A 47,190-nucleotide genomic window follows, 5' to 3' on the forward strand; every position below is an offset into this window, starting at 1 on the left:
GGGTCGGTACCGGGGCCCCTCCCCTGTGTCACGGGCGGACGGAGGCTCGGTCGGGCGCCGCGGGCGCTCAGCCGTCGGAGTAGCTCACGTCCCCCACCGTCCAGGCGCTGACGTCCTTGACGGCGATGCGGTACATGCCACCGGTCTCCGGGATGCCCAGCGTGCCCTGGAGGATCCGGGCCACGTGGAAGTGCAGATGGGTGGGCGGCTCGCTGCGGGGGCGGGGGCGGGCGCCCCGGTCGGGGGAGACGAAGATGGCGGCGAACGGTCCCAGACGCTCGGAGTCCTCCAGGACCTCCGCCACGCGCTCCCGCCATACGGATTCGGGTGCCAGGCGGCCCGTGAGGACGGCGCCCTGGACGACCACGGTGAGGGACATCTGATTGCTTTGCTCGGACTCCACTGTGGTGGCGATGTCAACAAGCAGATGATCAGGCTTCGACATGGGCGCCGACTCTACTACGCGGACGGCCGCCCACGGGGGCGGTCCGGTCAGTCCTGGGCGGCCGGGCCCAGCAGCGCCGACGCCGTCTCCAGCGGGCTGAGGGGCGCCGTGGGCGCGGGCGCGTCCCGGCAGGTGAAGCCGAGCCGGGTCAGCGCGCGCGTCACCTCGAAGGCGGTGAAGTCACGGCGGTCCTGCCGGGTGATCACCTCGCCCACCTGCTTGACGGGGTAGCTGCGGCGGCCGATGATCACGGATTCCCCGGTGATCGGCTCGGGCTTGACGCCCTTCATCGCCTCCTGCACCTCGCTCTTGGTCAGTTCGAAGGGAAAGCGGGCGATGACGCAGCGCATAATGCCTCAAGGGGAAGAAGGAGAAATGCGGGAATGCTCAGCATCCCACACGCTTTTGCGGCCGAGGACCGGGAAAGTCCCGTCGGGCCGGGACGGGAGCCGGGCGCGGTCGCCGCGTCGGCGCACCGGAATCACGGCAGCTTCTCCGGCGCGAACGTGACCCGCGACAGGTGGTAGTACGCGGCGACACACCGGGCGGGCCAGGGCCTGTGCCCGTGACCGCCGAACGGTTCGCCCATCCCGCTGATCGGCACGGGGTGGTACGGCAGGACGTGCGCGCCCCGTGCCGCGTGCTCACGCAGCCACCGGTCCTGGTGGTCCCACCGCTCCGCCCGTACGCGCAGATCCTGGCCCAGCGCGCCGACGGGGACGGCCAGTCCGGCACATGACGCGGCGCACACCGCCGCGCCGGCCACCGCCACCGCGCCCGTACGCCACCCGGCGCGCCGTAGCGCGCGCCCCAGGAGTGCGCCGGCGCCCGTCAGTACCAGGACGTACAGCAGGAGGTAGTCGTTCCAGGTCCTGGCCGCGCGCGCCACGCCCTCGCCGAAGAGCGGATAGGTGAGGACCGTGCAGAGGTAGCCGGAGACGATGAGGGCCAGGGCCCCGGCGGCCAGCGGGAAGGCGGGGCGGCAGGGCAGCAGGACCGACGGGCGCGCGGAGCCGCCCCGGACGAGCAGCCCGAGGAGCAGACCGGCCGCGACGGCCCCCACGTACTGCCATGTGGTCAGGATCGTGCCCAGGATCTCCAGGAAGCCGTCGAACGACTCCGCCAGCGAGGCGGGCGCGAACAGTTCACCGGTCCCCGCGCCGTAGCGCTCACGGCGCTGCCGTGACCCCGGGGAGGTGACCAGGACGAGCAGACCGCTCACCACGCCCGCGAGCCCGGTCAGGCACCAGGCGCGTACGTACGGCCGTACGCGCGGGACGAAGAGCCTCCGGTGCACCAGCAGCCCGGTCGCGAGCGCCACCAGGGCGACGGCCGAGGTCTCCTCCGAGAGTGTCCCGAGGAAACAGCCGGTGGCGAACACGGCGGCCAGGGCGGCGCGACGGCCCCCGCGCGTGCGGGCCCACGCGAGGGGGATCACCGCCGCGCAGGCCAGTACCGGTGCCACGGTGTGCGAGACGGAGGAGGCGGGCCAGTAGAACGTCTTGTAGATGTTCAGCGTCGGGAAGAGGAAGACCACGGCCGTCATGGCCGCCACGAGCAGCGGGACTCCGCGCGGCGCCGTACGCCCGGCCAGGCACAGCACCGTACGGACCGTGCCCCACAGGAGCGCCAGCATGACGACGGCGCTGACCGCGGCGAACCACTGGTGGCCCGCGATGCCGGGCTTCGCGTACAGCCCGACCAGCAGTCCGTTGCCGAGCCGCCCGTTGTCCGTGCCGTAGAACTTCCCGATCAGCCCCGTGACGCCGTGGTCGCGCACCTGGGGGAGGAAGCACCAGTCGTCCGCGCTGGGGCGGACGTGGCGGCCGAGCCAGGCGGCCATGGCCAGCACACCGAGGGGCAGCGCCGCGAGCGCGGGCGGTCCGTACGTCCTCCACCCGTGCGGGGACCGCCCGTTCCCCGCCTCGGGGCCGGGCGTGGGGGCGGATCGCTCGGCCGGTTCTCCGGGGAGGGTGACGCTCGGCGCGCCCGTGGCCATGCACACCACCGCCTTTCGGGGCTTGAGGGGGAGCGGGAACGATGCGGCGGGGGTCGGCGGGCGGCTGCCGTGGGGGTCAGCGGACGGCCCGGCTTCGCGGTCCGACACCGATACGGGACTGTTCCGTTTCGCGGACCACGTAATGCGGGCGGTGTTTCGCCTCGTGATAGATCCGGCCCACGTATTCGCCGATGATGCCGAGCGTCGCGAGCTGGATTCCGCTGAGCGCCACGACGGAGGTGATCAGGGTGGTGTAACCGGGTGCGTCCACCCCGTTCAGTGCGACATTGGCGATGATCCACAGCGCGTATCCCAGCGCCGAGAGGAAGAGCCACAGCCCGGTGTGGATAGCCAGCCGCAGGGGCCTGCTGTTGAAGGAGAGAAGTCCGTCGATTCCGTAGTTGAGAAGATTCCGTCCGCCCCATTTCGACTTTCCGGCGGCCCGCCGCACATTCCGGTAGGTGAAGCTCGCCGTGTCGAAACCGATCCACGAGAAGATCCCCTTGGAGAACCGGTTGGACTCGGGCAGCGAGAGCACGCTGTCCACCGCGCGGCGCGAGAGCAGCCGGAAGTCCCCGGCGCCGTCCACGACTTCGACCTCCATACAGCGCCGCACCAGCCGGTAGTAGGCCAGGCTCAGCGCGGTGCGCAGGGCGCCCTCGCCCGCGCGGTCGCGCTGGGCGACGACCTGGTCGTAGCCGTGGCGGTGCAGGTCCAGCATCCGGGGGACGAGGTCAGGAGGGTGCTGGAGGTCGGCGTCCATCAGGACCACCGCGTCGCCCCGGGACATCCGCAGCCCCGCGAGCATGGCCGCCTCCTTGCCGAAGTTGCGGCTGAAGGAGGTGTAGCGGACCCGTGGATCGGCGCCGGCGAGTCCGCTCAGCAGAAGCCTGGTCCCGTCGGTGCTGCCGTCGTCCACGTAACAGATCTCGAAGGTCTGCCGGGTCGGTTCGAGGGCGGCGAGCAGAGCGCCGTGAAAAGACCCGAGCACTTCGCTCTCGTTGAAACACGGTACGACAATGGAAACCTGAAGCATGGTCATCCCACTTCACATGGCTGATTCGGCAGGCGCCCGAGAGGGGCGGGAGCGGAGTGATCAGCCGGATATGCTGCTGTGAAGGGAGTGGGAATGCATCGCGCGCTACCCGGCTTTCCGCTCGCCGGAATTCTGTCGCCGCATCGTCGCCACGCCGCTTCCTCCGGTCCGGTCCGCACGTCCATTGCCGGTGGCAACCATAGGATTAATCTATCTTCAGCTCAATGGGACATGCCGGACGGTGCGATGCTTTCGTGACGCGCCGTCCCCGGAAGCCGTCCGGCATTCCGTCGGATCTACGTCTCCCGCGCGGCCGGGAGATGGATCGCGGTGACCACCAGACCGCGCTCCGCGAGCCAGCGGCCGGGAAATTCCCCCACGCGCCGGCCGCCGACCAGTGGGCCCGGTACCAGGAGCTCGGCGCGGAAGGTCCGTGCTACCGGGTCGATGACGATCCGCGCCTCGGAAAAGTCCAGTTCGATCCCGGTGAGCGGGTACCAGACCTTGAAGACGCTCTCCTTGGCGCTGAAGAGCAGCCGGTCCCAGCTCGTCCCCGGGTGCCGCTCCGTCAGGAGCCGGACCTGCTTGGTCTCGTCCGGCAGCCCGATGAGGTCCAGCACACCGTCCGGCAGCGGCGCGTCCGGCTCGGCGTCGATGCCCACCGACGCCGTCCCGTCCGCCCGTGCCACGGCGGCGGCGCGGTACCCGTCGCAGTGGGTCATGCTGCCGACGATCCCGTCGGGCCAGCTCGGCGCGCCCCGATGGCCGGGCAGCAGCGGTACGGGCGGCTGTCCGAGCCGCAGCAGCGCGCGGCGGGCCAGCAACCGTACGGTGGTGAACTCCCGCTGCCGTTTCGGCACGGCCTGCGCGACCCGCTCCTTCTCCTGCGGGTACACCAGCTCACCGGGGCCGGGCCCGGGGTCGTCGTACGCCGCCTCACAGGCGACCGCGTCGGGAAGTACGGACCCGATCACCAGGCACTCCGGTCGTCCGGGACGGGCAGGATCTCCCGCAGCGGGCCCCGGGGCGGCCGGGTGCGCCACTCGCGCGGATAGCCGATCGAGACCTCCTCGAAGCGCACCCCGTCGTGCCAGGTGACCCGGGGGATGTGCAGATGGCCGTAGACGACGGCGGTGGCGCGGAACCGCGTGTGCCAGTCGGCGGTCCGTTCCGTTCCGCACCACTGCGCGAACTCCGGGTGGCGCAGGACGCGGGTGGGGTGCCGTACCAGCGGGAAGTGGTTGACCAGGACCGTACGCAGGCCGGGATCGACCGCGGACAGACGCCGCTCGGTCTCCTCGACGCGTGCCCAGCACCACGCGTCCCTGCCCTGATAGGGGTCCGGGTGCAGGAAGTACTCGTCGGTGCAGACGATGCCCGCGTCGTGGGCCACGCGCAGCGACTCCTCCGTGGTGGCGGCGCCGGGGGCCCGGAACGAGTAGTCGTACAGCACGAACAGCGGTGCGACGGCGACCGGTCCGCCCGGGCCGCGCCACACCGGGTACGGGTCCTCGGGCGTGGCGATGCCCAACTCCCGGCACAGCTCGACCAGATGCAGATAGCGCTTCTCGCCGCGCAGATCACACGGGTCCTGCGGGTGCGTCCACAGTTCGTGGTTGCCGGGCGCCCACACCACCTTGGAGAACCGCTCGCTGAGCAGCCGCAGGGCCCAGGCCACATCGGCGTACTTCTCGGCGACGTCGCCCGCGACGATCAGCCAGTCCTCGTCGGAGTCCGGGCGCATGTCCTCGATCATCGCGCGGTTCTCGTCGTACACGACGTGCAGATCGCTGACGGCCAGGAGTTTTCCGTCGGGCACGGTGCTGTCCTTCCGGGTCGGGTTCGAACGCCGGTCCGGGCGCCGGGACGATCACCCTTCGAGATTACGGGGAAGCCTGCCCCGAAGTGTGCGATCTCAGGCGTGAAATGCCCCACCTCCGTGCCTGGTTGGTGTTCCGGCGGGGCGAGGGGGCAGGTACCCGGTCATGCTGACGGGCCGCGTACCGCCCCAGTAGAGTGACGGCGCCCTGGGCCAGGGCCCGTCCGGTCCGTACGTACATGCGCACGCACAGGAGGATGCGACACGATGGCGACGTCCACCGAGGAGAACCTCTGGATCCGGTGCTTCCACCCGGCACCGGACAGCCCGGAACAACTCCTCTGCTTTCCGCACGCCGGGGGCTCGGCGTCCTTCTACTTCCCGCTCTCCGAGCAACTCGTCTCTGCCGCTGAGGTGTTCGCGGTCCAGTATCCGGGACGCCAGGACCGGCTCAAGGAGACCAGTCCTCGTGACATCGGGGTGATGGCCGACCGGATCTACGCTGCGGTTCGCAGGCGGCTGGGTGCCCGGCCGACGACGTTCTTCGGGCACAGCATGGGCGCGGTCCTCGCCTTCGAGGTCGCGCGGCGCTTCGAGGCCGACGGCGGCGAGATCTCCCGTCTCTTCGCCTCGGGCCGGCGCGCCCCGTCGCGCCACCGCGACGAGGACGTGCACCGGCGCACCGACGACGGGATCGTCGCCGAGCTGAAGTCGATGTCCGGGACGAACGCGGCGCTGCTCGGGGACGAGGAGATCCTCCGGATGATCCTGCCGGCCCTGCGCAGCGACTACGAGGCCATCGAGACCTACCGGTGCGAACCGGGTGTCACACTCAGGGCCCCCATCTCCGTGCTCACCGGCGACAGCGATCCGAAGACCTCGCCGGCGGAGGCCGAGGAGTGGCGCGGGCACACCACAGGAGCCTTCGACCTGGAGGTGTTCCCCGGCGGACACTTCTATCTCAGCTCGCAGGCACCCTCGGTGATCGCGGTGGTGAGGAAACACCTGGCGTCCGTCTCCTGACCCGCCGCGCCGTTCGGCTGCCGGGTCCGGGCTCCGTGTGCCGGGCCCTCCGTACCCTCCGTGCGCCGGTCCGTCCGGGGGCGCGGACGGATGGGCATCGGGTGCGCCGGTGGAGTCCGTCAGCTGGTGGACGCCTGGTAGAGGCCGCGCCCGGCCCGATGGGCGCGCGAGGTGCCGACCAGGCGGTCGAGGGTGCTCCGTACGGCGTTGATGCTGCCGGGCGTACCGTCGCGCCCCAGCTGCGCCGCCACGTCGCGGGCCCGGACCGGGTCGCCGCCCGCCGCCGCGAGGATGGCCAGGATCTGGTCCGTCAGGCCGGCACCCTGCTCATCGCCGGTGGAGGCGGGAGCCGTCTTCTTCGCGGCGGTGTCGCCCTTCGCGGACTTGGCCGGTGCGGTCTTCTTCGCCGGGCGGCGCTTGGTCTCCTTCGGTGCCTTGGCGGCCGTCGTCGCCTTCGCCCTGGCCTCGGAACCGGCCGCGGCCTTCGTGGCCTTGGCGGTACCGCGCGCCTTCCCCCGGGCGGGGGCGGGAGCCTTCTCGGCCTGGGTCTCCTCGGCGGCGGCCTCCTCGGCCGGTGCGGCCTCCGGCGCGGTCCGCGGTGCCACCAACCGCGGCTGCGGTGCCGTCTCCGCCTCCGCCGGTGCGGCCACCGGTGCCACCGCTTCGGCCGCCTCCGAGGTGGGGGAGAGCGCCTGGAGCGCGCCCAGCGCGGTACGCACCGACTCCAACCGCTCGGTGACCGTGGCCAGTTCCTTCTCCAGTGCCTGCTGGTGTGATTCCAACTGCGGAAGTTCCGACCGGAGAAGCGCCGTGGTCGCCTCGATGGTGCCCGGTGCGCGGGATGCGGATGTGGATGTCATGGTGTCGCCCTCTCGTCCTGGCCGCCGCCGTTGTCTCCGTCGGCGGCCTCTGGCATGCAGCCTAGGCCCTGTGGTGTGTCGCGTTGTGGCGGGAACGTGTGAACGGTCTTCACTCATTACTTCGGACGGCCCGAACTCGCCCCGGGCACACGGTGGTTCGCGGTCTCTTCGGCGCACGGTGCGGTGTCGGTCAACCGCAGGTGACAGCACCGGCGGTGGGACCCGTGAGAGATGTGTGGCGCGTTGGGGTGGCGAACGGCCTCGCCGGACGGACATCTGCCCGTAACGGAACAGCGGCTCGAACGGTCAGGTGTGCTGTTACGGTCGGAGAGGTGCGGTCGTCGCTGCCCGCCGGTCCGCTCGCCCCGCCCCCGACCGGTCGCCCAGGAGACTTGTGATCGCCTTCCTCCCGCGCCGTGCCCGTTCCGATCGCCGTGCCGTGCCCGCCTGGCTCAGCCACCCGCTGGGCTGGCGCTCCGGCCCCGTTCCCCGGGCCGCCGTGGTACGCGGCGCGCTGAGCGCCGGTCCGCTGCTCGCGCTCGGGATGCTGACCGGACACCTCGGCCCGGCCGTCCTCGCCGCGCTCGGCGCGATGCTCGCCGGCGTCAACGACCGCCCGGGCACCCGTCGCACCGGTGTCGTCCACATCGGTCTGCCCGCCGTCGCCGGTGCCTTCGGAGTGCTGTGCGGCGGTCTGCTCGCGGACGGCGGTGGCCGGTGGGCCGCCGTGCCCGCCCTCTTCGTGGTGGGCTGGCTCTCCGGCGCGCTGAGCGTCGCAGGACCGGTGTGGTCGGCGGCGGCGATGCAACTTCTCGTCACCGCGTCCATCGGAGCCGGGATGCCGCTGGAGGGCCCGGCCTGGCTGAAGGCGTCCTGCTATCTCGGCGGCGCCGCCTGGCTGCTGCTCCTGCGGTTCCTCCTGCGCGCCCCCACTCTGCGCCGCGGCGCCCGGTGGGACGGCGAGCGGGAGGCCGTGGCCGCCGTCTTCGACGCGCTCGCCGATGTGCTGCGCGCCGTGGGCGGCCCGGACGCGGGGGCCGCCCGGCGCCGGCTGACCGCGGCGCAGCAGCGCGCGGACGAGTCGGTACGCCTCATGCGGCTGCTGTCCTGGCCGGCCGGGCCCGGCGGCTCGGCAGCCGTGCACCGGATCGTCGCCCGCTTCGGCGCGGCGACCGCGCTGTGCGAGGCCGGGACGGCGCTGCTCTGGGAGGGCAGGCCGCTGCCCGCCCAGGTGGCCGAGGGTCCCCGCAGGCTGGCCGCGGCCGTCCGCGCGGACGGGGCGCCCGGTGCCCTGCCGAGCCCGGCCTCCGACACGGTCCAACGCGGTGCGTTCGACCGTGCGTTGCTGGACGCGGCGATCGCCTTCGACCGTACGGATCCGGCCGTCGGGTCCCTGCCGTACGGGACGTCCGCCCTACCGCCCCGCAGGCCGCGCACCGTCCGCCGGTCCGCGGGCCGTGTGTTCGCGCCCGCGCGGCGGGAGAACGGGCTGCGGGTGGCGCTGTGCGTCGCGGCGAGCACCGCCGTCGCGCTGAGCCTGCACCAGGACCACTGGTACTGGCTGCCCGCCACCGCCGCCTTCCTGGTCAAGCCCGATCTGGGACCGCTCTTCTCCCGGGTGGTGAACCGTGTCGCGGGCACCGCCGCGGGCGTGCTGGTCTTCATCCTGCTCACGGCCGCGACGGCGGGCCTCGACGGCCACTGGTGGGTGATCGCAGTGGTCGTGACGGGCGGGGCGCTGATCCCGGTGGCCACACGCCACTTCGCCTTCCAGACCGCTGTGGTCACCCTGCTCGTCCTGTCGTTCCTCTACGTGGCGGGGGACACCGAGGCGACCGTGGCGCGGCTGCTGGACACCGCGCTGGCCTGCGCCATCGTGCTGCTCGTCGGGCACCTTCCGCACCTCACCGATCCGCGGGTGCGCGTCGGCCACCGCTTCGCGGTCGCCCTGCGCTGCACGGAGCGGTACCTGAGCCACGTGCTGGAGACACCGTCCGCCGACGGCACACCGCACCCCACGGGGGCCTCGTACGGTACGGGTACACCGCCGCTCGGCGGCGACGCCGCGGGTGTCGCGCTGCGGCACGCCGCCTACCGCGCGCTCGCCGAGGCGCGGGCCGTGGCGGAGACGGCCGCCGCGGAGCTGCCGGGGCCGCGCCGCACCCACCGCCACGACTGGCCGGCGGTGGTGGCGCGCGCGGAACGGATCGTGGAGGCCGCGACCGTCTGCGCCGTACGGGTCGAACAGGGTGTACCGCCGCCGTCGGCCGCCGAGGTGCGGGAAGTCACCCGGGCGCTGGCCGCGATGGCCGACGCCCTGGAGGAGGGCCGTCCGCCGACCGCCGCGACCGCGGCGCCGGCCCCGATCGAGTGCCGGTCCCTACGGGACGTGATGACCCACCTCCACGGGATCCAGGCCCTGACCACGGCGGCCTGAACCACGGCGGCCCGAACCACCGCCGTGGTTCAGGCCGCCGGCCCCGGTTCTCCCGCGCGGCCGCGGGCCGCGCTATCCCTTCTTGCGGCGGGTGAGCGGCCGTTCGAGCAGCCGGTACGAGGCGTAGGCCGCCACGAAACTGGCCGCGACCGTGGCGGCCCCCTGCCAGGCGCCGAGACCCAGGTCCGACATGAGCCGGGCCAGCGGATAGTGCCACAGGTACAGGCCGTAGCTGAGATTGCGTCCGACCCACACCAGTGGGGCCAGTGAGAGCGACCGGGACAGCCAGGTGTCGGGACGCAGCTCCAGCGCGGCGACCAGCGTCGCCGACAGGAGGGCCGTCACCAGGAACCCGATGGTGTACCAGGGCACGGTCCAGGCGGTGGCGCCGGTCATCGGCACCTGCCAGACGATCAGGGCGAGCACAGCGAGCGCGGGCCAGGCCAGCCGCCCCGCCCACCGCCCCAGCGCCACCAGCCGCGGATGGCCGGTGGGAAGCCGGGCCACCAGCACGGCCAGCAGCGCACCCGTCAGCAGTTGGTCGGCGCGGGTGTCCATGCCGTTGTAGATACGGTGTGCGGCGTCCGGATTCCACAGCACAACACGCCACACCAGGGGCAGCACACACACCACGGCGGTGCAGATCAGCACCGTACGCGCCCGGAACCGGCGCAGGAGCAGCAGCAGGAGCGGCGGCCAGACGAAGTAGAACTGCTCCTCGACACCGAGCGACCAGGTGTGCGACAGCAGCGAGGTGTCACTGGAGTAGACGCCGGGCTGCGAGGCCCTGACGATGTTGACGAGGAAGGTGGCGGCCAGCACGACGGCCGCCCACGCTCCGTCGAACGAGGGCAGCCGGGTGGTGAACGCCAGTACGGCGCAGAACGCGCAGACGGCGAGCAGCGCCGGGACCAGCCGCAGCCAGCGCCGCCAGTAGAAGGACCGCATCGCGACGTCGCCGGTTCTGGCGAACTCGGCGAGCAGCAGCCGGGTGATCACGAATCCGCTGATGGTGAAGAAGACATCCACCCCGAGTGCGCCGCCGGGCAGCAGATCGGGCTGGAGGTGGTAGACCATGACCAGCACGACGGCCACCGCCCGCAGCCCGTCCACGCCGCGCACCCGGCCGCCCCGGCGCAGCGCTCCCGGGAAGCCGCGCCCTCCCCGGTCGGGCCGGCCGTCCGCCCGTACCGGAAGGAGCCCCAGCGCGAGCCCCGACGGTGCGCCGCCGTTGCCGGTGCGCCGGGGCAGTTCCAGCGTGCCCCCGCCGGATCCGGCAGGTCTGTGCCGCTCCCGCTCCTCGGCGGCTCCGTCCCCTCGGCCCGTGCGCGTCGCTGTCTCGGTAGGTGTGCTGTCCATCCCGTGCCCGTGCCCGGAAAGTGAACGGCCACGCGGTTGTTCATCGAAATCTCAGAAACGCGCGGCCGTATCTCGGAAACGGGCGGCCGTTCGGGTGAGAGCGGCTACTTGAGGGGCGCGGCGAACAGCGGGACGACCTTCTCCAGCGCGTACGCGACCGAGAGCACCGAGTCCGTCGCGAACGCGTTGCTGAGCGTGGCGTCGTCGAGCATCACCGAGCGGCCCGCCTTGACGGAGGGAACTGCCTGGTAGAGCGGGTCGTCGGTGACCTTCTTCGCGTCGACGCCGATGGGCGCCATCACCGTGAGATCGGCGTCCAGCAGATCCAGGTTCTCCCGGCTGACGGGGATGGAGAACGACGCGCCCGCCTTGGCGTCGACGGCCGGGTTGTTCTTGAAACCGAGCCGTTCGACGAAGTCGACGCGGCCGGTGCCGTGGACGTACGCGCCGAACTCGGCGGCCGTCCGGGAGCCGAGGGTGATCGTCTTGCCCTTGAACTCGGGGTGGGCGGCGGCGGAGTCCTGGAACGCGCGCTCGGTCTCGGCGATGAGCTGCTCGCCCTTCTCGGGGATGCCGAGCGCGGCGGAGATCATCTCGGTCTGCTTGCTCCACGAGATCTTGTACTGGTCGCCGCCCTTCGGTACGCCGATGGTTGGGGCGATCTTGCTCAGGGTGTCGTAACGCCCCTGGTCCCCGCTGGACTTGGTGTCCAGGATGAGATCGGGCTGGAGCGCCGCGATCTTCTCGAACTGGGGCTCCAGCGTGCCGATGATCTGCGGGCTCTTCTTGTAGAGACCCTTCGCCCAGGGGCCGACGCCGTCGCCGCCGAACGCCAGCCAGTCGCTGGCCCCGACGGGCTGCACGCCGAGCGCCAGGGTGGCCTCGGCGTCGCCCCAGCCCAGCGCCACGATGCGCTGGGGGCGCTCGGGGACGGTGACCTCGCCGAACTTGGTAGCGACCTTGGCGGGAAAGGCGCCGTTGTCCTCGGCGGACGAGGAGCTCCCGGAGGCACTGTCGGACGAAGACGAGCCGCAGGCGGCCAGCACGCCGACGAGCAGCGCGGTGAGAGCGGCCGACAGGGCGCCGGGAACCAGCCGGGACCGGCGTCCGGCGACAGTACGAAGGTTCATTCGATATGACATGAAATTAGGTTAGCCTAACCTCAGATCACTCGGTGTGGGCGGGGGTCTGCCGCTCGGACACCGGCCCCGCTCCGGGCTCCCCGGACACCGGCCCTCCTGCGGGGTCAGGGAACACGGGCTCCCCGGCGATGTGATGACGGCCCATCGGTACGATCATCGGCGTCAGTGAGGCGGGGTCCTCGGTGACGGAACAGCGCATCCCGAACACCTCCGTCACCAGGGACGCCGACACGATCTCCGAGGGCGTCCCCTCCGCGACGATCCGCCCGTCCTTCATGGCGATGAGGTGATCGGCGTACCGGCAGGCCAGGTTGAGGTCGTGCAGCACCACCACGATGGTCGAGCCGTACGACCGGTTCAGATCGGTCAGCAGGTCCAGCACGTCGAGCTGGTGGCTGATGTCGAGGAACGTCGTCGGCTCGTCCAGCAGGAGGATGTCCGTACGCTGTGACAGGGTCATGGCGATCCACACCCGCTGCCGCTGCCCGCCGGAGAGTTCGTCCACCGGCCGCGCCGCCAGCTCCAGCACGTCCGTCGCCAGCAGCGCCTCCGCCACCGCCGTGTCGTCCTCGGCCGTCCAGCGCCGGAACCACCCCTGGTGCGGATAGCGGCCCCGGCCCACCAGATCGCTCACCGTGATGCCGTCGGGGGCCACCGGGCTCTGCGGCAGGATCCCCAGCACCGCGGCGACCTCCTTGGTGGGCATCGCCTGGATGTCCTTCCCGTCGAGCAGCACACGTCCCGCGCTGGGCGCCAGCAGCCGGGCCATCGAGCGCAGCAGTGTCGACTTCCCGCAGGCGTTCGGGCCGACGATCATCGTGATCCGGCCCGGCGGTATGTCGACGCTCAGCCCGGAGACGACCTCACGCCCGTCGTAGCCGAGGCGGACGTCCCGCGCCTGGAGTGTGTGCTCCGCACTCATGTGCAGATCCTTCCCGTGTGTCACCTGGGGTCTTTCGTTTGGATCTTGCTGGGCTCGCGTGCCCGCAGTGACATCAGCCGCTGACGCGGCGGGCCGCGCCTCGCGGCGTTGTCGTCGGTCATCCCCAAGGTCCCGGCTTCGCTCGGCCAGGGGAGACCCCATCCGCTCCCACGTCGCTTCCCTCCTCCGTCTTGCGATCCACGGCGCCAACGGGCCACATCAGCCGCTGACGCGGCGGGCGCTCCCTGATCCAGCCAGATCCGAACGAAAGACCCTAGCCTCCCCTGCCCGCCCGGTTGGCGCGGGCCAGGAGCCACAGCAGATAGGGCGCGCCGATCACACCCGTCACCACACCCACCGGGAACTGGGTGGAACCCAGCAGATGCTGCGCGGCGAAGTCCGCGACCAGCACGATCAGCGCCCCGGTCAGCGCGGCGGGCAGCAGCGCGGCGCCCCGGCGCGGCACCAGCCGGCGGGCGATGGGCGCGGAGACGAACGCCACGAACGCCACCGGGCCCGCCGCGGCGGTCGCCACCCCGGCCAGCGCGACCGCGCAGAGGACCAGCGCCAGCCGGGCGCGCTCCACCCGGGTGCCGAGCCCCACCGCGGTCTCGTCGCCCAGTTGCAGGGTACGAAGGGGCCGCGCCGCGAGGAACGTCGGCGGCACGAGGAGTGCCAGGGCCACCACGAGCGGCCGGAGCTGGTCCCAGGACCGGCCGTTGAGGCTGCCCGTCAGCCACGCGAGGGCGTTCTGCGCCTCGGACAGGTTCGAACTCGTCAGCAGGTGGGAGATCATGCTGGACAGCGCCGCGCCGATCCCGATCCCGACCAGGATGAGCCGGTACCCGGCGACACCGCCGCGCCACGCGAGCGCGTAGATCGCCGCCGCCGTCACCAGCGCGCCCGCCAGGGCACTGGCGGAGAGGGCGTAACCACTGGCGCCGAAGGCCACACTGGCCAGCACCCCGGCCACGCCCGCCCCCGAACTGATCCCGATCACATCGGGACTGGCCAGCGGGTTGCGCAGCAGCGTCTGGAACACGGCGCCCGAGAGCCCGAAGGCCGCCCCGACCAGCAGGCCGATCAGCGCGCGCGGCAGCCGCAGTTCGAGGATGACGAACCGGGCGCCCCCGTCCCCGCCACCGGCCAGGGTCGCGACCACCTCGTCCAGCGGGACGAACAGGTCGCCGACAGCCAGCGACACGCACAACGCGGCCAGTACGGCGGCGCTCAGCGCCCCGCAGACCACCGCGGACCGGGTCCTCCCGGAACGCCGCGCCCGTACGACATCCGCAACAGCCGCGGTCAGCCGCGCGTCCGGCCGTTCCCCGGAACGGCCGTCGGGCCGGCCGTCCGGGCCGGTCGGGTTCTCTCCCACTCCAGCGGTCAGATCCTTCACAGCTCCACCAGATGACGACGGCGCACCAGAATCACGAAGGGCACGGCCCCGAGTACCGCCGTCACGATCCCCACCTGCACCTCACCGGGCCGGGCGATCAGCCGTCCCACGATGTCGGAGACCAGCATCAGCACGGGCGCCAGCAGCGCGCTGTACGGGAGGATCCAGCGGTAGTCGGGTCCGGTGAACATCCGGGCCGCGTGCGGTACGACCAGACCGACGAAGGCGATGGGGCCGACGACCGCGGTGGCCGTGCCGCACAGCACCATCACCGTCGCCGCGGACACGAGCCGCGCCGTGCCCACCCGCTGGCCCAGCGCCCGCGCCAGGTCGTCGCCCAGCGACAGTGTGTTGAGCCGCGGCCCCAGCGCCATGGCGAGCACCACCCCCACGGCGATGAACGGCAGCGCCTGCCAGAGCAGTTCGGCGTCCCGACCGGCCAGCGAACCGACCTTCCAGAACCGGAACCGGTCGAAGACCTGACGGTCCGTCAGCAGAATGGCGGTGGTCACCGAGCCCAGAATGGCGCTGGTCGCGGCCCCGGCCAGCGCCAGCTTCACCGGCGTGGCGCCGTCCCGTCCCAGCGAACCGACGCTGTAGACCAGTACGGTCGCGGCGAACGCGCCCAGGAGTCCGAACCAGATGTACTCGGACGGCGAACCGAAGCCGAGCAGACCGATCGCCGTCACCACGGCCACCGAGGCACCGGCGTTGACACCGAGAATGCCCGGGTCGGCCAGCGGGTTACGGGCCACGCCCTGCATGACCGCCCCGGCGAGCCCCAGCGCGACCCCCGCCATCAGCCCGGCGACGGTACGCGGAACGCGCTCCTCCCAGACGATGAGCTGCGCCTTCTCGGACAGATCCTGAGCGAACAGGGCCCGCAGCACATCGCCGCTCGCGGCGTCACCGGAACCGAACGCGAGACTGGCCCAGACCGCCACCACCAGCAGCCCCGCGGTCACCAGCAGGCCGGCGCCGAGGAGCGGACGCCCCCTGCGCGCGGTGGGGGAGGTGCGGTCGGCGGGTGCCTCGGCGGGCTCAGCGGCGGACCGGTCGGCGGAGCCGGGCCCGGTCCGGGCCCCGGAGTGCGCCCTCACGCTTCGTGGGCCTTCGCGCGGAGCGTCCCACCGTGCATCTGGCATGCCCTCACTGTGCTGTTCCTGGCACGGCCGACCGCGCCACGGAACCTGTTGAAACCATAAAGTAAGGTGAGCCTAACATTACTGATCCACGGTTCGGCCCCGCCCCCGCCCGGCCCCGTACACGGGAGAAGAACCTTGCCCCACCCCGCGACGACGCAGACCGGAGCGTTCCCCCTCGCCCCGCTCGACGACCGGCCGGCCGACCGCTCGGACCACCGCGAACTGCGGTCCGCCGACGAACTGCGCGAACTGCTCGGCACGCCGCACCCGATCGTGATCGACAAGGTCAGGGACCGGCTGATCCCCGACGACCTGGAGCTGCTGGCACGCTCGCCGTTCTGTCTGCTCTCCACCTCCGACAGCCGGGGCAACTGTGACGCCTCACCGCGCGGCGACGTGCCGGGTTTCGTCCGAGCCCTGGACTCCCGCACCCTGGTCCTCCCGGACCGGCCGGGCAACCGGCGGGCCGACAGCTTCCACAACATCCTGGAGAACCACCACGTCGGCCTGGTCCATCTCGTGCCCGGCAGCACGGAGGTGCTCCGCGTCAACGGACGGGCGCGCATCCTCACCGACGCGCCGTTCTTCGACGGGATGACCCTGAAGGGCCAACGCCCGCTGCTCGCCCTGCTGGTGGAGATCGACGAGATCTACCGGCACTGCCCGGCGGCCCTGCGCCGCTCGGGCCTCTGGAAACCGGAGAGCCGGCCGCAGGCGTGACAGCGGGACCGTGAGCCGGCACGGTACCGCGGCGCCGGCCCCCGGGTCCGACGTCCCGCCGTACCGCACGCGGGCACACCGCCCGGACGGCTCAGCAGTGGCCCCGGCGGGCGTGGACCGTGATCCGGGCCCGGGTCACGGTCCGGCCGCCGCACTCCTCGAAGTACGTCCGCAGCACCGCGCGTTTGACGGCCTCCGGGCCCGTCGCCTCCAGCGGCTGGCCGGGCAGATCCCGTACGGCCACGATCCGCCGCGCCGCCAGCATCCGGGCGCGCACCCGCCCCGCCGGCAGCTCCGTGCCGTGCAGGGTGTGCGACGCGACGGGGGAGCGGTCGAGGGCGAGATCAGCCAGCCCCCGGAACTCGCCGGGCCGCGCGAGCGTCCACACCCGGCGCCGCGCCGGCATGAAGAGCAGACCGTCACCGCGGCGCGCCGACTCCCGTACGGCGCGGGCGACGGCGGTGGCGTCGTTCTGGCGGCTCTGCGGGGTCCGCAGATGCGTGCCCACCGGGCACAGCGCGGCCAGCGCGGCCGCCACCGCCAGGACGGACACCGCCCGGCGCCGCGCGCGGGCCGCGTCCCCCGGGGTCCGGCACCGGTCGAGCGCGGCGCCGAGGAGCAGCGCGAGACCGACGGTGTACGAGAGGACGTAGCGCTCGACGTAGAACGGCCGCAACGGGGTGAGCGCCATCAGCAGCGCGCTCGGCAGGATCAGCAGCGGCAGCGCCAGTGTTTCCAGCCGGGGGACCGGTGGCGCGGCGGGGCGGTGGCGGGCGACGGCGCCGGACCCGCGCGGCGCCGTACGGGCACACACCACACCCACCGCGCTCACCACGGCGAAGCCCAGGACGTGCCGGACGCCCGGGGCACCGATCCAGTCGACCTGCGCCGACTGCGTCGTACTGAAGAGCGCGAGCGGCAGCAGCCCGGCGCCCACCGCGCCCGCGGCGGCGGCCCACGCCCGTACGGTCCGCCGGGACGCCCCGGAACACACCACCGTCACCCCGTGGGCGAACAGCGTCAGCACCGCGAACTCGTGCAGCAGACAGGCGGTCAGCAGCACCCCGGCGTACGCGGCCCACCGGCGCCGCCGCGACGGCCGCCCGAGCGCGCGCACCAGCAGCCAGCTCGCCCAGGTGACCAGCGCGCACACCAGCGCGTACGACCGGCCCTCCTGCGCGTACCGCTGCACGGCCGGGAGCAGCGGCAGTACCAGCCCGGCCAGGAGCCCGGCGCGCTCCCCGGCGAGCGCGCGGCCGAGCAGCGCGACCCCGGCGGACGCCGCCGCCACCGCGAGCACGGACGGCAGCCGCAGCGCCACGAGCCCGCCGTCCCAGAGGCCGAAGGCCCCGTGCATCAGCAGGTAGTAGAGGCCGTGGACCGCGTCGACCTGGCCGGCGGTGTGCCAGATCTGCCACGGGGCGCGGTGGGCCACCTCGTACGTGACGGCCTCGTCGCCCCAGAGCGTCCCGCCGCGCCGGATCCCCCACACCCCGAGCGCCAGCGCCAGTGTGGCCGGGGCGACCACGGCGAGCGCCCGCGAGTCCAGCGCCCGCGGCGACGGCGCGGCGGCGGGTGGCGGCGCGGGGGCCACCGGGCCGGGAGCGGACCGCGGTGACGGCAGGACGAGGGGGATGGCGGGCTCCGTTCCCTCCCGCGCGGGCCGGTCGGCGTGGCGCGGTGCGTACGGGGTGACCGGCCGCACTATCCCCGAACCGCGCGTGAGGAGTCCGGCGACGCCCCAGGAGGGGCCGGACGGTCCCACCGTCGGGCCCGGGGCCCGTACGCCGTCCGGGTCCGGCCGGCGTACGCGGGTCCCGTCCTACGCCTCGGGGCGTACGGGCAGATCGCGGGCGCCGAGGCGCAGGTGCTCGATGTGGTAGACGGCCTCGTCGAGCAGCCGCGCGACATGGTCGTCGTACAGGCTGTAGACGATGCGGCGGCCCTGCCGCACCCCGGTGACCAGCCCCAGCGCCCGCAGCAGACGCAACTGGTGGGAGACGGCCGACTGCTCCATCTCGACGGCCCCGGCCAGCTCCGTCACCCCGCAGGCGCTCTGCCGCAGCCGGGTCAGGATCATCAGCCGGGAGGGGGTGGCCAGCGCCTGGAGCGTGGCGGCGATGGTGGCGGCGGAGTCCGCGTCGAGATGTCCGGTCGGTGTGGCGCGTGCGTCGACTCCGTGTCCCATGGGCTCATCGTATATCCGTCGACACGTGAAGACTTGTTCGTGTGTCCGGCGGTGGCGGGGAGCCCGTACGCACCCGGACCCGTACGCACTCTGGCCCGTACGCACCCGGACCCGTACTCACCCGGACAGCGTCCGCCGGATGGCGGGCCCCGCCTTCGGCGGCCGACGATGGCCGCACCCCGGTGACGGGACAGGGACGTACAACAGGACGGGACGTCCTCCACCGGACGCGACGGAGAGGCGGACGGCATGAGTGATCTGCGGGCGCTGGCGGCCGAGGCGTACGTCTACGGCTATCCGATGGTGTTCAACCTGGACCAGGCCGACCGCTTCACCCACGCCGGCCTCGGCCTGGTACCGCCCGCGCCCTTCAACACCCTGTCCCACAGCGCCGGGCCGGCCGGGCCGTGGGACAGCTTCCCCGGCGTCGACAACGACACCGTCCACTCCGTGGCCCAGCTCGACCTCTCCGGCGGCCCGCTGCTGCTGACCGTGCCCGACACGGCCGACCGCTACTACGTCCTGCGGTTCGTGGACGCGTGGACCAACACCTTCGCCTATGTCGGACGGCGCGCCACCGGCACCGCAGCCGGCCGCTTCCTGCTCACCGGGCCCGGATGGAGCGGCGAGGTCCCGGCCGGGACCACCCGGATCGCCTGCCCCACCGCGGTGGCCTCGCTCGCCGGCCGCTGGGCGTACGAGGGCGCCGGGGACCTCGCCGCCACCGCCGCGCTCCAGCGGGCCACCCGCCTGGAGCCGTACGCGCCCGGCGCCGGCGGTGGCACCGCCGCACCTCTCGCGGGCCTGCCGCTCTCCGACCCGGACGTCACCGACGGCACCCTGATGTTCTTCGAGAAGCTGCGGGTACGGATGGCGGCGTTCCCGCCGGCCCCCGTCGACGCGGAGTACCAGCGCCGCTTCGCGCCGCTCGGCCTGCTGGCCCCGTCGAGCCCCTACCCGGCGCCGGAGCCCGAACTGGCCGACGCCCTGCGCGAGGGGTTCACCGAGGGCAGGGAGCGCGTCGAGTACGCCGCCGCGCACGCCGAGGGCCCGGAGCAGAACGGCTGGCGGCTCGCCTACCACGCCTTCGACCACAACGCGGACTTCCTCGGGACGGGCGTCCTGACCGGCCCGGAGTGGACGGTCCGCGACCGGGGCGCGGCGCGGCTGCTGCGGGCCGCGGCGGCCCGCACCGACCTGTGGGGCGGCCATGGTTACGAAGCCGCCTACGCGATGATCTGGAACGACGCGGACGGAGAGCCGCTGGAGGGGCGCCACCCCTACACGCTCCGCTTCGAACAGCCGCCGCCCGTCGACGCGTTCTGGTCGCTCACCATGTACGACCTGCCCGAGTACCACCTCGTCGGCAACCCCCTCGACCGGTACGCGATCGGCGACCGCACCCCGGGGCTGCGCCGCGCCGCCGACGGTTCGCTCACGCTCCATCTGCGGGCCGACCGCCCGGAGAGCGGGGAAGAGGCCGCCAACTGGCTGCCCACCCCGCCCGGACGCTTCCGCCCCGTCCTGCGGCTGTACCAGCCGCGCCCCGCGCTCCTCGACGGCGGCTACGTCCTTCCGGCGATCCGCCGCGCGGCCTGACGCCCGCGGCCGGTGCCGCGGCCGGGAGGTGCGGCCCGGCCCCGTCACTATGATGGTGGGGCTGTCCGCCGCACCACGTCTGGAGCCCCGTCGATGACGCCGCCCGCAACCGCCCGCGTCCTGGTCACCCTCGACGAGGATCTCGCCCGGGCCGCCGCCGACCGGCAGGGCGCGCTGTGGAAACTGGCCGAGCCCGGACGGGCCCTGGACGCCAACGTCGTACGGCTGCCGCCGGGCGCGGGCGTCGCCGAGCACAGCGACGACGTGCTCGACGTCCTGCTCGTCGTCCTGGACGGCGACGGGACGCTCGGCACACCCGCCGGGACCGAGCCGCTCGCCCCGCACGCGGTGGTGTGGCTGCCCAGGACCTCGCGCCGCTCGCTGACCGCGGGCGACCGCGGCCTGGTCTATCTGACCGCGCACCCGCGCCGGCCCGGACTGACGGTCGCCACCGCGGCACCGGGCGCCGCCCGCGTGCAGGCGCCGCCGGCCGAGGGCGGCGAGCCGCCCTGCGCGCTGAACCGCGTCTGCGCCGCGTGCGGACGCCTCTGCGGGGAGAGCGACGCGCGGTTCTGCGCCCGCTGCGGGGACGCCCTGCCCGCCTGACGGCCAGGCCGGGCGTCCGGGGACGGGCCCCGGTGTCAGGCCGAGTCGCGCAGGACCAGTTCGGTGGGGAGGATGACCGTGGAGGTGTCCTCCCCGCCGATCTGGGCGAGCAGCACCCGTACCATCTCCGCGCTGATGCGGTCCCACGGCTGGCGGATCGTGGTCAGCGCGGGCCGGGTGTCCAGGGCCGCGGGCGAGTCGTCGAAACCGCCCACCGCGACATCCTCGGGCACCCGGCGCCCGGCGTCCCCGAGCGCCGCGAGCACCCCCCGCGCCATCAGGTCCGACGCGACGAACACCGCGTCCAGGTCCGGTGCCCGCCGCAGCAGTTCCACGGCGGCGGCCTCCCCGCTCGCCCGGCTGTAGTCACCGGCGGCGACCAGCCGGTCGTCGGCCTCGATACCGGACTCGGCCAGGACCTCCCGGTAGCCGGCCAGCCGCTCCGTACCGCCAGGGGTGTCCAGCGGACCGGTCACCGTGGCGATCCTGCGGCGCCCGCCGCGTACGAGATGGCGCACCATCTCGCGCGCGCCGTCCCGGTCGTCGGCCGCGACGTAGCTGACCTTCGAACTCTGCCCGAGCGGTTTCCCGCAGGCCACCAACGGCACCCGGGCCGCCCGCAGTTGCTCGGTGACACGGTCGCCGGAGTGGCTGGACACCAGCAGGACGCCATCGACGTGGCCCGAGGTGATGTAGCGGGCGATCCGGCGCCGTTCGTCCTTGGTCCCCGCGATCATCAGCAGCAGCGGGATGTCGTGCGCGGCCAGCGCCTGCGTACAACCCCGCAGCAGCACATTGAAGTTGGGGTCCTCGAAGAACCGCTCCTGGGGCTCGGTGAGCAGGAAGGCGACCGAGTCGGAGCGGCCCGTGATGAGACTGCGGGCATGCCGGTTGACGACGTAACCCGTCCTGCGGATCGCGGCGTTGACGGCTTCCTCGGCGGCCGGGCTCACGTAGTGGCCGCCGTTGAGGACACGCGAGACGGTGCCCCGGGAGACACCCGCCTCCCGTGCCACGTCGTGGATGGTCGGCGGCTTGCGCCGGCCGTTGCTGCCCGTGCGGTTCATACCTGTTCGTTCTCTCGTGATCGTGTCTGTCGCGTCAGGACTTTACGGCCCCGGACAGCAGGTCCAGGCTCCAGAACCGCTGGATGACCAGGAACAGCGCGATCAGTGGCACCACCGCGAGCAGCGCACCCGTGATGACCAGAGTGTAGAGCGACGGGGTGTTGGATCCCTGCTGGAGGAGGGTGTAGAGACCCAGGGTGACGGGGAACTTCTGGTCGTCGCCGAGCATGATGTAGGGGAGGAGGAAGTTGTTCCAGATGGCCACGAACTGGAAGAGGAACACCGTCACCAGCCCCGGCAGCATCATCGGCAGCGCCACCGACCGGAAGATCCGCCACTCGCCGCCGCCGTCCATCCGGCCGGCCTCCACCACGTCGCGCGGTACGGACGCCGCCGCGTAGATCCGGGCGAGGTAGACACCGTACGGGGAGAGGATCACCGGCAGCAGCACGGACAGATAGCTGTCGGCCATGTCGGCCTTCGCCATCAGCAGGTACTGCGGTACGGCGAGGATGACCGGCGGCATCAGGACGCCCGCGAGCAGCACGTTGAAGATCGTCTCGCGGCCCCGGAAGCGGTAGACGGCGAGGGCGTACCCGCTCAGCGCGGAGACCGCCGTCGAGAGCAGGGCGCCGGCCCCTGAGTAGAACAGGGAGTTGAGCATCCACCGCCAGTAGACGCCCTCCCGGTACGCGGACAGTTCGGCGACGTTGTCCGTGAAGCCCGTGCCGGGCAGGAAGGTGAAGGTGGAGAACAGTTCGCGGCCCGACTTGGTGGAGGCCACCACGATCCACGCCACGGGCAGCAGACAGTAGAGCGCGCCGACGAACAGGGTGATCGTGGGCACCCAGGCGATCCGGCGCCGTTGCTTCGGCCGGGCCGGCGGCGGCCCCTGCGCGGTGCCCGGGGTGGTGCCGGCCGCGGGCGCGGCGCGGCGGGTGGTGACAGCGTTCACGGGGTCTCTCCCTGGTTCGAACGCGAGTTCGCGGCCTTGAGGAAGCCGAAGGACAGGACGAGGGTCACGACCGCGATGACCACGGAGGTGGCCGCCGCCGAGTAGATGTCTCCCTTGACGAAGGCGTCCTGATAGACCTTCATCAGCGGGGACCAGGTGGTGGAGAGCGAGTTGGTCAGGGGCTTGAGGGTGGTGGGTTCGCTGAACACCTGGAGGGTCGCGATGATCGAGAAGAAGAACGTCAGCACCAGCGCGGGCGCCACGATCGGGATCTTGATCCGCAGCGCGGTCTGGAGCTGCGAACAGCCGTCCAGCCGGGCCGCCTCGTAGATCTCGACGGGGATCGAGCGCAGCGACGTGTAGATGACGATCATGTTGAAGCCGGTGCCGCCCCACAGGGCGATGTTGGCCAGCGCGAGGTACAGCGGCCCGCCGTCCAGCAGGTTCGGCTGGGGCAGTCCGGCCTTGTCCAGCAGGTAGTAGAAGGGACTCACGTCCGGCAGGTAGAGGAAGCCCCACATCAGCGCGGCGATCACCCCGGGGACCGCGTACGGCAGGAAGATCGCGAGCCGCGAGAAGCCGCTGAGCCGGGTGCGCTCGGCGTCCAGCATCAGGGCGAGGACCAGCGCGAGGCCGAGCATCGCGGGGACCACGATCGCCCCGTACCCGAGCACGCGCAGCGCGCTGGAGAGCAGTTGGGAGTCGGAGAGCGCGTCCGTGTAGTTGGAGAGCCCGGCCCAGACCTCCTGGCGGGCGCCCCTGCCGAGGCCGAGCCCCTTGACCTCGACCTTGCGCAGGCTCAGATGGAGGGCGTACCCGATGGGCAGGGCGAAGAAGAGCGCGAACAGCGCGACGGCGGGCAGCAGGAAGGCGAACGGCGCGTTGCGCACCTGCCGGCTCGCCCGGCTGTGCGGGCGGCGCCCGCCGCGACCGCGCGCGCCGGGCGGCACGGCGACGGTGGTGGTACCGGTGGTGCCGGGATCGGTGCCGGTGGAGCCCGGCGCGCGGCCTGAGCCGCCCGCCGGGCGCGGGGTGGCGGCCATCAGCCGGTGACCTCGAAGCCCTGCTTCTTCAGGTCGGCGACGGTGGACTCCTGCATGGTGGCCAGGGCCGCGCCGAAGCCCGACTTGTTCTTGGCCGCGGTGGCGAAGGAGTCGCGGAAGGTGGTGTACGCGACGTTCACGTTCGGGCCCCACGCGGAGGGCGCGGTGCTCTTCGCGATCTCGGCGGCCGTGGTGTAGAAGTCCGGCTGGTTCGAGAAGAACGCGGGGGCCTGGCTCAGCGCGCCGCCGGTCTGCGCGGCGGTGGCGGCCGGGTAGATCCCGCCCTCCTTGACCAGCGCGGCCAGCGCGTCGCTGTCGGTGTTCAGCCAGGTGGCGAACTTCGCTGCGGCCTTCTTGTGCCGCGAGTCGTTGGTGACCCCGGTGGACGAGCCGCCCCAGCTCCCGGTCGTCGGCCTGGCCGCGTCCCACTGCGGCAGCGGGGCCATGGACCACTTGTCCTCGGTGTCCGGCGCGGCGGTCGTCAGGGTGCCCGGCGCCCAGACCGCGCTGACCCAGGCGATCTGCTTGCCGGTGTTGAGCGCCTTGTTCCAGGACGGGGTGTACATGGGCTGGTTGTCGATGGCGCCCTCCTTGACGAGACCGCCCCAGAAGTCCGCGACCTTCTTCGTGGCGGCGTCGTCGATCCCCACGTTCCAGGTGTCGCCCTTGGTGGTCCACCACTGGGCGCCCGCCTGCTGGGCGAGACCGGCGAAGAGCCCCGCGTCGTTGCTGGAGAACGTCGTCAGCGCCTTGGACGGGTCCTTCTTCTTCAGTGCGCGGGCCGTCTCGGCGAACGCGTCCCAGGTGGTGGGCACGGTGAGCCCGTACTTCTTGAAGAGGTCCGCGCGGTAGTAGAACATCATCGGCCCGGAGTCCTGCGGGACCGCGTAGACGGCGTCCGTCCCGAGCGTGGTCTGCTGCCAGACGCCCGCGGCGAACTTGTCCTCCGCGCCCTTGACATCGCCGGAGATGTCCGCGAGGACGTCGTTGCTGACCAGCGTCGGCAGCGCCTGGTACTCCGCCTGCACCAGGTCGGGGGCCTTCTTCGCCTTGGCCGCGGTGATGATCTTGGTGACCAGGTCGTCGCCGGACGCCTGCTTCTTCACCGTGACCTTGATGCCGGTCTTCTTGCCCTCCGTCGTGTTCCAGAGCTCGGCGACCTTGTCCATGCCGGGGGCCCAGGCCCAGTAGGTGAGGTCGGCCGGCCCGTCGGCCCCCGCGTCGTCGTCGCCGGAACCGGAACCGCACGCGGCGAGCGCGGTGGCGCCGAGCGCGATGGCGAGGGACGTGGCCACGAGGCGTCTGCGCGTCGTGAATTGCATGGTGTTACTCCCCTGAAGAACCCTGACGGAGGTCCCCGACCTGCGGACGGCGGACCGGCCCTGCTCTGTGAGCGTTCACAGTAGAGAAACGTCCCGGACACTTGTCAATGGTTGTTCCTGTGCGGTTATGTTGGATCTACCGGGCCCGTTGCGATGTGTGCACGTTCCCACACCCGACGCACACGAGGGCCCTGTCCGCTCGCCGGCCGTACCGCACCACAGGAGGCAATCCATGCCGCACACCGCACCCGAGGGCCTGCCGGGGCTCGCGTTCGGCGGGGACTACAACCCCGAGCAGTGGCCGGAGGCCGTCTGGCAGGAGGACGTCCGCCTCATGCGCGAGGCCGGCGTCAACCTGGTGTCGGTCGGCATCTTCTCGTGGGCGCTGCTCGAACCGGAACCTGGCCGGTACGACTTCGGCTGGCTGGACCGGGTCATCGACCTGCTCCACGAGAACGGCGTACGGGTGGACCTCGGCACCCCCACCGTCGCCCCGCCCGCCTGGTTCTACCGCGACCACCCCGACGCGCTCCCGGTCACCCGCGAGGGCACGCGGTACGCGTTCGGCTCACGCGGCGCGATCTGCCACAGCTCACCGGCGTACCGCGAGGCCGCCGCCGCCATCACGGAACAGCTCGCCCTGCGCTACGGATCCCACCCCGCGCTGGCACTGTGGCACGTCCACAACGAGTACGGCGTCCCCGTCAGCGCCTGTTACTGCGACACCTGCGCCGACCACTTCCGAGCCTGGCTGCGCGCCACCTACCAGGACCTCGACGCGGTCAACGACGCCTGGGGCACCGCCTTCTGGGGCCAGCGCTACGGCTCCTTCGACGAGATCCAGCCGCCCAGGGCCACCCCCACCGTGTGCAACCCCGCCCACCGGCTCGACTACGCGCGCTTCGCCGACGCCACGATGCGCGAGAACTTCGTACGGGAGCGCGACCTGCTCCACCGGCTCGCCCCCGGCATCCCCGTCACCACCAACTTCATGACCGCCCTCAGCCAGTGCGAGTCCGTCGACTACTGGGCCTGGGGCCGCGAGGTCGACCTCGTCACCAACGACCATTACCTCATCACCGACGGCCGCCGCACCCACGTGAACCTCGCCATGGCCGCCGACCTCACCCGCTCCGTGGCAGGCGGCTCTCCCTGGCTGCTGCTCGAACACTCCACCAGCGGCGTCAACTGGCAGCCCCGCAACCCGGCCAAGGCGCCCGGCCAGATGGCCCGCAACAGCCTCGCCCACGTGGCACGCGGCTCGGAGGGGGCGCTGTTCTTCCAGTGGCGCCAGTCCCGGCGCGGCGCCGAGAAGTTCCACTCCTCGATGGTGCCGCACGCCGGCACCGACAGCCGTGTCTGGCGCGAGGTCGTCGGCCTCGGCGCCCACCTGGACAGCCTCGCCACCGTACGCTCCACCCGTACCGTCGCCGACGCCGCCGTCGTCTGGGACTGGCAGTCCTGGTGGGCGCAGCGCCTCGAATGGCGGCCGAGCGAGGACCATGACGCCCGCGAGCGCGCCGACTCCTTCTACGAGGCGCTCTACGACCGCCACCTCACCGTCGACTTCGCCCACCCCGAGGCCGACCTCTCCCGCTACCCGCTCGTCGTGGTGCCCGCCCTCTACCTCGCCACCGAGGAGACCGGCCGTAACCTGCGCGCCTACGTCGAGAACGGCGGCACCCTCGTCGTCTCGTACTTCTCCGGCATCGTCGACGAGCACGACGCCGTCCACCCCGGCGCCCACCCCGGCGTGCTGCGCGACGTCCTCGGCCTGACCGTCGAGGAGTTCTCCCCGCTCGGCGAGGGTGAGCGCGTCCGGATCACGGCGGCCGACGGCGCGGAGCTGACCGCCGACCTGTGGAGCGAGTTCGTCGTCCCGCGCGGCGCCGAGACGGTCTGGACCTACGCCGACGGACTCGCCGCGGGTCACCCTGCCGTCACCCGCCACCGCCTCGGCCGCGGCACCGCCTGGTACGTCTCCACCCGGCTCGCCCCCGGCGCCCTCGACACGGTCCTCGGCGCCGCCGCCGACGACGCGGGGATCGCGCCGCGCGCCGAACTGCCGCACGACGTCGAGGTCGTACGCCGGTCAGGGGAGAGCGGCGAGTACCTGTTCGCCATCAACCACACCGGTACGGACGCCAAGGTGCCGCTGCCCGCCGCGGGCACCGAACTCCTCACCGGTGAACGGGCCTCGGGCGGTCTCGCCCTGCCGGCCGGAGCCGTACGGGTCGTGAAGCTCGACGACTGAGCGCCGCCTCCCCCGGGCCCGCGCCGCCGCGCCGGGCCCGGGGACAGGCTGCCGTACACGTACCACCGCACCGCACGCGCACCACCGAGCCGCACACGCACCACCGAGCACCACAACGGTATTGCCGAGCACCACCGGGACACACCCGCCTGTCCGTCCATCGGTCGAAGGGACATCGACGATGCACCTCGCACACCGCACCTGGCGCACCCGACTCGGAGCCACCACCACCGCCGCACTCGGCGCGCTGCTCCTGACCGCGCTGCCCGCGCAGCAGGCCCAGGCCGCCACGACCCTCACCAACCCCGGCTTCGAGTCCGACGCCACCGGCACCGCCACCCCCACCGGCTGGTCCACCTACTCGGCCGCCGGGCAGAACGCCGCCTCGTTCACCGAGAGCGGCGGCTCCAGCGGCAGCCGCCGCCTCACCCACTGGGCGGCCTCGGCGTACAAGGTCGAGACCTACCAGTACCTGACGGGCCTGGCCGACGGTACGTACACACTCAGCGCCCGTGTCCGCTCCAGCGGCGGCCAGAACTCCACGTACATCGCCCTGCGCAACTGCGGCGGCGCCGAGCAGCGTACGGATCTGCCGCCCACCGCCGACGGCGCGTGGATCCGTGTCGTGACCTCGGTGCGGGTGACCGGCGGCGCCTGCACCGTCAGCCTCAACTCCGACGCGCGCGCGGGGGAGTGGGCCAACTTCGACGACCTGACGTTCGCGCCCGGCACCACCGGCCTGAGTATCAAGGGCGGCGACCTCTCCACCCTCCCGAAGAACGAGGCGTTCGGCGCCACCTACAGCGGCACGGGCGGGCAGAGCGGCAACGCGCTCGGCCTGCTGCGCGGCGCGGGCATGAACTACGTACGGCTCAAGGTGTGGGTGAACCCGGCCGACGGCTACAACAACAAGGCCCGTGTCCTCGCCATGGCCAAGCGGGCCAAGGCCGAGGGCATGAAGGTGCTGATCGACTTCCACTACGCGGACCGCTGGGCCGACCCGGGCCAGCAGCCCAAGCCCGCCGCCTGGGCCTCGCACACGTACAGCCAGCTCCGTACGGACGTCTACAACCACACCTACGACGTGCTGAACGCCCTCAAGACGCAGGGCACCACGGCCGACATGGTCCAGATCGGCAACGAGATCAACGGCGGCATGCTCTGGCCCGAGGGCTCCACCGACAACTGGACCCAGCTCGCCGGCCTGCTGACCTCCGGCGCCCAGGCCGCGAAGGCCGTCTCCTCCTCCACACAGATCGCGCTCCATCTCGCCAAGGGCGGCGACAACGGGGGCACCCGCTGGTGGTTCGACCAGGCGGTGGCCCGGCAGGTGCCCTTCGACGTGATCGCCCTCTCGTACTACGGGTACTGGCACGGACCGCTCTCCGGGCTCCAGGCCAATCTGGACGATGTGTCCGCCCGCTACGGCAAGCCGGTGCTCGTCGCCGAGACGGCGTACGCCAGCACCCTCGCCAACGGCGACTTCCTGGAGAACAACATCGCGACCAGCGGCCAACTGGCGCCCGGCTACCCGGCCACCCCCGCCGGCCAGGCCGCCAACCTCCGGGACGTGATGAACGTCGTCGAGGCGGTCCCGGGCGGACGCGGTCTGGGCATCGTCTACTGGGAACCGGCCTGGACCGCGGTGAAGGGCAGTGGCTGGGACCCGCAGGACCCGTCCTCGGGCAACGCCTGGGAGAACCAGGCGCTCTTCGGGTACGACACGAAGCTCCTGCCCGCCGCGAGCTGGTTCGCCCACCGCTGACCCCCGCCCACCGCTGACCGCCGCGCGCCGGCACCTGCGGGTGTCCGGGGCGCCGCGGAGCCCGCCCCCTGGCGCGTACGCGTGCGACACCGTACGCGCCAGGGGGTCTCCGTCCCCACGGGCGGACAGCGACCGGAAAATCGTCAACGCGGCAGAACTGGCCGGTAATTGACGGTGTGTGAGGCAGACGACCCGGACCGGGCGCAGCGGGAGGGGCCTTCGGCCGATCCCGCTGCTACGCTCCGCATCTCGGTGCCGTGACCCGGCCGGTGACCGAGCGGGAAGCAGACAAGGAGCGGCATCGTGGGCACAGCCGTCGACGATCCCACCAGCGCCGAATTCCACGAGTTCTTCGAACGGCACTACGCCGAACTCTCCCGGCTCGCCTACCTGTTGACCGGCGAGGCCGACACGGCCGACGATCTCGCCTCGGACGCCCTGCTCGCGCTCTGGCGCCGCTGGGACCGTGTCAGGGCGGCCGACCACCCCGTCGCGTACGCCCGCGGGGTGGTCACGAACCTGGCCAAGTCCCGTATCCGCAGCGCCGTGCGGGAGCGCCGCCGCGTCGCGCTGTTCTGGTCACAGCGCGGCGACCGGTTCGACGGCCCCGACGTGCCCGCCGTGCTCGACGTACGGACGGCACTGCGGCGCCTGCCGTTCCGCAAACGCGCCTGCGTGGTGCTGCGCCACGCCCTCGACCTCTCCGAACGGGACACGGCGCTGGCCCTCGGCATCTCGGTGGGTACGGTCAAGAGCCAGACCTCCCGGGGGATGGCGGAGCTGCAACGGCTGCTCGGCCCGGGGGCGTCGGCGCAGCGGGTGCGTGCCACGGTGGCGGCGGACCGTACCGAAGGAGGCAGGGGCTGATGGTGGACGACGACCTGCCCGCGCGGTTGCGGGAGGCGGCCGGTGAGCACCGTCCTGACCGGGAGCACATGCTCGCACGCGTGGAGCGCGGCATGGCGGGCCCGAGGACGGCCGGGCGCGCCCCGCAGCCCCTCCGTCCGGCGGGCTGGCTGCGCGTGGCCGTGGTGACGGCCGCGGCGGCCGGCGCGCTCGGCGTCGGAGCGCTCGCGCTCGTCTCCACCCAGGGCGCGGCGAACCAGACGGTGGCCGCCTCCCCGGAACCGGCGCGACCGTCGGCGGAGTCCGCCCCGGGCGTCCCGCCCCCGCACGCCCCGGTGGAGCAGTCGCCGAGCCGGAGCCCGGAGGACCACGCCACGGCCGGGACGTCGCGCCCCGCCGCCCCGCCGGACACGCGTACCCCGCCCGCCGTCCCGGACCGCCCCCCGGCCGGTTCGGCCGGCCCTTCCCCGACCCCGCGGAGCGGCTTCCTGCGGTCGGGCGGGGTGGTGGACCCGCACAGCAACGCCTACTGGGCGCAGAGCAACATCACGCTCCGGACCGGGCAGCCGCTGACGTCGCTCACCGTGGAGCTGCGGGTCGCCGCCACCGGCGGGATCGAGGACGCCGGTTCCTGGCGGTCGCTGCCCGAGCAGGACTTCACCGTCTCCGTCCGTGTGCGCGACGGCGCGCTGGTCTACCGGTGGACGCTGCGGGACGGCGCGACCGTACCGGCCGGCGAGCACGTCTTCGCGGGCCAGTACAACCACGACGAGGGCGGACGCAACGCCGAGGACGACCGCTACACGGCACGGGCGGTCTCCTCCGGTGTCACGGCCGAGGTGACGGGCGGCTTCGCGCCGGGAGGCTGAGCGGCCCCGGGCCTGGCCGCGGCCCCCGGTCCCCGCGCTCGGTGTGCCGGCGTGCCCGATGTCCGGCCGCGATTCGGTGTTGTGTGTTCTGTATCACATCGTGATCGGTTTCCGGGCGGTCGCGAGCCGGGGCGCCGCCCGGCGCGACTCTGCCGGAGTGGCAACGGTGCAGGCGGGAGCGGTGTCCGAGGGTGTTCGCGCGGTCGCGTGGCGTTGTTGCGTGAGAGGCGCGTGTGCCTGGATGTAAAGGGAGCGTCGCTTTCCGTATTTTTTTCTTGGGTTCGCGTTGCACGTTTGACCGTCCCGGTCGGAAATCCTGCCTCTTGAGGACACCGAAGTCCTCCAGCACCGGCGGGGGTTGGCGGTGCTGTCCAGAAGAAGAAGGACAAGCCGTGACGACCGACGACGTCTTAGCTCTGCTGGTGTTCACCACCGCCGTGCGTGTCTTCGCCCCGGACCTGCGACGCCTGACCCGGTGCCTGCTGCGCGCCGGGGTGCGCGTGGGAGCCGCCGCGTTGGTGGAGGACCACCACCGCGCCGGCGCCCGGGGCGCGACCCTCGCGCCCGCGGCCCGTGACGAGGAGGTCCAGCCGTGAACGCGGAACTCCCGTCCCCGGACGAGCGGGACGACCTCGGCGAGTACCTGGCCGAGGTGCGGTACAGCCTGCCTCCCGCCCTGGAGGCGTTCCACGACCTCTACGTGAAGGCGTACCTCAACTACGCCCACACGATGCTCGGGGACAGGGCGGCGGCCACGGCCGTGGTGCGGAGCTGCTTCGCGCACCTCGCGCTCAACTGGCAGCGCGTCATCCGGACGCCGAGCCCGGAGGCGTACGCCTGGGCGCTGCTGAAGGCACGGGTCGACACCCATCTGCGGCTGGCCGGCCTGGACCCGCAGATGGTGGAGACCGCCGCGTTCCAGCGCGCCGCCCGCGACGTACTCGCCTCGGTGCGGAGCCGGTTCGAGGTGATGGAGACCGCCCTCGGCCTCTACACCGCCATAGCCTCCCTGCCCGAGCGGCAGTACGACGTGATCGTGCTGCTGTACGTGCTGGGCTATCCGTCCTGCAAGGTCGCCCGCATCATGGGCGTCGAACGCGACACGGTCCGCTCCCACCGGCGCCTGGCCAAACGGCGGATCGCGCAGCGACTGGGCCTGCCCCGGCACACGGCCACCGACGAGGAGAAGGAGTAGAGGCATGCGGCCACAGTCCCCGCGTACCATCGACGACGTTCTGACGGACGCCGTGATCCCCGACGCGTTCGCCGACTACGACCTGGCGGTCTCCAGGCGGCAGATCGCCAGGACCGTCGCCGACACCCTGATGTACGACAGCGCCGTCGCCCGCCGGGCGGGCATCGCCCGGAGCGGGCCGGCCGCCCCCGGCGGCTTCCTCCCCACCGTCCACGACCAGGCCGGAACGGACCTCCACGCCCTCTCGGCCCGCGCCCTGCACGGTATCGACGCCGCCGGGCAGCTCGCCCGGCTCGCCAACACCCGCCGTATCGAACCGGACGGCGCGCTGCACTTCGCCTGCCTGCTCAATCTGGCCGGATGGCACGAAGGCGCCCAGTTCTGGTGGCAGTTCGCGGCGGGCGCGGGCAACCCCACGGCCGCCTACTGCCTCCACCTGCTCCATCTCGCCCGCGGCGAGCGCCGGGACGCGGCGCACTGGGCCGGCCAGGCCGCCGACCTCGACGCCGGCCGGACGGTCCCGTCGGCCGGCCGGCTGACCCTCGGCCGTGCGACGGCGGTGGATCCGCGGCGCCCGCCGAGCCCCGCGCTGCGCGCGGCCGTACAGCGGCTGACGATCGAGAGGGACGAGGAGTTCGGCAGCGTCCCTCACCCCGATCCGCATCTCGCCGACCAGATAGCGGAGTTGGCCGACGCGGTGTGACACGGACGGTGTGCGTACGGGCCCGGGCGCCGCGCGGTGTGCGAGCGGTTCGGGCCCGGCCGGTCAGGAGCCGGTACGGGATTCGAGGTCGCCGCGGGTGTCGTCGCCGTAGACGCCGGTCTCGTCGCCCCGGATTCCGTACCAGAGCTGGAACCGGCCGACGGCCTCGGTGAGCGCCGTGTCGTACGTACCGCTGACACTGCCGCCCTCGTAGACGTTGGGGATGCGCAGCAGCCGCTCCTGAAGGTCGCTCACCTCCGGGCCGCTGTCGCCCTCCTGGAGTACGGGGGCGACCTCGCCCGGGTCGGCGGGGCCGGCCGCGGGCGGGGCGTCGGGGGCCGGGGCGGTGGTGGGCGGCGCGGTGGTGGGCGGGGAAGGGGCCGGCTCGGCGGCCTCGCTCGTGCCGTCCGTGCCGCCCCAGGTGAGGACCAGTGCGACCCCGAAGCCCACCACCCCGGCGGCGGCCACGGCGGCGAAGACGGTGAACCGGGCGCCGCGCGGCCGGCCTGCCGCGGTGCTCCGTCCGCCCTCACCGCCAGGAGCGGGAACGGGCGGCAACTCCTCGGTGTCCGTGGTGTCCTGGGAGGAGCCAGGGGTCGCCCGGCCCCTGCGGGACTCCCAGGACGCCCCCGGAGGCTTCGACGCGTTCGGCGGCTTCGGCGGCCTGGACGACCTCTCGCCCAGCGGAACGTGCTCCCAGCCCTCGCCCCGGCCGTCCTCCGGTCCCTCGGATCCGGATCCGGTGTCCTCCGGCCGGAAGAGCTCGCTGAAGTCGGAGAGCGCGCGGGGCCGCCGGCGGCGCATGACATGCGTCGGTTCCAGCACCGTACGTCGTCCGGGCCGCGTGTGATCGGATGGCTCCGTCATGCCCGCCTCCTTCACCGCTTGCCCGACTGTCCGTTCGGATCGGGACGCTACCCCGATCGCCCGGGACATGTGTGCGAATGGCGGCAAGTGGCGCGTGAGGCCGGACACTTGGCCGGTGTCGTACGTCCGGCGGTGGACGCCCCGACTCCGCGACGGCCGCCGGGGATCCGCGACAGGGCGCACCCCCCCCCCCCCCCCCACCCCGCCGACAGCGCCGCCCCCCCCCCGGGGCACGCCCCCCCGCCCTCGGCCGGAGGTCACGTCGCCGGCGGTACGTCGCCGCCGGCGCGCCCGTCATGGGGATGCCGTCAGCAGTACTGCGACTCCTTGCCGATGGAGCGGTACATGCAGTCCGCGTTCTCCAGGAGTTGCAGCACCGCGTCGCGGTTCCTGCTCGTCTCCCGGGTGATCACCTCGTCGGGCGGGTAGAAGCCGCCGCCCGAACTCGACGACGGATACATCTCGAAGGTGTACGCGAAGACCTTGTGCGTACCCCACAGCCAGTCGTCGATCGAGCCGTCCGTGATGTACAGGTCGCTGGACTGTTCCGGGGTGTAGCCGTTGCTCGCGGCCATCTTCCGCCCGACGGTGGCGAACGCGTTGCGGTCGTCCGCGGTCATTCCGGTGGTGGTGTCCGCGGTGGTGTAGCCGAAGGGCCACAGCACCAGCTCGCTGTAGGTGTGGAAGTCGATCGCCGCCTTGATCTGCTGGGTGCCGCCGACGGTCCGGCTCCGTACGAAGTCCGCCACGACCTTCACCTCGGGCGCGGACTCGGCGGCGGCGCCCCGGTACGTCTCGGACGAGGCGGTGCCGGAGGAGCCGCCGCAGCAGCCCCACCGGTAGGCCCAGTTGCGGTTGAGGTCCGTACCGACCGCGCTGGACGAGGAGTTGGGCTGGCGGTTCTTGCGCCAGCTCCGGTACGAGCCGGTGGCGATGTCGTACTCCCCGCCGTCCGGGTTGAGGTCCGGCACGATCCAGATCTCGCGGCTGTTCACGATGCCGGTGACGCGCGAGTCGGTGCCGTATCCGGACGTCAGGTTCTTGAGCAGGTACAGCGCCATCTCGACGGTGAGGTGCTCACGCGCGTGCTGGTGGTGGGTGAACAGGACCTCGGGCTCGTTCTCGTCGGTGGCGACATTGTCGCTGATCTTGATGGCGACGATGTTGCGGCCCTGGTACGAGGTGCCGATGACCCGCTGACTGACGATGCCGGGGTTCGCCGCGATGACGGAGCTGATCTCGCTCGTCATCTCGGCGTAGTTGTGGTAGGTCGAGTCGGCCGAGGGGAAGTCGAAGGGCACCGCGTCGCCGTCGGCGGAGCGGTCGGGCACGGCTCCGAGCGGAGTGGGGTCGTACCCCAGCGCGCGCAGCTTCCGGACCTCGGCGGCGCGGGCGGAGACCACCACGGTCTCACCGTCCGCCTCGTCGATGGTCACACCGGTCGCCGCGAGCGCCGTGCGGGTCGTGGAGGTGGTGTGTGCCCGGATCTCGTACTGCTGGAGGTCTTCGGCGGCGGTGGCCCTGGCCGCGGCGGCCGAGGGGGTGTCGTCGGCGCCGTTGGCCGTGGCACCGGCGCCGAGGGCGAGGGTGAGCGCGAGGGCGGTGAGGGTCACGGTCCGTCTGCGGCGGACGGCGCCGCTTCCGCGGATGCGCAGTCGCATGGGGGCTCCTGGGTGTGGAGGTGTGGGGGAGCGGAGCGGCGAGGCTTCTTGAGCGGTGGGGCGTGGGGGCTCCGCCCGTGTGCGGGACATCCTGAGGGCATGGCATGACCCGGTCAAGAGCGCGAATCGGGCAACCCGTGGTGGAGCGCGCCCGGTCGGCCGCCTCCGGCCCGTCCGTCAGTTCACCGGGTTCCAGCCGTCCGTCCCGGCCAGGTACGCGGCGGCGGTGTACTCGGCGGCCTGCGCCGCTGTGAGCTGCGGCCGGTTGGCGTTGACGGTCGCGCCGGGACCGGTGTTCGCGTACTCGTGGAAGCGCGCCGACTTCCACGGGAAGCTGCCGAAGTCCGCCCACGGCGCGGCGATCCGCACCGCGGCCGGCAGCGCGGTGTTACGGATCACCAGTTGCCCGACGGCGTCGGAGGTGGGGTGCCAGGGGCGGCCGAGGGAGAAGGTGTTGGCCGCCGCCGAACTGCTGATGGTCGAACCGGTGATGAGGAAGCCGTACTTCTTCGCCGCGTTGGTGTTCGGCGCCGACAGATAGCCGTTGTTGCCGCCGGCCGCCGCGCCCCGGTCGCGCAGGGTGATGTTGACCCGGTCGTAGACGGCGGTCGCGTTGCCGAAGATGAAGTCGACGTCACCGCTGATGAAGGAGTTGCGGAAGTACTGGCGGTACTGTCCGGTGGCGGACGGCGCCCAGTTGAGGACGGTGTCCTGGTGGGCGATGAACCGGTCGTTGCGGAAGAGCTGCCGGTCGCCCTGCGCGTTGACGGCCACCGCCTGCGTGTCGGTGATCTCCGGGTGCTCGGACCGCAGCCAGGTGTTCTGGATGGTCACCCCGGTGACGGTGAGGTCGCTCGCGGAGAAGGTCGCGGTGGCGCTGCCCGCGGTGCCGTACGTCGACCCGTCGGGCTTCTTGGTGCCCGAGGCGTTGTCGTAGGTGATCACGATGTCCTCGGCGTTGCCGGTGGCACCCTTGACCGTCAGCCCCTTCTTGCAGGTCGGGACGTTGATGACCTCCCGGTACGTGCCCTTGGCGATCGACACCGTGTCACCGGCGGCGGAGGCGTCGACGGCGGCCTGGACCGTGCGGTACTGCGCGGAGCCGTCGGCGGCGACGGTACGTGTCGTGGCCGCCGCGACGGCGGGCGGCGTCCCGGGCGCCGGGCCGGTCGCCGCGCTCGTGGGCACCACGAGGGTGGCGGATCCGAGGCCGGCGGCGGCCGTGACCGCGGCGGAGAGGAGCGCCGTACGGCGCCACAGCCGTGACCCGGGGCGCACGGCGGGGGAGGGGGAATCGAAAGGAATGGGCACCGTGCGACATCCTTCGTCGGAGGGGTGGTTTCCCCCTCAGTCGGCGCGGCCGTGCGAAAGGTTGCCGCCGGACGGAGATTTCCGCGGCCGGACGGCGGGGGTCGGGGCGTGGCGCGGCGCCCGTCCCCGCGTACCGCCCGGCTGTCAGTGCCCCCGTCTACGCTGACGCGTGTGATTGATTCCGACGATGTTCGCCGTATCGCGCTGTCCCTGCCGGAGACGGTGGAGAAGGAAGCCTGGTCCATGCCGACCTTCCGGGTCGCGGGAAAGATGTTCATCACCGTCCCGGACGACGAGACGTCGTTCGCGGTCCGCTGCCCCCGGTACGAGCGGGCGGAGCTGATCGCCGCCGAGCCGGAGAAATTCTGGGTGCCGGCCCACGAAGCGGCCTCCGCGTGGGTCCGGGTGCGGCTGCGTGCCCTGGACGATCGCGACGAGCTGTACGACATCCTGGTGGACTCCTGGAAGCAGGCCGCCCCGCCCCGCCTCCTGGAAACCTTCCCCACCCCGGGATCCACCCCGGGATCCACCCGGAAATCCGGTGGGGGACCCGGTGGGGGATCCGCCTCCTGACCCCGCCCCGGCCCCCGGGCCGCTCCCGGGCCGGCTGATTCCGGGCCCGCCCGTGAGGGGGCCCGGCGTCCGGCGGGCCGGAGCCTGGCATGATCTGCGGCATGGCTGAACGTGTGATCGCCGCGTGTGACGGGGCGTCGAAAGGAAATCCCGGGCCCGCCGGCTGGGCCTGGGTCATCGCGGACGGCGAGGAGACCCCCGTCCGCTGGGAAGCGGGACCGCTGGGCACGGCGACGAACAACGTCGCGGAACTCACCGCCCTGGAGCGGCTGTTGACGGCCACGGACCCGGAGGTCGCGCTGGAGGTCCGGATGGACTCCCAGTACGCGATGAAGGCCGTCACGACCTGGCTGCCCGGCTGGAAGCGCAAGGGCTGGAAGACCGCCTCGGGCAAGCCGGTCGCCAACCAGGAACTGGTCGCGCGGATCGACTCCCTGCTCGGCGGCCGGTCCGTGGAGTTCCGTTACGTTCCCGCGCACCAGGTCGACGGCGACCGGCTCAACGACTTCGCCGACCGCGCCGCGAGCCAGGCAGCCGTCGCCCAGCGGGCCGCGGGCACCGAGCACGGCTCCCCGCAGCCCCCGGCCGCGCCCGACACCGTACGGTCGCCGGGCGCCCGCAGGGCCGGTTCCTCCCGTACGGGAACGGCGTCGAAGGCGGGCGGTGCGTCCGCGTCGAAGTCCGGGGCGCGCAGGACCCTCAACGCCAAGTTCCCCGGCCGCTGCCGCTGCGGGCGCTCCTACGCGGCGGGCGAGTCCATCGCCAAGAACCCCGAAGGATGGGGCCACCCGGCCTGCGCCACCGCTCCCGCGACCTGATCCGACCGACCTGCCCCGACGGCCGCGCCGGGGCTGTCAGCCCGGCCGGTTCCCCAGCCGCTCCGTCACCCAGTGGTGGAAGGCGCCGATGTGATGCTCGGAGGGGACGAGCACCCCGCCCTCGCGGTAGACCCGGGAGTTCATCCCCGGCTGGGTGCGCTCGCAGGCGTCGAAGTCCTGGACGTTGACGCGGTGGAACAGTTCCACCGACTGGGACAGGTCCTCGCCCCTGGCCACCACCTCCGGCGCGTACAGCCAGTCGCACTCGACGACCGTACGGTCCGCGGCGAGCGGGAACATCCGGTGCAGGATCACCTGGTCGGGGACCAGGTTGACGAAGACGGCCGGCTTCACGGTGATCGCGTAGTAGCGCCGGTCCTGCTCCTCGGCGATCGAGGGCAGCCGGCCCGGGCCCGCGCTGCCGTCCACCGTGAAGCCCCGCGCCTGCGGTGCGAACTCCGCCCCGTGCCCCACGTAGTACTGGGCGGCGAAGCCCTCCGCGAACTCCGGTAGGATCTCGGTGAGTTCGGGGTGGATCGTGGCGCAGTGGTAGCACTCCATGAAGTTCTCGACGATGAGTTTCCAGTTGGCCCGCACGTCGTAGGTGATGCGCTTGCCGAGCGCCAGCTCCTCGGTGCGGTAGCGCTCGATGGACGCGGCGTCGCCCAGCCGCTCCACCGCCGCCCCCATCACCGTGTCCTCGAAGGACGGCGGCTCCTCGGCCAGGCACAGCCACACGTACCCCAGCCACTCCCGCAGCGCGACCGGCCGCAGCCCGTAGGCGACCCGGTCGACGTCCGGCATCTTCACCAGGTTGGGCGCCGCGATCAGTTTCCCGTCCAGGTCGTAGGTCCAGGCGTGGTACGGACACTGGAGGTTGCGGCGCACCACGCCGGACTCCTCCGCGCACAGCCGGGCTCCCCGGTGCCGGCACACATTGAGGAAGGCGCGTGGCTCACCCTTCCTGTTGCGGGTGACGAGCACCGACTCGCGGCCGATCCGTACGGTGCGGAACGCGCCGGGCCCGGCGAGATCGGCGCCGCGCACCGCGCAGAACCAGAGCGACTCGAAGATCTTCTCCTGCTCCAGCGCGAAGATCCCGGGGTCGGTGTAGGAGTGGCCCGGGAGCGTGGAGATCAGGCTCGGGGACGTGCCGCTCTCCATGGACGGGGGCGAGGTCGTCATGGTGGTTCTGCCTCTCAGGCGGTCGCGGCGGAGAGCCGGCGCGGATCGAACAGTTCGATGGGGTGACCGGTGGAGCCGGTGAGCGTGAGATCCGCGACGATCTCCCCCACCACGGGGACGAACTTGAAGCCGTGCCCGGAGAAACCGCAGGCCACGACCACGGACGCCGGGTGCGCCGGATGTCGGGTGATGACGAAGTGCTCGTCGGGGGTGTTGGAGTACATGCACGTCGCCGCCTGCTGGAAGGCGCCCGGCAGGGAGGGGATGTGGCGGCGCATGTGCGAGGCCATCGCTTCGACCTCGTCCGCGTGTACGGTCCGGTCGATGGTCCCCGGGGTGCACACCGTGCCCTTGCGGAAGAAGGCGACCTTGGCGCCGCCGCCGGGGCCGTCGATGGCGGGGAAGCCGTACACCTGCACACCGTCCCCGTCCTCCCAGATGTAGATGGGATGGTGCTCCGGGAGGAAGGGTGCGGTGCCGCCCTCCGGCCGGAACCAGTACATGACCTGCCGCTCGATGGTGAACGGCACCCCCAGATCCGCCAGCAGCTCCGGTGCCCACGCGCCGGGACAGATCACCAACTGGCCCGCTGTGTACGATTCCTCGGGCGTGTGCACCCGTACACCCGCGCCGCCCGGCAGTTCCTCCCAGCGGGTCACCGGTTCCTCGAAACGCAGCTCCGCGCCCGCCTGCGTGGCCAGTTGGACATGGGCGGCGACCGTGTTCTCCGGGCGGACCAGACCCGCCCGTGCCTCGAAGAGGGCGACCTCGTCGTCGCGCGGGGTCAGTGTCGGGAAGCGGCGCCGGATCTCCTTCGCGTCGAGCATGTCGTGCGGCAGGCCCCACCGGAGCGCGGAGCGCAGCGACCCCGACACGGCGAGACTGTCGGGGCGGCCCACCATCACACCGCCGCACAGTGTCGCCACCTCGCGCCCGGTGTCCCGCTCCAGCCGCTCGTACAGCTCGTAACTGCGCAGCAGCAGCGGCACGTACGCCGGGTCCTCGAAGTAGGACTGCCGGGTGATCCGTGAACCGCCGTGGCTGGAGCCCCGGTTGTGGACCGGGCCGAACCGCTCCAGGCCCAGCACCCGGACGCCGCGCGCCGCGAGATGGTAGGCGGCGGCCGAGCCCATACCGCCGAGTCCGAGGACGATCACGTCGTACGTCGGTGCCATACGTTCCTCCAGGGCGGGGCCGTGGGTCAGCGGGTGGTGTCAGCGGCGGGCGCGGGACATCCGGCGTGGTGTCAGCGGCGGATGCGGGACATCCCCGGGTCGACCAGCGGCTCCTCGGTCACCGTCGCCGGGACCTTCTCACCGAAGTACTCGACGGACACGGCCGTCCCCGGCACCGCGTGGGCCGCGGGCAGCCAGGCGTACGCCACGGTCCTGCCGACCGTCCAGCCGTACCCGGCACTGGTGACGTACCCGACCACCGAACCGTCCGCGTACACCGGCTCCTTGCCGAGCACCACCGCCGCCGGATCGTCCAGCGTCAGACACGCCAGCCTGCGCCCGGGGCTTCGCGCCGAGCGGCCCGCGAGCGCGTCACGACCGGTGAAGTCACCCTTGTCCATCCGGACGGCGAAGCCGAGGCCCGCCTCGTACGGGTCATGCTCGGTCGTCATGTCCTGGCCCCAGGCGCGGTACCCCTTCTCCAGCCGGAGACTGTCGAAGGCACTGCGCCCGGCGGCGATCACCCCGAGGTCCCGCCCGGCCTCCCACAGGGTGTCCCACAGCCGTAGCCCCGTGTCGGCGCCGGTGTACAGCTCCCAGCCCAGCTCGCCGACGTAACTCAGCCGCATCGCCGTCACCGGCACGTCCCCGATCCAGGTCCGCCCGGCCCGGAAGTAGCCGAACGCCCGGTGCGAGAAGTCGTCGCGGGTCAGCGGCTGCACCAGCGCGCGGGCGAGCGGCCCCCAGACCCCCACGCAGCAGGTGCCGGAGGTGGCGTCCCTGACCCGCACGTCGTCGGGTGCGTGCCGCAGCAGCCAGTCGAGGTCCTGGGCGCTGTTGGCGCCGACCTGGAAGTGCCGTTCCCCGAGGCGTGCGACGGTCAGGTCGCTGCGGATCCCGCCGGCCCCGTCCAGCAGCAGGGTGTAGGTGACCGCCCCGGGTCTCTTCGCGAGCTGGTTGGTGGTCATGCGCTGGAGGAAGTCCAGGGCGCCGGCGCCGGTGACCTCCAGCCTTCGCAGCGGTGTCATGTCGTACAGCGCGACCCTCTCGCGGGTGGCGCGCGCCTCGGCCGCCGCGATGGGCGACCAGTGTCTGGCCGACCAGGCGTCGCGTACGGGGACGTCCACCGAGGCGGCGAGCGGCGCGTTCGCCTCGTACCAGTGCGGCCGTTCCCACCCGCCGCTCTCCAGGAACACGGCCCCCAACTCCCGCTGGCGGGCGTGGAAGGGCGAGACGCGCAGCGGCCGGGGCCGCTCGGCGGGCTGGAGCGGATGGACGATGTCGTACACCTCGACGAACTGCCGCGCGCCCCGCTCGGCCACGTAACCGGGGGAGAGCTGGACGTCCTCGAAGCGGTGGAGATCGCACTCGTGGACGTCGACCGAGGGCCGCCCGTCCGTCAGCCACTCGGCGACGGCCTTCGCCACCCCGGCCGAGTGGGTCACCCACACGGCCTCGGCCAGCCAGAATCCGCGCAGCTCACGGGATTCACCGAGGACCGGCATGCCGTCGGAGGTGAAGGAGAAGACCCCGTTGAATCCCTCCTCGACACGGGACGTGGCGAGCGCGGGCAGCAGCCTCGCCGACCGCTCCCAGCCGCGGGCGAAGTCGTTTTCGGTGAAGGCGAGCGAGGACGGCATGACCTCGGCGTCGTCGTAGGCGGGCAGGGTGAACGGGTCGACGGGCAGCGGACGGTGGTCGTACGAGCCGATGCCGATCCGGTCGGTGTGTTCGCGGAAGTAGAGATCGGCGTCCTGGAAGCGCAGGATCGGCCGGCCTGCCTCCGTACGCGGATCGTTGACGCCGTCCAGTTCGGGCAGCGGGGCGGTCCGCACGTACTGATGGGCCAGCGGCAGCAGCGGTACGGGCACCCCGGCCAGCCTGCCGATGACCGGCCCCCAGAAGCCCGCCGCCGAGATCACGACATCGGCGGGGAAGGCCCCCCGGTCGGTGACGACCCCGGTGACCCTGCCGTCCGTCCGCTCGATCCCGGTCACGGTGTGCCGCTCCAGGAAGCGCGCACCGCGCTCCTCGGCCCGGCGGGTCTGCGCCCGGCAGGCGAGCACGGCGCGGACCAGACCGTCACCGGGGGTGTGGAAGCCGCCGAGAACCTGGCCGGGATCGAGCAGCGGCCACAGCTCGGCGCACCGCTCGGGAGTGATCAGCTCGCCGTCCACACCCCAGGAGGCGGCGTGGCCGGCCTTGCGGTGCAGATCGGCCCACCGCTCGGGGGTCGTGGCGACCTCCAGCCCGCCCACCTGGTGGAAGCAGGGCAGCCCGTCGACATCGAGCCCGGCGAACTTCTCGGCCGTGTAGACGGCGAACTCGGTCATGGTCCTGGAGGGGTTGGTCCGGAACACCAGGCCGGGGGCGTGCGAGGTGGAACCGCCGGGGGCGGGCAGCGGGCCCTGCTCCAGTACGGTGACGTCGCTCCAGCCGCGGGAGGTCAGCTCGTCGGCGAGGGAGCAGCCGACGATGCCGGCGCCGATGATGACGACGCGCGCTGCGGTGGTGGGCGTGCGGGACATACCCCTCCTCGGATCGGTGCGTTCAGGGGTGTGCGCTGTACGGGTTCACGGAGCGTACGGAATTCACGAGGCGTGCGAGGAACACGGAGCATGCGCGGATCACGAACCGTGGGGTTCGCGGAGGGTGCGAGGGACCCGGAGCGTGCGAGGCGTAGGGGGTGGGCGCGACGGTGCGAGGGCACGGCGGGGCTGTGGCCGGACAGCGGGCGCCGGCCACACCACCCCGCCTTCTTGTTGCGCGGTGCGGTGCGTGTTGCGCTATGTGAGACATCCTGAGAACGGCGGCAGGGGGTGTCAAGGGCGCCCGGTTAACGACAGGTAAAGACCCCCGGGGAAGTGCTGCTCACCGGTCCCGGCGCGACCGCAGGCAAAATATGACGGCTCGTCAGATGGTGGTTCAGGCGCTGTGCCCCATACGGCGCGACAGCTCCTGGGCCGCCTCCACCACCTTCTTGACCGTCCCCGGCAGCGAGTCGCCGGTCATGCGGTAGGCGGGCCCGGACACCCCGATCGCTCCGATGATCGAGCCGTCGTGCGCCCTGACCTCGGCCCCGACGGCGTTGAGCCCGCTCTCCAGCTCCTCCGTCGTGCACGCGTACCCCTGCTCGGCCACGGTCGCCAACTCCGCCCGCAGGGCGGCCCGATCGGTGACCGTCCGCTCGGTGAAGCGCGTGGGCGGCTCCGTGAGCAGCGCTTCGCGCCGCTCCTTCGGGAGATGGGCCATCAGCACCTTGCCCGTGGCCGTCGCGTGCAACGCGAAGCGCCGCCCCAGCCAGTTGTGCGCGGTGACGGCGGCGGGCCCGCGCGCCTGCATGATGTTGACCGCGGCGTCGCTGTCCAGAATCGCGATGTTGGCCGTCTCCCCGGTCTCCTCCGCCAGCGCCCTGATCACCCCGACCCCCTCCTGGGAGATGTCCAGACGCAGCGCGGCCGCGCCGGCCAGGCGCAGGACGCCGGCGCCGAGGTAGTACTTCCCGCGGTCCTTCTCCTGGCCGACCAGCCCCCGGTTCTCCAACACCCCGAGCAGCCGGAACGCGGTCGACTTGTGGACACCCAACTCGTCGGCGATGTCGGTGACTCCGGCCTCACCGTGCTGCGCCAGGATCTCCAGCACGCTCACCGCGCGGTCGACCGACTGGACGGACCCCGAAGGCCCCCGCTTTCCCTCGTTCGTCTCTTCAGTTGTGTCCGCCATGTTTCCGATCCCATCCACCGGCGATCCGATCCGGCCGTCGTTTTCCGGAAGTTCTGGAAGCCCTTGACGGCCGGGCGTTCGGCCAGGATTCTGTTGCGCATCGCGCCTCGCGATGCGTCATGAACAACCGTACGATATTCATTCGCGTGAGGGGGGCCTGTGATTCCCGTCTGCCGTCTTGAAGATCTGCCGGAGGGCGAAGCCGTACGCATCGGTACGGAACCACCCATCGCCGTGTTCCACACCGACAGCGCGTTCTACGCGATCGACGACACCTGCACGCACCAGGATGCCTCCCTTTCCGAGGGCTGGGTCGAGAACTGCCAGGTCGAATGTCCGCTGCACGCCGCCTCGTTCGATCTGCGCACCGGCGCGCCGAGTTGCCTGCCCGCGCGCAGGCCGGTCCGAACCCACCGGGTCGAGATCGTCGACGGTGTCATCTGCGTCCTGCCGGCGGTGTCGGCCGCTCTTGCCGGCGTCGCCGTCCCGGAGACCGCTGTCGTTCCGGAGACCGCTGTCGTTCCGGCCGGCGTCGCGGTTCCGGCAACCGTGATCGTGGCCGTCGCCGTCGCCGTCGCCACGGTCGAGGGCAGCGCCGTATGAGGTCGGTCGCCGTGATCGGCGGCTCGCTCTCCGGGCTCCACGCCGTACGCGCGCTGCGCGACCAGGGGTACGACGGACGGATCACCGTGATCGGGGAGGAGAGCCACCGGCCGTACGACCGCCCACCGCTCTCCAAACGGTTCCTCACCGAGGAGAAGGAGCCCGCCCCCGAGCGGCTGCTCGAACCGGAGGACGAGGGCACGCTCGACGTCGAGTGGCTGCTCGGCGAGCGCGCCGCGCGCCTCGACCCGCGGGCACGGGAGGTCACCCTGGCCGGTGGGCGCCGGGTCCGGGCCGACGGCTTCGTCCTCGCCACCGGCGCCGCCGCCCGCACCCTCCCCGGTAGGACGGGACGGCCACCGCGAGGCGTTCACACACTGCGCACCCTCGACGACGCCCTGGCGCTGCGGGCCGATCTGCACGCGGGGCCACGCCGGGTGGTGGTGATCGGCGCGGGCTTCGTCGGCGCCGAAGTCGCCTCCTCCTGCCGGGGACTCGGCCACGACGTCAGCGTGGTCGAGGCGGCCGTGATGCCGCTCCTGCCCCAGCTCGGCGCCGAGATGGCGGCGGCGCTCGCCGCGCTGCACGGCCTGCGCGGTACGCGACTGCTGTGCAGCGCGGGGGTGGTGGCGCTGCACGGCCGTACCCGGGTGGAGTCCGTGGAACTGGCCGACGGGCGCACACTCCCGGCCGAGGTGGTCGTCGTCGGCATCGGTGTCACACCGCGCACCGACTGGCTGGCCGGCTCCGGGCTCGCCGTGGACGACGGTGTGCTCTGTGACGCGGGGTGCGTGACCGGAGCGCCGCATGTCGTCGCCGTCGGCGATGTAGCCCGGGTCCACCAGCCGGAACTGGGCGCGCACGTACGGGCCGAACACTGGACCAGCGCGGTCGAACAGCCGTCCGTGGCCGTCCGCAACCTCCTCGCGGGGCGCACGGTCGACACGTACACGGGACGGCCCTACTTCTGGTCCGACCAGTACGGCGTACGGGTACAGTTCGCCGGCCGCCGCGCGCCGACCGACACCGTACGCGTCCTGGAGGGCGAACCGGCGCGGGGCGACTTCCTCGCCGTCTACGAACGCGACGGCAGACCCACGGCCGTCCTCTCCGCGAACCGCCCCCGCCCCTTCACCCGGCTGCGCCGCGAACTCGCCCGCGCGTAAGGCCGCCCCTGGTGCCGGACCGCCGCCCGCGGTTACGGTCCTGGCATGCCCGACTTCGACCCTGGGTCTCCCGCGTTCCTCGCCGACCCGTACCCCGCCTACGCCGAACTGCGGGCCCGCGGCCGGGCCCACTACTACGAGCCGAGCGACCAGTGGCTCGTCCCGCACCACGCGGACGTCTCCGCGCTGCTGCGCGACCGGCGGCTGGGCCGCTCCTACGGGCACCGCTTCACGCACGAGGAGTTCGGCAGGAACCCGCCGCCGGCCGGACACGAGCCGTTCCACGAACTGAACGACCAGGGGATGCTGGAGCTGGAGCCCCCGGACCACACCCGTATCCGGCGGCTGGTGTCGAAGGCGTTCACCCCGGGCACCGTCGAGCGACTCGCCCCGTACGTACGGCGGCTCGCCCGCACCCTGGTGGAGCGGCTGGTGGCGGAGGGCGGCGGCGATCTGCTGACGGCCGTCGCCGAGCCCCTGCCCGTCGCGGTCATCGCGGAGATGCTGGGCGTGCCCGAGGCGGACCGGCCGCTGCTGCGCCCGTGGTCGGCGGCGATCTGCGGGATGTACGAACTGAATCCGCCCGAGGAGACGGCCCGCCGCGCGGTCACCGCCTCACGGGAGTTCTCCGCGTATCTGCGTGAACTCGTCGCGGCGCGCCGGGAGAAGCCCGGCGACGACCTGATCTCGGGTCTCATCGCGGCCCACGACAACGGCGAGAAGCTGACCGAGGCCGAGATGGTCGCGACCTGCGCCCTGCTCCTGAACGCCGGACACGAGGCGACGGTGAACGCCACGGTCAACGGCTGGCACGCGCTGTTCCGCAACCCCGGCCAGCTCGCCGCACTCCGCGCGGACCGGGCCCTGCTGCCCACGGCGGTGGAGGAGCTGATGCGCTACGACACACCGCTCCAGCTCTTCGAGCGGTGGGTGCTCGACGAGATCGAGATCGGCACCACCACCGTGCCGCGCGGCGCCGAGGTCGCCCTGCTCTTCGGCTCGGCCAACCACGACCCGGCGGTCTTCCCGGCCCCGGAGACACTGGACCTCTCCCGCCGGGACAACCCGCACATCTCCTTCAGCGCGGGCATCCACTACTGCGTCGGCGCCCCGCTGGCCCGTATCGAACTGGCGGCCTCGCTCTCCGCGCTGCTGGACCTGGCCCCCGGCCTGCGCCCGGCGGGGGGGCCGGTGCGCAAGCCGAACTTCGTGATCCGGGGGCTGGAAGGACTGCCGGTCACGGTGTGACGGGGCCGCCCCGGGGCGTACGAACCGTGCGGGCCCCGTAAGGCTTACGGGGGCCCCACCCGGCCCGGCGCAAACGGGGTGCCGCAAGGACCAAATACCAACAGGAGCGTATTAACAAAAACCACCCCCCCCAAAACCAAAA

The 47,190-nt window shown here is 72.5% G+C and carries 41 protein-coding genes and 1 pseudogene; 17 read left to right on the plus strand and 25 right to left on the minus strand.

Going from position 1 to position 47,190, the window contains the following annotated elements; all coding sequences use genetic code 11:
* Positions 1-67: 67 nt before the first annotated feature.
* The 6 genes from ACFXPL_RS30380 to ACFXPL_RS30405 all read right to left on the minus strand — a co-directional run bounded on the left by ACFXPL_RS30380 (position 68) and on the right by ACFXPL_RS30405 (position 5,299).
* Positions 68-445 (minus strand): hypothetical protein, encoded by a 378-nt coding sequence (locus ACFXPL_RS30380; RefSeq protein WP_384925619.1) that lies wholly within the window; start codon positions 443-445, stop codon positions 68-70.
* A gap of 47 nt (positions 446-492) precedes the next feature.
* Positions 493-795, minus strand: a complete 303-nt coding sequence (locus ACFXPL_RS30385; RefSeq protein WP_384925621.1) for an SCO5918 family protein — start codon at positions 793-795, stop codon at positions 493-495.
* A 131-nt stretch (positions 796-926) separates the two neighbouring features.
* Complete coding sequence (locus ACFXPL_RS30390; protein ID WP_384925623.1) at positions 927-2,444, minus strand: DUF6056 family protein; 1,518 nt, start codon at positions 2,442-2,444, stop codon at positions 927-929.
* A 76-nt stretch (positions 2,445-2,520) separates the two neighbouring features.
* The gene (locus ACFXPL_RS30395; RefSeq protein ID WP_384925625.1) at positions 2,521-3,480 is read right to left on the minus strand and encodes a glycosyltransferase family 2 protein; all 960 of its coding nucleotides are present in this window, start codon (positions 3,478-3,480) and stop codon (positions 2,521-2,523) included.
* Between the two features lie 296 nt (positions 3,481-3,776).
* A complete protein-coding gene (locus tag ACFXPL_RS30400; RefSeq protein ID WP_384925627.1) occupies positions 3,777-4,454 on the minus strand; it encodes a 4'-phosphopantetheinyl transferase in 678 nt (225 codons plus the stop codon).
* A complete protein-coding gene (locus ACFXPL_RS30405) occupies positions 4,451-5,299 on the minus strand; it encodes a metallophosphoesterase family protein (protein WP_384925629.1) in 849 nt (282 codons plus the stop codon). The genes ACFXPL_RS30400 and ACFXPL_RS30405 overlap by 4 nt, the downstream gene beginning before the upstream one ends.
* 267 nt (positions 5,300-5,566) lie before the next feature.
* Here ACFXPL_RS30405 and ACFXPL_RS30410 point away from each other — a divergent pair, with 267 nt between their 5' ends.
* On the plus strand, positions 5,567-6,322 hold the full coding sequence (locus ACFXPL_RS30410; RefSeq protein WP_384925631.1) for a thioesterase II family protein: 756 nt from the start codon (positions 5,567-5,569) through the stop codon (positions 6,320-6,322).
* A gap of 119 nt (positions 6,323-6,441) precedes the next feature.
* On the opposite strand, the gene ACFXPL_RS30415 is transcribed toward ACFXPL_RS30410, so the two are convergent.
* Positions 6,442-7,182, minus strand: a complete 741-nt coding sequence (locus ACFXPL_RS30415; protein WP_384925633.1) for a hypothetical protein — start codon at positions 7,180-7,182, stop codon at positions 6,442-6,444.
* A gap of 439 nt (positions 7,183-7,621) precedes the next feature.
* Here ACFXPL_RS30415 and ACFXPL_RS30420 point away from each other — a divergent pair, with 439 nt between their 5' ends.
* Positions 7,622-9,619: an FUSC family protein gene (locus ACFXPL_RS30420; RefSeq protein WP_384925635.1), complete on the plus strand. Its 1,998-nt coding sequence runs from the start codon at positions 7,622-7,624 to the stop codon at positions 9,617-9,619.
* Between the two features lie 72 nt (positions 9,620-9,691).
* On the opposite strand, the gene ACFXPL_RS30425 is transcribed toward ACFXPL_RS30420, so the two are convergent.
* The 5 genes from ACFXPL_RS30425 to ACFXPL_RS30445 form a co-directional block, all read right to left on the minus strand.
* Positions 9,692-10,978: an acyltransferase family protein gene (locus ACFXPL_RS30425; RefSeq protein ID WP_384925637.1), complete on the minus strand. Its 1,287-nt coding sequence runs from the start codon at positions 10,976-10,978 to the stop codon at positions 9,692-9,694.
* A 104-nt stretch (positions 10,979-11,082) separates the two neighbouring features.
* Entirely contained in the window at positions 11,083-12,108 is a 1,026-nt protein-coding gene (locus ACFXPL_RS30430; protein WP_384925639.1) for an iron-siderophore ABC transporter substrate-binding protein, read from the minus strand.
* A gap of 37 nt (positions 12,109-12,145) precedes the next feature.
* Entirely contained in the window at positions 12,146-13,042 is an 897-nt protein-coding gene (locus tag ACFXPL_RS30435) for an ABC transporter ATP-binding protein (RefSeq protein ID WP_384925641.1), read from the minus strand.
* Between the two features lie 274 nt (positions 13,043-13,316).
* Positions 13,317-14,420, minus strand: coding sequence for a FecCD family ABC transporter permease (locus ACFXPL_RS30440; protein ID WP_384925643.1), 1,104 nt, complete (start codon positions 14,418-14,420; stop codon positions 13,317-13,319).
* A 17-nt stretch (positions 14,421-14,437) separates the two neighbouring features.
* Positions 14,438-15,586 carry a FecCD family ABC transporter permease gene (locus ACFXPL_RS30445; protein WP_384925645.1) on the minus strand — a complete coding sequence of 383 codons (1,149 nt, stop codon included), beginning with the start codon at positions 15,584-15,586 and terminating at the stop codon, positions 14,438-14,440.
* Between the two features lie 135 nt (positions 15,587-15,721).
* On the opposite strand from ACFXPL_RS30445, the gene ACFXPL_RS30450 reads away from it, so the two are divergent.
* Entirely contained in the window at positions 15,722-16,306 is a 585-nt protein-coding gene (locus ACFXPL_RS30450) for an MSMEG_1061 family FMN-dependent PPOX-type flavoprotein (RefSeq protein ID WP_384925647.1), read from the plus strand.
* A 91-nt stretch (positions 16,307-16,397) separates the two neighbouring features.
* On the opposite strand, the gene ACFXPL_RS30455 is transcribed toward ACFXPL_RS30450, so the two are convergent.
* Together ACFXPL_RS30455 and ACFXPL_RS30460 are read right to left on the minus strand one after the other, a co-directional pair.
* Positions 16,398-18,071, minus strand: a complete 1,674-nt coding sequence (locus ACFXPL_RS30455) for a glycosyltransferase family 39 protein (RefSeq protein WP_384925649.1) — start codon at positions 18,069-18,071, stop codon at positions 16,398-16,400.
* Between the two features lie 57 nt (positions 18,072-18,128).
* Positions 18,129-18,494, minus strand: a complete 366-nt coding sequence (locus tag ACFXPL_RS30460) for an ArsR/SmtB family transcription factor (RefSeq protein ID WP_384925651.1) — start codon at positions 18,492-18,494, stop codon at positions 18,129-18,131.
* Positions 18,495-18,743: 249 nt separating this feature from the next.
* Here ACFXPL_RS30460 and ACFXPL_RS30465 point away from each other — a divergent pair, with 249 nt between their 5' ends.
* Positions 18,744-20,093 carry a DUF1254 domain-containing protein gene (locus ACFXPL_RS30465; RefSeq protein ID WP_384925653.1) on the plus strand — a complete coding sequence of 450 codons (1,350 nt, stop codon included), beginning with the start codon at positions 18,744-18,746 and terminating at the stop codon, positions 20,091-20,093.
* A gap of 93 nt (positions 20,094-20,186) precedes the next feature.
* Positions 20,187-20,699, plus strand: a complete 513-nt coding sequence (locus tag ACFXPL_RS30470) for a hypothetical protein (RefSeq protein WP_384925655.1) — start codon at positions 20,187-20,189, stop codon at positions 20,697-20,699.
* 35 nt (positions 20,700-20,734) lie between these two features.
* Here ACFXPL_RS30470 and ACFXPL_RS30475 read toward each other — a convergent pair whose 3' ends face one another.
* The 4 genes from ACFXPL_RS30475 to ACFXPL_RS30490 are packed head-to-tail and all read right to left on the minus strand — an operon-like array spanning position 20,735 to position 25,086.
* Positions 20,735-21,766 carry a LacI family DNA-binding transcriptional regulator gene (locus ACFXPL_RS30475; protein WP_384925657.1) on the minus strand — a complete coding sequence of 344 codons (1,032 nt, stop codon included), beginning with the start codon at positions 21,764-21,766 and terminating at the stop codon, positions 20,735-20,737.
* Between the two features lie 34 nt (positions 21,767-21,800).
* A complete protein-coding gene (locus ACFXPL_RS30480; RefSeq protein WP_384925659.1) occupies positions 21,801-22,721 on the minus strand; it encodes a carbohydrate ABC transporter permease in 921 nt (306 codons plus the stop codon).
* A complete protein-coding gene (locus ACFXPL_RS30485; RefSeq protein WP_384925661.1) occupies positions 22,718-23,764 on the minus strand; it encodes a carbohydrate ABC transporter permease in 1,047 nt (348 codons plus the stop codon). Before ACFXPL_RS30485 ends, ACFXPL_RS30480 begins: the two co-directional genes overlap by 4 nt.
* Positions 23,764-25,086, minus strand: a complete 1,323-nt coding sequence (locus ACFXPL_RS30490; protein WP_384925663.1) for an ABC transporter substrate-binding protein — start codon at positions 25,084-25,086, stop codon at positions 23,764-23,766. The genes ACFXPL_RS30485 and ACFXPL_RS30490 overlap by 1 nt, the downstream gene beginning before the upstream one ends.
* 232 nt (positions 25,087-25,318) lie before the next feature.
* On the opposite strand from ACFXPL_RS30490, the gene ACFXPL_RS30495 reads away from it, so the two are divergent.
* From ACFXPL_RS30495 to ACFXPL_RS30525, 7 genes are all read left to right on the plus strand, one after another.
* Entirely contained in the window at positions 25,319-27,340 is a 2,022-nt protein-coding gene (locus ACFXPL_RS30495; protein ID WP_384925665.1) for a beta-galactosidase, read from the plus strand.
* 181 nt (positions 27,341-27,521) lie between these two features.
* Positions 27,522-29,105 carry an arabinogalactan endo-beta-1,4-galactanase gene (locus tag ACFXPL_RS30500; protein ID WP_384925667.1) on the plus strand — a complete coding sequence of 528 codons (1,584 nt, stop codon included), beginning with the start codon at positions 27,522-27,524 and terminating at the stop codon, positions 29,103-29,105.
* A 303-nt stretch (positions 29,106-29,408) separates the two neighbouring features.
* On the plus strand, positions 29,409-29,972 hold the full coding sequence (locus ACFXPL_RS30505) for a SigE family RNA polymerase sigma factor (RefSeq protein ID WP_384925669.1): 564 nt from the start codon (positions 29,409-29,411) through the stop codon (positions 29,970-29,972).
* Positions 29,972-30,820 carry a hypothetical protein gene (locus ACFXPL_RS30510; RefSeq protein ID WP_384925671.1) on the plus strand — a complete coding sequence of 283 codons (849 nt, stop codon included), beginning with the start codon at positions 29,972-29,974 and terminating at the stop codon, positions 30,818-30,820. The genes ACFXPL_RS30505 and ACFXPL_RS30510 overlap by 1 nt, the downstream gene beginning before the upstream one ends.
* 422 nt (positions 30,821-31,242) lie before the next feature.
* Complete coding sequence (locus tag ACFXPL_RS30515) at positions 31,243-31,416, plus strand: hypothetical protein (RefSeq protein ID WP_384925673.1); 174 nt, start codon at positions 31,243-31,245, stop codon at positions 31,414-31,416.
* Positions 31,413-32,015 carry a sigma-70 family RNA polymerase sigma factor gene (locus ACFXPL_RS30520; protein WP_384925675.1) on the plus strand — a complete coding sequence of 201 codons (603 nt, stop codon included), beginning with the start codon at positions 31,413-31,415 and terminating at the stop codon, positions 32,013-32,015. Before ACFXPL_RS30515 ends, ACFXPL_RS30520 begins: the two co-directional genes overlap by 4 nt.
* A gap of 4 nt (positions 32,016-32,019) precedes the next feature.
* The gene (locus tag ACFXPL_RS30525; RefSeq protein ID WP_384925677.1) at positions 32,020-32,718 is read left to right on the plus strand and encodes a hypothetical protein; all 699 of its coding nucleotides are present in this window, start codon (positions 32,020-32,022) and stop codon (positions 32,716-32,718) included.
* Positions 32,719-32,781: 63 nt separating this feature from the next.
* Here ACFXPL_RS30525 and ACFXPL_RS30530 read toward each other — a convergent pair whose 3' ends face one another.
* The 3 genes from ACFXPL_RS30530 to ACFXPL_RS30540 form a co-directional block, all read right to left on the minus strand.
* On the minus strand, positions 32,782-33,585 hold the full coding sequence (locus ACFXPL_RS30530; protein ID WP_384925679.1) for a peptidoglycan-binding protein: 804 nt from the start codon (positions 33,583-33,585) through the stop codon (positions 32,782-32,784).
* A 308-nt stretch (positions 33,586-33,893) separates the two neighbouring features.
* Positions 33,894-35,246 (minus strand): M14 family metallopeptidase, encoded by a 1,353-nt coding sequence (locus tag ACFXPL_RS30535; RefSeq protein ID WP_384925681.1) that lies wholly within the window; start codon positions 35,244-35,246, stop codon positions 33,894-33,896.
* A gap of 177 nt (positions 35,247-35,423) precedes the next feature.
* Positions 35,424-36,557 carry a pectinesterase family protein gene (locus tag ACFXPL_RS30540; RefSeq protein WP_384925683.1) on the minus strand — a complete coding sequence of 378 codons (1,134 nt, stop codon included), beginning with the start codon at positions 36,555-36,557 and terminating at the stop codon, positions 35,424-35,426.
* Between the two features lie 171 nt (positions 36,558-36,728).
* Between ACFXPL_RS30540 and ACFXPL_RS30545 the strand changes: the two genes are divergently transcribed.
* Together ACFXPL_RS30545 and ACFXPL_RS30550 are read left to right on the plus strand one after the other, a co-directional pair.
* Positions 36,729-37,130 carry an MmcQ/YjbR family DNA-binding protein gene (locus ACFXPL_RS30545; protein ID WP_384925685.1) on the plus strand — a complete coding sequence of 134 codons (402 nt, stop codon included), beginning with the start codon at positions 36,729-36,731 and terminating at the stop codon, positions 37,128-37,130.
* Positions 37,131-37,219: 89 nt separating this feature from the next.
* Positions 37,220-37,948 carry a ribonuclease H gene (locus ACFXPL_RS30550; RefSeq protein ID WP_384925687.1) on the plus strand — a complete coding sequence of 243 codons (729 nt, stop codon included), beginning with the start codon at positions 37,220-37,222 and terminating at the stop codon, positions 37,946-37,948.
* A gap of 36 nt (positions 37,949-37,984) precedes the next feature.
* Here the strand turns inward: ACFXPL_RS30550 and ACFXPL_RS30555 are convergent, their stop codons facing one another.
* From ACFXPL_RS30555 to ACFXPL_RS30570, 4 genes are all read right to left on the minus strand, one after another.
* Positions 37,985-39,133 (minus strand): aromatic ring-hydroxylating dioxygenase subunit alpha, encoded by a 1,149-nt coding sequence (locus tag ACFXPL_RS30555; protein WP_384925689.1) that lies wholly within the window; start codon positions 39,131-39,133, stop codon positions 37,985-37,987.
* Between the two features lie 14 nt (positions 39,134-39,147).
* Entirely contained in the window at positions 39,148-40,308 is a 1,161-nt protein-coding gene (solA, locus tag ACFXPL_RS30560) for an N-methyl-L-tryptophan oxidase (protein ID WP_384925691.1), read from the minus strand.
* 71 nt (positions 40,309-40,379) lie between these two features.
* Positions 40,380-42,836 carry an FAD-dependent oxidoreductase gene (locus ACFXPL_RS30565; protein WP_384925693.1) on the minus strand — a complete coding sequence of 819 codons (2,457 nt, stop codon included), beginning with the start codon at positions 42,834-42,836 and terminating at the stop codon, positions 40,380-40,382.
* Positions 42,837-43,233: 397 nt separating this feature from the next.
* On the minus strand, positions 43,234-44,031 hold the full coding sequence (locus ACFXPL_RS30570; protein ID WP_384925695.1) for an IclR family transcriptional regulator: 798 nt from the start codon (positions 44,029-44,031) through the stop codon (positions 43,234-43,236).
* Positions 44,032-44,190: 159 nt separating this feature from the next.
* On the opposite strand from ACFXPL_RS30570, the pseudogene ACFXPL_RS30575 reads away from it, so the two are divergent.
* The 3 genes and pseudogenes from ACFXPL_RS30575 to ACFXPL_RS30585 all read left to right on the plus strand — a co-directional run.
* Positions 44,191-44,478: pseudogene (locus ACFXPL_RS30575) on the plus strand (bifunctional 3-phenylpropionate/cinnamic acid dioxygenase ferredoxin subunit); the annotation flags it as partial.
* 152 nt (positions 44,479-44,630) lie between these two features.
* Entirely contained in the window at positions 44,631-45,800 is a 1,170-nt protein-coding gene (locus ACFXPL_RS30580) for an NAD(P)/FAD-dependent oxidoreductase (RefSeq protein WP_384925697.1), read from the plus strand.
* A gap of 45 nt (positions 45,801-45,845) precedes the next feature.
* Positions 45,846-47,048, plus strand: a complete 1,203-nt coding sequence (locus ACFXPL_RS30585; protein WP_384925699.1) for a cytochrome P450 — start codon at positions 45,846-45,848, stop codon at positions 47,046-47,048.
* Positions 47,049-47,190 lie beyond the last annotated feature (142 nt).

It is taken from the genome of Streptomyces sp. NPDC059092 (genome assembly GCF_042756365.1).
GTDB lineage: Bacteria > Actinomycetota > Actinomycetes > Streptomycetales > Streptomycetaceae > Streptomyces.

Bases quoted from the DNA above. Each gene is read 5' to 3' on its own strand.
- ACFXPL_RS30495 (WP_384925665.1), top strand. From the start codon at position 25,319: ATGCCGCACACCGCACCCGAGGGCCTGCCGGGGCTCGCGTTCGGCGGG.
- ACFXPL_RS30465 (WP_384925653.1), top strand. From the start codon at position 18,744: ATGAGTGATCTGCGGGCGCTGGCGGCCGAGGCGTACGTCTACGGCTAT.
- ACFXPL_RS30565 (WP_384925693.1), bottom strand. From the start codon at position 42,836: ATGTCCCGCACGCCCACCACCGCAGCGCGCGTCGTCATCATCGGCGCC.
- ACFXPL_RS30425 (WP_384925637.1), bottom strand. From the start codon at position 10,978: ATGGACAGCACACCTACCGAGACAGCGACGCGCACGGGCCGAGGGGAC.
- ACFXPL_RS30435 (WP_384925641.1), bottom strand. From the start codon at position 13,042: ATGAGTGCGGAGCACACACTCCAGGCGCGGGACGTCCGCCTCGGCTAC.
- ACFXPL_RS30380 (WP_384925619.1), bottom strand. From the start codon at position 445: ATGTCGAAGCCTGATCATCTGCTTGTTGACATCGCCACCACAGTGGAG.
- solA (WP_384925691.1), bottom strand. From the start codon at position 40,308: ATGGCACCGACGTACGACGTGATCGTCCTCGGACTCGGCGGTATGGGC.
- ACFXPL_RS30390 (WP_384925623.1), bottom strand. From the start codon at position 2,444: ATGGCCACGGGCGCGCCGAGCGTCACCCTCCCCGGAGAACCGGCCGAG.
- ACFXPL_RS30470 (WP_384925655.1), top strand. From the start codon at position 20,187: ATGACGCCGCCCGCAACCGCCCGCGTCCTGGTCACCCTCGACGAGGAT.
- ACFXPL_RS30460 (WP_384925651.1), bottom strand. From the start codon at position 18,494: ATGGGACACGGAGTCGACGCACGCGCCACACCGACCGGACATCTCGAC.
- ACFXPL_RS30570 (WP_384925695.1), bottom strand. From the start codon at position 44,031: ATGGCGGACACAACTGAAGAGACGAACGAGGGAAAGCGGGGGCCTTCG.
- ACFXPL_RS30430 (WP_384925639.1), bottom strand. From the start codon at position 12,108: ATGAACCTTCGTACTGTCGCCGGACGCCGGTCCCGGCTGGTTCCCGGC.
- ACFXPL_RS30555 (WP_384925689.1), bottom strand. From the start codon at position 39,133: ATGACGACCTCGCCCCCGTCCATGGAGAGCGGCACGTCCCCGAGCCTG.
- ACFXPL_RS30385 (WP_384925621.1), bottom strand. From the start codon at position 795: ATGCGCTGCGTCATCGCCCGCTTTCCCTTCGAACTGACCAAGAGCGAG.
- ACFXPL_RS30500 (WP_384925667.1), top strand. From the start codon at position 27,522: ATGCACCTCGCACACCGCACCTGGCGCACCCGACTCGGAGCCACCACC.
- ACFXPL_RS30550 (WP_384925687.1), top strand. From the start codon at position 37,220: ATGATCTGCGGCATGGCTGAACGTGTGATCGCCGCGTGTGACGGGGCG.
- ACFXPL_RS30535 (WP_384925681.1), bottom strand. From the start codon at position 35,246: ATGCGACTGCGCATCCGCGGAAGCGGCGCCGTCCGCCGCAGACGGACC.
- ACFXPL_RS30415 (WP_384925633.1), bottom strand. From the start codon at position 7,182: ATGACATCCACATCCGCATCCCGCGCACCGGGCACCATCGAGGCGACC.
- ACFXPL_RS30510 (WP_384925671.1), top strand. From the start codon at position 29,972: ATGGTGGACGACGACCTGCCCGCGCGGTTGCGGGAGGCGGCCGGTGAG.
- ACFXPL_RS30475 (WP_384925657.1), bottom strand. From the start codon at position 21,766: ATGAACCGCACGGGCAGCAACGGCCGGCGCAAGCCGCCGACCATCCAC.
- ACFXPL_RS30585 (WP_384925699.1), top strand. From the start codon at position 45,846: ATGCCCGACTTCGACCCTGGGTCTCCCGCGTTCCTCGCCGACCCGTAC.
- ACFXPL_RS30490 (WP_384925663.1), bottom strand. From the start codon at position 25,086: ATGCAATTCACGACGCGCAGACGCCTCGTGGCCACGTCCCTCGCCATC.
- ACFXPL_RS30580 (WP_384925697.1), top strand. From the start codon at position 44,631: ATGAGGTCGGTCGCCGTGATCGGCGGCTCGCTCTCCGGGCTCCACGCC.
- ACFXPL_RS30530 (WP_384925679.1), bottom strand. From the start codon at position 33,585: ATGACGGAGCCATCCGATCACACGCGGCCCGGACGACGTACGGTGCTG.
- ACFXPL_RS30485 (WP_384925661.1), bottom strand. From the start codon at position 23,764: ATGGCCGCCACCCCGCGCCCGGCGGGCGGCTCAGGCCGCGCGCCGGGC.
- ACFXPL_RS30410 (WP_384925631.1), top strand. From the start codon at position 5,567: ATGGCGACGTCCACCGAGGAGAACCTCTGGATCCGGTGCTTCCACCCG.
- ACFXPL_RS30525 (WP_384925677.1), top strand. From the start codon at position 32,020: ATGCGGCCACAGTCCCCGCGTACCATCGACGACGTTCTGACGGACGCC.
- ACFXPL_RS30445 (WP_384925645.1), bottom strand. From the start codon at position 15,586: ATGCCAGATGCACGGTGGGACGCTCCGCGCGAAGGCCCACGAAGCGTG.
- ACFXPL_RS30395 (WP_384925625.1), bottom strand. From the start codon at position 3,480: ATGCTTCAGGTTTCCATTGTCGTACCGTGTTTCAACGAGAGCGAAGTG.